At 33.4% G+C, this 57,671-nt stretch carries 44 protein-coding genes (1 of these 44 running past the window's edge); 29 read left to right on the forward strand and 15 right to left on the reverse strand.

From position 1 onward, the window contains the following. Window positions 1-1,737 (forward strand): S-layer homology domain-containing protein (locus AC1RFD_RS19785; RefSeq protein ID WP_492475207.1); only part of this gene is annotated, 1,737 nt, incomplete at its 5' end. A gap of 49 nt (window positions 1,738-1,786) precedes the next feature. On the opposite strand, the gene AC1RFD_RS19790 is transcribed toward AC1RFD_RS19785, so the two are convergent. Continuing rightward, window positions 1,787-2,494 carry a response regulator transcription factor gene (locus tag AC1RFD_RS19790; RefSeq protein ID WP_048390790.1) on the reverse strand — a complete coding sequence of 236 codons (708 nt, stop codon included), beginning with the start codon at window positions 2,492-2,494 and terminating at the stop codon, window positions 1,787-1,789. Between the two features lie 516 nt (window positions 2,495-3,010). Between AC1RFD_RS19790 and AC1RFD_RS19795 the strand changes: the two genes are divergently transcribed. Continuing rightward, window positions 3,011-3,826: a metallophosphoesterase gene (locus AC1RFD_RS19795; RefSeq protein ID WP_054548899.1), complete on the forward strand. Its 816-nt coding sequence runs from the start codon at window positions 3,011-3,013 to the stop codon at window positions 3,824-3,826. A 14-nt stretch (window positions 3,827-3,840) separates the two neighbouring features. On the opposite strand, the gene tatC is transcribed toward AC1RFD_RS19795, so the two are convergent. Genes tatC through AC1RFD_RS19815 form a run of 4 tightly spaced genes read right to left on the reverse strand, consistent with a single transcriptional unit; the run spans window position 3,841 to window position 7,405 of the window. Next, complete coding sequence (gene tatC, locus AC1RFD_RS19800; protein ID WP_048390786.1) at window positions 3,841-4,686, reverse strand: twin-arginine translocase subunit TatC; 846 nt, start codon at window positions 4,684-4,686, stop codon at window positions 3,841-3,843. Between the two features lie 11 nt (window positions 4,687-4,697). Next, a complete protein-coding gene (gene tatA / locus AC1RFD_RS19805) occupies window positions 4,698-4,901 on the reverse strand; it encodes a twin-arginine translocase TatA/TatE family subunit (RefSeq protein WP_048390784.1) in 204 nt (67 codons plus the stop codon). A gap of 28 nt (window positions 4,902-4,929) precedes the next feature. Next, complete coding sequence (locus AC1RFD_RS19810; protein ID WP_004233912.1) at window positions 4,930-6,642, reverse strand: GMC family oxidoreductase; 1,713 nt, start codon at window positions 6,640-6,642, stop codon at window positions 4,930-4,932. Between the two features lie 13 nt (window positions 6,643-6,655). Beyond that, on the reverse strand, window positions 6,656-7,405 hold the full coding sequence (locus tag AC1RFD_RS19815) for a gluconate 2-dehydrogenase subunit 3 family protein (protein WP_054548901.1): 750 nt from the start codon (window positions 7,403-7,405) through the stop codon (window positions 6,656-6,658). 329 nt (window positions 7,406-7,734) lie between these two features. Here AC1RFD_RS19815 and AC1RFD_RS19820 point away from each other — a divergent pair, with 329 nt between their 5' ends. Beyond that, window positions 7,735-9,732 (forward strand): methyl-accepting chemotaxis protein, encoded by a 1,998-nt coding sequence (locus tag AC1RFD_RS19820; protein WP_485598201.1) that lies wholly within the window; start codon window positions 7,735-7,737, stop codon window positions 9,730-9,732. Between the two features lie 585 nt (window positions 9,733-10,317). Here AC1RFD_RS19820 and AC1RFD_RS19825 read toward each other — a convergent pair. Further along, window positions 10,318-11,493 (reverse strand): alanyl-tRNA editing protein, encoded by a 1,176-nt coding sequence (locus AC1RFD_RS19825; RefSeq protein ID WP_492475208.1) that lies wholly within the window; start codon window positions 11,491-11,493, stop codon window positions 10,318-10,320. Between the two features lie 156 nt (window positions 11,494-11,649). On the opposite strand from AC1RFD_RS19825, the gene AC1RFD_RS19830 reads away from it, so the two are divergent. The 7 genes from AC1RFD_RS19830 (at window position 11,650) to AC1RFD_RS19860 (ending at window position 18,208) form a co-directional block, all read left to right on the forward strand. Next, window positions 11,650-11,937: a DUF6509 family protein gene (locus AC1RFD_RS19830; protein WP_036075918.1), complete on the forward strand. Its 288-nt coding sequence runs from the start codon at window positions 11,650-11,652 to the stop codon at window positions 11,935-11,937. Window positions 11,938-12,088: 151 nt separating this feature from the next. Further along, complete coding sequence (locus AC1RFD_RS19835) at window positions 12,089-13,234, forward strand: VanZ family protein (RefSeq protein ID WP_048390777.1); 1,146 nt, start codon at window positions 12,089-12,091, stop codon at window positions 13,232-13,234. 13 nt (window positions 13,235-13,247) lie between these two features. Then, a complete protein-coding gene (locus AC1RFD_RS19840) occupies window positions 13,248-14,582 on the forward strand; it encodes an FAD-dependent oxidoreductase (RefSeq protein WP_054548904.1) in 1,335 nt (444 codons plus the stop codon). Between the two features lie 14 nt (window positions 14,583-14,596). Beyond that, a complete protein-coding gene (locus AC1RFD_RS19845) occupies window positions 14,597-15,073 on the forward strand; it encodes a glutathione peroxidase (protein ID WP_048390772.1) in 477 nt (158 codons plus the stop codon). Window positions 15,074-15,224: 151 nt separating this feature from the next. Further along, the gene (locus AC1RFD_RS19850) at window positions 15,225-15,992 is read left to right on the forward strand and encodes an ABC transporter ATP-binding protein (RefSeq protein ID WP_054548905.1); all 768 of its coding nucleotides are present in this window, start codon (window positions 15,225-15,227) and stop codon (window positions 15,990-15,992) included. Then, the gene (locus tag AC1RFD_RS19855) at window positions 15,979-17,847 is read left to right on the forward strand and encodes an FtsX-like permease family protein (RefSeq protein ID WP_492475209.1); all 1,869 of its coding nucleotides are present in this window, start codon (window positions 15,979-15,981) and stop codon (window positions 17,845-17,847) included. The genes AC1RFD_RS19850 and AC1RFD_RS19855 overlap by 14 nt, the downstream gene beginning before the upstream one ends. Before the next feature lies 1 nt (window position 17,848). Beyond that, the gene (locus AC1RFD_RS19860; RefSeq protein WP_004233888.1) at window positions 17,849-18,208 is read left to right on the forward strand and encodes a YxeA family protein; all 360 of its coding nucleotides are present in this window, start codon (window positions 17,849-17,851) and stop codon (window positions 18,206-18,208) included. A 105-nt stretch (window positions 18,209-18,313) separates the two neighbouring features. Here the strand turns inward: AC1RFD_RS19860 and AC1RFD_RS19865 are convergent, their stop codons facing one another. Both AC1RFD_RS19865 and AC1RFD_RS19870 read right to left on the reverse strand, forming a co-directional pair. Next, window positions 18,314-19,699 (reverse strand): sensor histidine kinase, encoded by a 1,386-nt coding sequence (locus AC1RFD_RS19865; protein ID WP_492475210.1) that lies wholly within the window; start codon window positions 19,697-19,699, stop codon window positions 18,314-18,316. Beyond that, window positions 19,696-20,418, reverse strand: coding sequence for a response regulator transcription factor (locus AC1RFD_RS19870; protein WP_048390763.1), 723 nt, complete (start codon window positions 20,416-20,418; stop codon window positions 19,696-19,698). The genes AC1RFD_RS19865 and AC1RFD_RS19870 overlap by 4 nt, the downstream gene beginning before the upstream one ends. Window positions 20,419-20,633: 215 nt before the next feature. On the opposite strand from AC1RFD_RS19870, the gene AC1RFD_RS19875 reads away from it, so the two are divergent. The 4 genes from AC1RFD_RS19875 to AC1RFD_RS19890 all read left to right on the forward strand — a co-directional run bounded on the left by AC1RFD_RS19875 (window position 20,634) and on the right by AC1RFD_RS19890 (window position 25,117). Next, window positions 20,634-21,248, forward strand: coding sequence for a PH domain-containing protein (locus tag AC1RFD_RS19875; RefSeq protein WP_048390761.1), 615 nt, complete (start codon window positions 20,634-20,636; stop codon window positions 21,246-21,248). Window positions 21,249-21,332: 84 nt separating this feature from the next. Beyond that, window positions 21,333-22,691 carry an acetamidase/formamidase family protein gene (locus AC1RFD_RS19880; RefSeq protein ID WP_054548908.1) on the forward strand — a complete coding sequence of 453 codons (1,359 nt, stop codon included), beginning with the start codon at window positions 21,333-21,335 and terminating at the stop codon, window positions 22,689-22,691. Window positions 22,692-22,889: 198 nt separating this feature from the next. Then, window positions 22,890-23,444, forward strand: a complete 555-nt coding sequence (locus tag AC1RFD_RS19885; RefSeq protein WP_492475211.1) for an HPP family protein — start codon at window positions 22,890-22,892, stop codon at window positions 23,442-23,444. A 197-nt stretch (window positions 23,445-23,641) separates the two neighbouring features. After that, window positions 23,642-25,117, forward strand: a complete 1,476-nt coding sequence (locus AC1RFD_RS19890) for a hypothetical protein (RefSeq protein WP_492475212.1) — start codon at window positions 23,642-23,644, stop codon at window positions 25,115-25,117. 39 nt (window positions 25,118-25,156) lie between these two features. Here the strand turns inward: AC1RFD_RS19890 and AC1RFD_RS19895 are convergent, their stop codons facing one another. After that, entirely contained in the window at window positions 25,157-26,341 is a 1,185-nt protein-coding gene (locus AC1RFD_RS19895; protein WP_054548910.1) for a CaiB/BaiF CoA transferase family protein, read from the reverse strand. 507 nt (window positions 26,342-26,848) lie between these two features. Between AC1RFD_RS19895 and AC1RFD_RS19900 the strand changes: the two genes are divergently transcribed. Continuing rightward, window positions 26,849-28,417 carry a sensor domain-containing diguanylate cyclase gene (locus AC1RFD_RS19900; protein WP_492475213.1) on the forward strand — a complete coding sequence of 523 codons (1,569 nt, stop codon included), beginning with the start codon at window positions 26,849-26,851 and terminating at the stop codon, window positions 28,415-28,417. A gap of 354 nt (window positions 28,418-28,771) precedes the next feature. Here AC1RFD_RS19900 and AC1RFD_RS19905 read toward each other — a convergent pair whose 3' ends face one another. Continuing rightward, on the reverse strand, window positions 28,772-29,128 hold the full coding sequence (locus AC1RFD_RS19905; RefSeq protein ID WP_048390751.1) for a winged helix-turn-helix transcriptional regulator: 357 nt from the start codon (window positions 29,126-29,128) through the stop codon (window positions 28,772-28,774). 125 nt (window positions 29,129-29,253) lie between these two features. Between AC1RFD_RS19905 and AC1RFD_RS19910 the strand changes: the two genes are divergently transcribed. From AC1RFD_RS19910 to AC1RFD_RS19950, 9 genes are all read left to right on the forward strand, one after another. Then, window positions 29,254-29,880, forward strand: a complete 627-nt coding sequence (locus tag AC1RFD_RS19910) for a nitroreductase family protein (RefSeq protein WP_492475214.1) — start codon at window positions 29,254-29,256, stop codon at window positions 29,878-29,880. Between the two features lie 307 nt (window positions 29,881-30,187). Continuing rightward, window positions 30,188-34,543 (forward strand): S-layer homology domain-containing protein, encoded by a 4,356-nt coding sequence (locus AC1RFD_RS19915; RefSeq protein WP_492475215.1) that lies wholly within the window; start codon window positions 30,188-30,190, stop codon window positions 34,541-34,543. A gap of 1,131 nt (window positions 34,544-35,674) precedes the next feature. After that, window positions 35,675-35,857, forward strand: coding sequence for a salivaricin M family lantibiotic (slmA, locus tag AC1RFD_RS19920; RefSeq protein ID WP_004233864.1), 183 nt, complete (start codon window positions 35,675-35,677; stop codon window positions 35,855-35,857). Window positions 35,858-35,963: 106 nt separating this feature from the next. Next, complete coding sequence (gene lanM, locus AC1RFD_RS19925) at window positions 35,964-39,083, forward strand: type 2 lanthipeptide synthetase LanM (RefSeq protein WP_492475216.1); 3,120 nt, start codon at window positions 35,964-35,966, stop codon at window positions 39,081-39,083. Next, entirely contained in the window at window positions 39,084-41,246 is a 2,163-nt protein-coding gene (locus AC1RFD_RS19930) for a peptidase domain-containing ABC transporter (protein WP_054548914.1), read from the forward strand. It begins immediately after the preceding gene. Window positions 41,247-41,389: 143 nt separating this feature from the next. Continuing rightward, window positions 41,390-41,554, forward strand: coding sequence for a hypothetical protein (locus AC1RFD_RS19935; protein WP_155483366.1), 165 nt, complete (start codon window positions 41,390-41,392; stop codon window positions 41,552-41,554). After that, on the forward strand, window positions 41,545-42,507 hold the full coding sequence (locus AC1RFD_RS19940; RefSeq protein ID WP_054548915.1) for a polyprenyl synthetase family protein: 963 nt from the start codon (window positions 41,545-41,547) through the stop codon (window positions 42,505-42,507). The genes AC1RFD_RS19935 and AC1RFD_RS19940 overlap by 10 nt, the downstream gene beginning before the upstream one ends. A gap of 10 nt (window positions 42,508-42,517) precedes the next feature. Further along, window positions 42,518-44,647, forward strand: a complete 2,130-nt coding sequence (locus tag AC1RFD_RS19945) for a sensor histidine kinase (protein ID WP_054548916.1) — start codon at window positions 42,518-42,520, stop codon at window positions 44,645-44,647. Then, on the forward strand, window positions 44,634-45,242 hold the full coding sequence (locus AC1RFD_RS19950) for a response regulator (RefSeq protein ID WP_237497374.1): 609 nt from the start codon (window positions 44,634-44,636) through the stop codon (window positions 45,240-45,242). The genes AC1RFD_RS19945 and AC1RFD_RS19950 overlap by 14 nt, the downstream gene beginning before the upstream one ends. Before the next feature lie 145 nt (window positions 45,243-45,387). On the opposite strand, the gene AC1RFD_RS19955 is transcribed toward AC1RFD_RS19950, so the two are convergent. The 3 genes from AC1RFD_RS19955 to AC1RFD_RS19965 form a co-directional block, all read right to left on the reverse strand. Then, window positions 45,388-47,544, reverse strand: coding sequence for a peptidase domain-containing ABC transporter (locus AC1RFD_RS19955; RefSeq protein ID WP_492475217.1), 2,157 nt, complete (start codon window positions 47,542-47,544; stop codon window positions 45,388-45,390). A gap of 69 nt (window positions 47,545-47,613) precedes the next feature. Continuing rightward, window positions 47,614-50,766 (reverse strand): type 2 lanthipeptide synthetase LanM family protein, encoded by a 3,153-nt coding sequence (locus tag AC1RFD_RS19960; RefSeq protein WP_492475218.1) that lies wholly within the window; start codon window positions 50,764-50,766, stop codon window positions 47,614-47,616. Between the two features lie 73 nt (window positions 50,767-50,839). After that, window positions 50,840-51,070, reverse strand: a complete 231-nt coding sequence (locus tag AC1RFD_RS19965; protein WP_004233859.1) for a plantaricin C family lantibiotic — start codon at window positions 51,068-51,070, stop codon at window positions 50,840-50,842. 167 nt (window positions 51,071-51,237) lie between these two features. Between AC1RFD_RS19965 and AC1RFD_RS19970 the strand changes: the two genes are divergently transcribed. The 3 genes from AC1RFD_RS19970 to AC1RFD_RS19980 are packed head-to-tail and all read left to right on the forward strand — an operon-like array spanning window position 51,238 to window position 53,626. Then, entirely contained in the window at window positions 51,238-52,152 is a 915-nt protein-coding gene (locus AC1RFD_RS19970; RefSeq protein ID WP_054548918.1) for an ABC transporter ATP-binding protein, read from the forward strand. Next, window positions 52,145-52,879: a hypothetical protein gene (locus tag AC1RFD_RS19975; RefSeq protein WP_081010940.1), complete on the forward strand. Its 735-nt coding sequence runs from the start codon at window positions 52,145-52,147 to the stop codon at window positions 52,877-52,879. Before AC1RFD_RS19970 ends, AC1RFD_RS19975 begins: the two co-directional genes overlap by 8 nt. 12 nt (window positions 52,880-52,891) lie before the next feature. Further along, complete coding sequence (locus tag AC1RFD_RS19980; protein WP_054548919.1) at window positions 52,892-53,626, forward strand: ABC transporter permease; 735 nt, start codon at window positions 52,892-52,894, stop codon at window positions 53,624-53,626. 19 nt (window positions 53,627-53,645) lie between these two features. On the opposite strand, the gene AC1RFD_RS19985 is transcribed toward AC1RFD_RS19980, so the two are convergent. Both AC1RFD_RS19985 and AC1RFD_RS19990 read right to left on the reverse strand, forming a co-directional pair. Then, on the reverse strand, window positions 53,646-54,662 hold the full coding sequence (locus AC1RFD_RS19985; protein WP_416141280.1) for a sensor histidine kinase: 1,017 nt from the start codon (window positions 54,660-54,662) through the stop codon (window positions 53,646-53,648). Beyond that, a complete protein-coding gene (locus AC1RFD_RS19990; protein WP_004233853.1) occupies window positions 54,659-55,321 on the reverse strand; it encodes a response regulator transcription factor in 663 nt (220 codons plus the stop codon). Before AC1RFD_RS19990 ends, AC1RFD_RS19985 begins: the two co-directional genes overlap by 4 nt. Window positions 55,322-55,520: 199 nt before the next feature. Between AC1RFD_RS19990 and AC1RFD_RS19995 the strand changes: the two genes are divergently transcribed. Both AC1RFD_RS19995 and AC1RFD_RS20000 read left to right on the forward strand, forming a co-directional pair. Continuing rightward, the gene (locus AC1RFD_RS19995) at window positions 55,521-56,288 is read left to right on the forward strand and encodes an ABC transporter ATP-binding protein (RefSeq protein WP_009373595.1); all 768 of its coding nucleotides are present in this window, start codon (window positions 55,521-55,523) and stop codon (window positions 56,286-56,288) included. Next, window positions 56,275-57,671 carry the 5' portion of an FtsX-like permease family protein gene (locus tag AC1RFD_RS20000; protein ID WP_054548921.1) on the forward strand. 604 nt of this gene lie beyond the right edge of the window, so 1,397 of the gene's 2,001 nt are visible here — the first part of the coding sequence; the start codon lies at window positions 56,275-56,277; its stop codon lies beyond the right edge, outside the window. Before AC1RFD_RS19995 ends, AC1RFD_RS20000 begins: the two co-directional genes overlap by 14 nt.

A 57,671-nucleotide genomic window follows, 5' to 3' on the forward strand; every position in this document is an offset into this window, starting at 1 on the left:
ACGGAGCCACCTCCACCAACGAAAGCAGGACATACATTTGTCGGCTGGTACACAAGCAGTATGGGAAATACAGCATTTAATTTTGATACTACGATTACAGGAGACACAATGATTTATGCGAAATGGAATCCTGTGACTGTGACACATACGGTAAGCTTTGATGTGGCTGGCGGTAGTGCTGTCTCCAATCAGATGGTGGTACATGAAGGAAAAGCAGGTCAGCCTACACCAGCGCCAACGAAAGCTGGCTATACATTTGGGGGCTGGTATACAAGTAATGCCTACACAACACCATATAATTTTAATACTCTTATTACAGCAAACACAGTGATCTATGCAAAATGGATTAGTAATAATACAGGTGGCGGTAATACTGATCCTTCACCAAATCCTGATTCAGGTTCATCAACACCTTCAACCAATGTAGAGGAAATTGTAGTAGATGTAGAATCTGGCAATGGTGATGTAGTTTCAAAAACAACGATAAAACGAGCAAAAAATGTAGATAACACGATGAATGATGATGTCACATTAACAGCAGCAAGCGCAACAGAGACAATTAGGAAATTAAAGGAACAAGGGAATGATAAAGCAAGGATTGTCATCCCAGACGAGAAGGATCAAGTAAATCAAGTCCAAGTGTCCATTCCTAAACATGTGCTGTCACTTTTGCAAAATGGAGCAGTCCATCTCGAAATTGTTACCGATAACGTTAGAATTGAAGTGCCAAAAACTTCATTGGAAATGTTTAGTGAAAATCTATACTTCCGACTCGTTCCGATAAAAGGGCATGATAAACAGCTAGAGATTGTAGAACAAGCCAAAAGGGAAACCGTTGTGCAGCAATTGGTAGAAGGTGCGGTTGTAGAGTTACTTGGTCGTCCAATGAGCATTGAAACCAATATGCAAAGCCGTCCTGTTAAATTAACATTGCCGTTGCCTACAGATTTAACAGATGAACAACTTGCCAATTTGGCGATCTTTATCGAGCATAGTGATGGCACAAAAGAAGTTGTACGTGGGAAGATTGTAGAATATCAAAAGGGAATAACAGGTTTACAGTTTGAGGTGAATAAATTCTCCACCTTCTCCATTCTCTACTTACCAGAGAAGGAAGAAGTGAAGGAGCCAACTACAGAGGGTGTTACACATCTACCTTACATTCAAGGCTATCCAGATGGTACCTTCCGTCCGAATGCTTCTGTTACAAGGGCACAGATGGCAAGTATGTTTGCTCGTCAATTAACAGGTAACGCCATACCGCAAGCAAAGGTAACCTATACAGATACATTCCAACATGATGCTAAAGATGCAATCGAATTTGCGAAGGAAAAGGGTCTGTTTAAAGGGGTTACAGCAACGAACTTTAATCCAAACGGCTTTATTACGCGTGCACAGATGGCTACAGTGGCAGCCCGCTGGATAGAACAGCAATGTATAGAACGTCCTGATGCAGATTTCTGTTCACCAACCTCACAAAGTGCAGTATTCAAAGATGTGAGTGTCCATCATTGGGCAAGGCAAGCAATTGATACTGTCAATGCAGCGGAAATTATGACAGGAATAACAGCAGATACATTCAATCCAGATGGATTTTTAACACGTGCACAAGCAGTGAAGGTATTAAATCGACTGTTTGAACGTCAAGTTCTTATTGAAGATCAAACACCATTATTTAAAGATGTTCCAAAACACCATTGGGCATTTTATGAGATTCAAGAAGCCGCAAAAAAATAACCAAAAAGAGGGCACGCGATTCGTAATGTAATCGCAGTGCCCTTCTTTTTCATGGCTCGAAATGGAATTTATATCCCGAACCCCTCACTGTTATAATCTTTGCTCTATGGCCAGCAACGGATTCTAGCTTTTTTCGTAAATTACTAATATGAACCTTCAATGCCTGTGTATGCCCGATACTTTCCTCTGCCCAAATAAGCTTATACAGCTCTGATGGGGGAAAAATTTGTCCAGGTCGTTGTGCTAGAAAGAAAAAAATTTGAAATTCCTTTGTAGATAGGGCTAATGCTGTGTTACCGATATATACTCTTCCAGAATGAACATGAAAGTGAAAATCCTCTATTATATGAGCTTCTTCCTCTATGTGGTGTACAGCAGCTTTAACATGAAATTGCTTTCTACGCATGGATATTCTCTTGATTGTCTTCATTAAACGCTCTTTCTCAATAGGCTTTAAAATATAGTCAACAGCCTGTACATTAAAAGCTTCTATTGCAAAACGTTCATATGCAGTGACAAATACAATGTCCATTAAAAAAGGAAGGTCTGCAATCTTACTAGCAAATTCAATACCATTCATTTCGGCCATATCTATATCTAAAAAAAGAATATCAGGTTTGAGTGTAGGGATGTTTGCAATAGCCTCTAGTGGATTTACGAATTTTCCGATAATAGTAACATCGCTATTATCATGTAACGTGGCTTCTAATAAATTGATTGCTAAAATTTCATCATCTACTATGATGGCTTTCAACATTTTTTCACCTCTTATCATCTAAATTTAGAATATTATGTAGCGCAACTGTACTAAATAAATTTTTCGTCATCAGTTTTATACTTGCCTGTAGCAATGGAAGCTGGATTCTGAAATTATTCGATTCTGTAAATTATGTAATTTATTAGTATGTAAAACACATTTATCGTCCAATCTAACTGGATCATTACTTACAATAAAGCAATTTTTTTCTCCTTTAACTGATTTAAGTTTATTAGTATTCTCGCACTTTAGTAAATGAGATGCATTTCCCATATCGTGATGTATTATGAGGGGATAATAAAATATGCCTTTCTACCCATAGTATAGCATGCCAATAGTTAACAAATAATAGATTAAAGCGTGTATCATAATCTAATGATAAAAATTTTAAGCTAAGTGTATTTGTGCATTTTGTGTATTTAAAGTGCATATACTTACAATCACTCTGTTTTTTGCTTATAATGAGAAAGTCAGAATTATTTCTGAAAAAAGTAGCCACAAAGTGAGCGATTGCGATTGAAAAAATTATTATATGGTATCTTCTTTGTTGTTTTTATAGTCATTTTTTTGTACGTAAACAATCACTGGCTAGTCGTAAGTAAACATGTGTTTGAATCAGATAGTGTGCCTGACAGCTTTGATGGGCTACGCATTGTACAAGTTTCGGATTTACATGACGCTGTCTTTGGTGACAAGCAACAAAAATTGATTGCTAAGGTAAAGGATACAAAGCCTGATTATATTTTTATCACAGGTGACGTGATCGATAGTAATCGCTATAATTTAAAACAAAGCCTACAAGCAGTGGAAGGACTAGTTAAAATAGCGGATGTTTATTATGTACTAGGAAACCATGAGGTAGCGACGAATAAGGTGAATGAAATTTATGAGGCGCTGTCATCGTTAGGGGTACATATTATGGCCAACGAATCGACCGTGTTAGAGCGCGACGGGGAGCGCTTGGCGATTGTTGGTATTGAGGATCCGTTAATGGGTAGAACAACAGAAGATATGCTGGACATTGCAACGGCCTATTTGCCAGACGATATGTTTAAGTTGTTACTAGCACATAGACCAGAATTATTTAATACGTATGTAAATTATCACATAAATTTAGTATTTTCGGGACATGCGCATGGTGGGCAAGTTCGTATTCCTGGGCTTGGAGGACTTGTGGCACCAGGACAGGGGCTGTTCCCAAAATATACAGCTGGTGTCTACGAAGCAGGCGCGACGAAAATGGTAGTTAGTAGAGGGTTGGGTAATAGCACAGTACCATATCGTATTTTTAATCTACCAGAAATTATTGTGATGGATCTAAAGAAAAAATAAGCACTGCGTAAAATTTACGCAGTGCTTTCAATTTGTTTGCGTTCTATACGTTTAACGAGGTAAATACTTATTTCATATAAAATAATCATCGGTATTAATACGAGTAACTGACTTATAAAGTCTGGTGGCGTGATAACAGCGGAGCCTACGCCCATTGCGATATAAGACCAGCCTCGTATTTTTTTCATGGATTCAGCAGTCAGTACACCAATGGCTGATAAGAATAGGGCAACAATCGGTAACTCAAATAATAGACCAAGCGGTACTGTAGTCATGATTAAAAAGTGCATATATTCATTTGCTGATACCATGACATCGAAATTGGTAGCCCCAATGCTTACTAAGAATGTATAGCTAAGTGGGTTAACGACGAAATAGCCAAAAGCTACTCCTACTAAAAATAGAACTAACATGATTGGTGCATAGAGGCCTAAAAATCGACTTTCCTCTTCTTTTAAGCCTGGTTTAATAAAGCTCCAAAGAAAGTGGACGAGGAAAGGCATTGCAAGACCAAAAGCTAAAGTTGTTGAAATCGTCATGTAAAATTTAACTACTTCTAGTGGTCCTAAAATAACGAGTGAGTGACCTCGCGTTATGAATGGAAACCAAATATTAATAGTAGAAAAGACAACAATAAAAAATAAAATAAAAACTGTTAACCCTTTGATAATTTGCTTACGTAAATCACTAAGATGCTCCAATAATGAGGTAACAGGTATCAGGGGTTCATCTGACACATGATCCTCTTCAATTGCTACCGTAGGTATTTCAACTAAAGCCTCCACTGGCTTTGGAGGCTCGGCTTGTGGTTTATCTAGAGGGCTTAAATATTTTCTTTTTCCGTCTTCATATGGATCCATAGGAAACCCTCCTACGAAGCATCAGATTTTTTTTCGACCTTTTTCACGGTATCATCTTCATCATCCATAAGTCCCTTAGTAGACTTTTTAAATTCTGCAAACGTTTTGCCAACCGCTCCACCGATTTCTGGTAATTTTTTTGGGCCAAATACAATTAATACAATCACTAAAATAATAATTAATCCAGGTACTCCAATTGCTCCTAGACCTCCCATAAGTCTTGCCTCCTTTAGAATGATTTATTTATACTAATGAACCACCTGATTGACTGTATTTGATGACTCCCTCAGCACAACGGTAGGCAAGTGCCCCTAATGTGCCTGTTGGATTATAACCACTATTGTGTGCAAAGTTGCCTGCACTTACTGCGAAAAGGTTATCAACATCCCAGTGCTGTAAGTAATTATTCACAACCCCTTGCTCTGGTGTTAAGCTCATCACCGTACCACCTGTATTATGCGTTGTTTGGTAAGGTACGATATTGTAATCGGTAATTTCCGCGTTAGGGACAATAGTTTTTGCACCCATTTCCTTCATAATGTCAGCTGCACGTGCAGAGATATATTTATGAAGAGCTCGATCCTGATCAGTAAAATTGTATGTTAACTGAGTTAATGGCAGCCCGTAAGCATCCTTATAGGTAGGGTCCAGTGATATATAGTTTTCCTTATGTGGCATAGATGCTCCTTGCGCACCAATCCCAAATGAACGTGTATAGTAATAAATAGATTGCTTTTTAAATTCTGGTCCCCAAGTAGGCGTATCAGGCGGAGTTGGATTTGAGCCGATTGGTCGCGTCCCTGTCTGTGTAAGTGCAATATTACCTCCGTGAATAAAATCTAAATCACTATGGTCAAAATTATCCCCATTGTAATCGTCTATACACATGCCTAACGAACCTGCACCCATAAATGTATTGTATTGTTCCTCGAAGAACCCAGCAGCACCAGGCAAAATTTGATAGCAATAGTTTCTGCCAAGTGTTCCTTTGCCAGTAGTAGGGTCATATCTTTCACCAATGTCAGAGACCATTAATAGCTTGGCATTATTAAAGACATAACTAGTTAATACAACAGCATTAGCTGGTTGAATGAATTCTTCTCCCGAAACAGTATCGATATATCTTACACCTGTAGCCTTGTTACCCTGCTTTAAAATTTCAACAACATTGGAATTAAAGCGTAAATCAAAATTTCCTGTCTTCAGGGCTGTAGGGACAACAGTAATTTCTGCGGACGACTTTGCACCATATTCGCATCCAAAGCGTTCACAAAAACCACAATATTGGCAAGCGTTGATCGTTTCGCCATCTGGATTTTTATAAACCTCTGATACATTAGCTGATGGAACCATATAAGGTGTTAGCTTCAGGTTTGTTGCAGCTTTTTCGAATTGTGCAAGCATAGGCGTTTTTTTCATAGGCGGTGTTGGATAGGGATTCGAACGCTTTCCACTAAATTTATTTTTATCATCACCCGAAATACCAGCTGTTTTCTCGAACTTATCGAAATAGGGCTCAAGCTGATCATATGTTAATCCCCAATCCTGAATCAGATAATCTGGTCCAAGCTTATTTGGTCCATAACGTTTATCTGTTAATGTCTTGATTTGAAAATCATAGGGTAAAAATCGATAAGTCATTCCATTCCAATGTGTTCCTGATCCACCCAGACCCTCTCCAAGTAAGAAGGAGCCAAGCTGACGCATTGGTAATGCCTTCATATTGCGATCATTCCGAAAGCTTACGGTCTCTTTAGAAAGATTTTGCATTAAATCATATCGGATGGCGTAACGGTATTCGTCATGAACATTTAAATAATCCTCGGTTCCACGCTTTTGACCTCGCTCTAAACCGACTACCTTTAAGCCAGCTTTAGCACATTCAGCAGCGACAATACCGCCAGTCCAACCTACACCAACTGTTACAACGTCTACACTCGGTAATGTTTTAGCCATTTTGTATCCCCCCCTAGTGGTTGCCTAATGGATTAGGCTCAATTTTTTGGAACTTGGCATCTTCTATTTGTGTAATATAAGCCATCTGGTGACCAGGGAAGCCCTTCATACGCCAGCCATCCATATTGCGATTTCCTCCATACATAGGGTCAGAATAAGCTCCCTCTAATGTAGCTGCTCGTAATAATGTAAAAAAGAACGCGGAAGTAACCCCAACCATTTCTATGTCACCTTTTTGGAAGGCAGTTAATATTTCATCCATTTGTTTGCCATCTAAATCGTTAAAGCTTTTCTTATAACGCTTTTGTGCTTCATCCTCCATTTTTTGAATACCCTGTCTAAAAATTTCCGCTCGCGTTAAACGGCTTTGATAGCCTTGAGTTGGGGCACCAACATCAAATGGACCTTGCATATATTCTTTAGAGTTACTTCCATAATTTCCTGCAAGTTGATGATCGATAAAATAGGGAACGTCTAAACCAATAGCTCCTGGTCCCAAATCGTCCTCTGGGAAGATACGTTCCGTGGCCTTTGATAAGATACTAAAATCTTTTTCATTTCTGAAGAACATCTTAGCTTTTGGTGAGCCTGTGGCCTCATTCGTTGTTTCATGACCACCATGCTCTAGGGTAGAAGTACCTTTACCATGGATGTTGTAACCAACTAATCCTCCAATTAAACCACCACCGACTAATGTACCAGCAGCAATACCTGTAGTTTTTAAAAAGTCTCGACGAGAAACATTATTTTTGTCTGAACTCATGGAAATCCTCCCCTCAAAATGTGTTAAACGGATCCTATCTTTAATAATCAGCAAAAAATGTGAATTATAATCAATTTTTGTTGGAAAATGTTTTAATTACCTCTATTAGCATGGTGTACTCTCCTTTTTAATGACAAGAGGGATCTATGAATTGAAAATTTTGTAGAAAATTGTTAGCACTATAAAGGTAGTGCGAATGGTATTATTATACATTTATTAATCATATTGGAAAACTTTTGTTGACTTCTACTTTTAGTGACTTTACTCTGAAGTTATGCAAAAATATGCGGATTGTATAGCTAAAAATGGAAGAAGTGAGAAAAAGAGAAATGTGGTTAAAAGGTATTGGTGGTAAATTAATTGTTGCAATTATAGCTCTTATATTTGTAACATGTGGCACGCTTGGGCTATCTACTTGGATAAATAGTACAAAAGCTGTGAATGAGCAAGTGGAATCTAATTTGGTATCTAGAGCAGAGGATGTGTCCCAATACATAGAAGAACACTTCCAATTAACACTAGTGGAGGTGGAAGCCATTGCAGAGCAAGAGGCAGTTCGGAGCATGGACTTTGAAAAGCAGAAGCAGTATCTATCGAAACGTCTTGCCAGTAATGAAAATTACTTAGGTTTTGGCATTATCAATGCTAATGGAGTTGCCCATTATCTGGATGATACAACAGCTGATCTAGGGGATCGTGATTACGTAAAAGAAGGTTTTACTGGTAAGTCTGTCATGTCTGACATTACGATTAGTCGTGTAACAGGTGAACCAGTCATTTTAATCGTTTCTCCAATTGACACAGTGACAGGTGAAAAAGCTTTATTATTAGCACGTATTGACGGCTATTACCTATCTAAAATTGTAGAAGACATTAAGGTTGGAGACAGTGGCTATGCATTTATGTTAGACGCTAACGGAACAATTATTGGACATAATAATCATTCGTATGTGAAGGAGCAATACAATCCAATTAAGGAAGCAGACGAAACAGGTATCAAGACAAGCAGAGCAATGGCTGCTAAAGAAATGATTGCTAATGATAACGGTTATTTTTCTTTTGAAACGGAAGATACAGGAACTAGTCTAATGGGCTATCATACCCTCGATAATGGTTGGAAAATGGGGGTTATCGCATTAGAAGATGAGATGTTTTCAGGGCTTTCTAAGCTTAAGACGAACTTCATTGTCACTACGATCATTGTTTCAATACTTGGGCTATGCATCTCATTTGCCATTTCTCGCTCTGTTAGTAGACCACTTCGACATGTACTTCGCATTAGTGAGGGCTTATCGGAAGGAGACTTTACACAGGAAATTCCAGAAAAATATTTGAAACGTATTGATGAAATGGGAACGATGGCACGTGCATTAGATCGTATGACTGATAATATGCGGGAAATGATAGCCAAAGTGAGTCAAGAAGCAACGGCAGTGAATGAAGCTGCGTGTGATTTAATGGGAGATGTAAATGGAGTAACAAAGCGTTCAAAGCAAATTGCTGGTGCAATAAGTGAAGTAGATCGAGGGGCACAAAGCCAAACTGTGATGGCAGAGGAAAGTGCCTCAGCAATGGAACAAATGGCGATAGGGATACAAAATGTAGCTGAAGTTGCCTCCACAATTGCTTGTAATACAGATTTTATTTCCCAGAAAATTAGTGAAAGCAATCATGCAGTTCAACAATCCGTTTTACGTATGAATGAGATTCAGCAAGGCACAACAGATGAACTATCAATTATTCACAAGCTAGAAAAAGAGTCAGAAGAAATTAGCTTAATTTCAAAAATGATTACCGATATCTCCGATCAAACAAATTTATTGGCATTGAATGCCTCTATAGAAGCAGCACGGGCAGGAGATGCTGGTAAAGGCTTTGCCGTTGTAGCAGAAGAAGTTCGCAAGCTATCGGAGCAAACAGCAGAATCAGCTACTAAAATTAATGTGCTTATTGAAAGAGTTCAATCTTATACATTAGAAGTAGTAAAAGCAGCTGAATTTGGTGAAGATAATGTTGAGCGTGGTTTAGCTTCTATTGAGGCAGTGGGAGAACGCTTCGAGGAAATGGTTCAAGCAGTAGGAGAAATAGCAGGTCAAATTGAAGAAATGAATGCTTCAGCTGAACAAATGTCTGCCAATACGGAGGAAGTTTCCGCGTCTATGGAAGAAATGGCAGCTACTGCACATGCGGCAAGTGATTATGTGCATGAGGTAACAGATGCAACAGCGGAACAGTTGAAGACGGTAGCAGTAATGAACAATCAAACTGAAAAACTATCAGAAATGGCAAAACGTTTATATGAAGCCATTCAAAAATTTAAATATTAAAATTAGAGAGGAGCTGTCTATTAATGACAGCTCCTCTCAGAGTGTTGAAAAACAAAACCATCCATACAATTTTTGTGAAAGGTCAAAATGGATTACCGCTCCATGCAGAGGATCGTCTGTCTCGCTATCCCACGAAAGTCAGGTATCCATCCACTCCACCTCATAAAAATGTTACCTTTTTAGCAAAGGCTTAATTGAAGGTGTTCACTATTCATTTTATGGAGAGGTGTGGTCAATCATCATTTCTCCCATTGAAAATAAGAGTCTATCCTTTCTCGAATTATACATTTGCTATTTTGTTCACAACGACTATATGAAAGATAAGGAAAAGCCACTTTTACAGAATGGTTGATTGGAGTGGAGCCAGTGTCACTCCTAGGGGATTTAGCGTCACAGATGAGGCCCTGGAGCGACCGTAAGTGAATGAAGCGGCTCACCGGACGCCCCCTGGAAAGGACGCTGGCGTAACGGAAATCAACCACTTACCTTGTCAAAAAGTCTTTTTCTGCTAGTGACATTGTCTTTTTTCAATAACATAGGAGGAGCTGTCTATTAATAACAAACAGCTCCTCTATTATAATGTAATTAAGCGTCTTGCATCGCTGCTAGTAATTCTTCTTTCGAAACGGTGCAATCGCCACCGCCTTGTACCATTTGGTCACTTCCGCCACCCTTACCATTAATAAGCGGCAGTGCCTTTTGGGCAACATCCTTCATGCTTTTTGAAACATTATTACCTCTTGCTGCAACGAATTGTAGTTTGCCATCATTTTCAGACACAAGTAGAGCTATTACATCTTTCTGTTCCGTAACAATCATACGGGCTATTTTTTGTAGCTCTTGCATTGTTCGCTGATTAAAAGCAGCCGTTACGACACCTTCGCTATTAACAAGTGCCTTTGCTTCATACGTGAGTAATTCCTCTTTCGCAGCAGCGAGTGCTTTTTCTGTAGTTTTTTGAGTAGATAAAACTTTTGTAAGTGCTGTGGCAGCATCAATCTCAGGGACACTTAATTGACGAGCAACGTCCGCTAATACTTTTTTCCGCATGCCAAGCTCAGTCAAAACGCGTTGACCACACACAAAAGAAACGCGCACATTGCCCTTCATTTTTTCAGTCCCTAATATTTTGATGGAACTAACTTGCCCTGTGGATGTAGGGTGAGTGCCACCACAACCGTTGTAATCAAAATTAGGGATAATCACAAGTCGAATGTCTCCCGTCACTGCAACTTCTTTACGAAGATTATAGTTGCCCAGCTCTTGCTCTGTAACCCAGATAGTTTGAATGGGGAGGTTCTCTAGAATAATGTCATTGGCTCTTGCTTCTGCCGCTGCAAGCTGTTGCTCAGAAATCGTTTCTATAGCAAGATCAATTGTTACTTGCTCACTGCCTAGATGAAAGCTTACAGTCTGCGCATTAAAAAGCTCTACAAAAGCAGCTGTTAAAATATGTTGCCCAGCATGCTGCTGCATATGATCGAATCGTCTTGGCCAATTTAGCTTGCCATGTACCACACCATCTAAAGTCGATAGATCACCTTCAATATAGTGACGAATTTCATCATCCACTTTTTCAACATCTATGACCTCCAACGCATTCAATGTACCTGTATCGTGAGGTTGACCACCACCAGTTGGATAGAAAGCGGTGTTCGATAGTACAACATAATGACGGTCGGATTCGTCAGTTCCTTTACTAATAATAGTTGCATCAAACTCTTGTAACATAACGTCTTGATAATATAATAGCTCTTTCATGAAAAAGCCTCCTCGTATGTAGGGAAATTTAGTTCTAAATTAATTCCATTTCATTGTGGCATAATTACTGACAGGTGTATACGAGTTTTCTAGTTGACCCATGCTGAAATTGATTTAATATAGAAAAGAACAGCTAAAGAAAAAGGAGCAAATATAATGGAAATTACACAATTCTCAATGGAAGAGATTTTAGACCCAACAAATATTATTGAAGGTAAGCGTTATGAATTTATTCTGGATGTAGAAATTGATGAAGAGGATGAGCTTTACCACGAAGCTGGCATTGAAATTCGTGTCCTAATTGGTGAAAAAGACGAAGAACCATTTATATTAAATTACTTCATCATGGAAAAGGCTGAAGGTGAATATTTAGACTTTGCATTAGAGGATGATGAACTAGAAGAAATTTTGACATTCTGTAAAGAAGAAATAGCGAAAGCATAGTAAGTAACAGGTAGAGAGTATAGATTCTTTACCTGTTTTTTTATTGAATTAAGGATTATGTAAGCTTGATGAAATATACATGTAGTATTGAAGGACTAAACTTAGTTTTAGTGTTCAGAAAATAGGGCAATTTAAAGAGAGAGGTGTTTCTATGTCAACGTACACGCAATCCATTTTTATAGCATTTTTCATAACTATTATTTTATCCTTTGTACTATTTATACCATGGCTGATTTATACGTATCGTAAGTATGGATACTTATCGATGTCCAAAACCATTATCATGTTCTCATTTATTTTTTACTTTTTATCAGCGCTTTGTTTAGTATTACTACCATTTCCGTCTACAAGAGATACTTGCTCACTTCAATCCGCGGACACCGTTCATACTAATTTGCGACTTTTTCAATTTGTTGATGATGTTTTAAAGGATAGTGGCGTTGTTGTCACAAATCCATCTACATGGCTTGCTATCACAAAACAGCAGGCATTTTTTCAAGCCTTCTTTAATTTCTTACTACTAATGCCATTCGGCGTTTACTTGCGATATTTTCTTAAAGAAAGAAGGTACTGGAAACGTGCATTTTTAATTAGCTTTTTGCTAACATTGTTTTATGAGGTCACACAAAGAACAGGCATTTATGGCATCTTTAATTGCGCATACCGAATCTTTGATGTCGATGACTTATTACTAAACAGTGTAGGTGCGCTCCTAGGTTTCTTCTTAGCACCAATTGTTTGGGCATTATTCCCCTCTCATGAAGAGGTTGAGGCTAAAGCTGCTGAAATGGAAAAAAATGATATTGTTAAGCCGATTTCTATTTTACTAGCATTGGCCATTGATTTATTTATCGTCCAATCAGTTTGGATGATTATTGGTGTTCTGACAGGGTATAGCGGTACTTTTGAATTCTTAGTGAAAATGGCTCTGTACGTGGTACTCTTTGGGGTGTTACCAAGTATGATGAATGGTGCAACACTCGGTATGAAGGTGATGCGTTTTACAATGGTCAACAAGAATGGCAAAAGTATTGTAAAGCAATCATGGCGTCGTTGTATTGCTATTATCGCTACCTTGTGTTTATCAGAAGCCATTACAACATTAGGTGACATCCAATTAGATATGGATTCACCATTTTATGTTCTACAAATTGTCATTTCTCTACTTGCCGCAATAGCAGGTTTTGCACTTACAATGATAATAGCTATTCATGTGGTACGGGTCATCGTAAGTGGTGGAAAACGACGTTTGTATATCGATCAATATGCAGATTTAATGGCAACAAGGAAAAAATAAGGGGGCTTGTAGAATGAAATACGTCATCATTGGTGGAGATGCTGCAGGTATGTCTGCAGCAATGGAAATCTATCGGAATGTTCCAGGAGCAGAAATAACTACTTTAGAACGTGGTTTTATTTATTCATATGGGCAATGTGGATTGCCTTATGTTGTAGATGGTCGTATTTCATCAACCAAACGTTTAATTGCAAGAGATGTCGAAACTTTTCGAGATAAGTATGGCATTGATGCAAGAGTTGGCTATGAGGTAGAGAATGTAAACATAGAGAAGAAGGTTATTACAGGTACACAAGCAAGTGGTGATAAATTTGAGATTACCTACGATAAACTTCTTATTGCAACGGGGGCTAGTCCAGTCATGCCTGTGAAAAGGGGGAATGAGCTAGATGGTGTCCATACGGTAAAAACAATTCCTCAACTGGAAGATTTGATGGCAGATTTAACATCAGAGATTGAGCAGGTAACAATCATAGGTGGTGGCTATATTGGTTTAGAAATGGCTGAAACCATACATGCCTGTGGGAAAAAGGTAAGGCTTATTCAGCGCGGAAGTCATGTGGCCCGTATTTTAGATGAAGAACTTGCTCAGCATGTTCATGAGGAAGCGAAAAAGAACGATGTAGAGCTGTTATTAAATACGAGCGTTGAAGCTTTTGAAGGAAATAAACGAGTGGAACGTGTTATTACAGATAACGGCGTTCTAGAGACGGATTTAGTCATTGTCGCTTCAGGCATAAAACCAAATACACAGTTTTTAAAGAATACTGGGATTGCACTTGCAAAAAATGGAGCAATCATTGTAAATCGCCATTTAGAGACTTCCCTTGAAAATATTTATGCAGCTGGCGATTGTGCAACTCACTTTAATATTGTGAAAGAACGTTTAGATTATATACCTTTAGGAACGACTGCTAATAAGCAAGGTCGTTTAGCAGGTCTCAACATGTCAGGCAAATTTGCTCCGTTTAGAGGAATTGTGGGCACTTCTATTTTAAAATTTTTCAATTTAACTATTGCTACAACAGGTATTAATGAGCGCGATGCTAAAGAGCTTGGTTTTGACTATGAGGCATTTAAATTATCTGCACGCCATATAGCCGGCTATTATCCAGGTGCACAACGTATGTTTATAAAAGTGGTCGTTCGCAAGCGTGATCAATTATTATTGGGTGCACAAATCGTGGGACCAGCGGGAGTTGATAAGCGTATCGATGTGTTTGCGACAGCATTATATAGTAAAATGACCTTACCTGATTTGCTAGATTTAGATTTGGCCTATGCACCACCATTCAACGGTGTTTGGGACCCTTTGCAGCAGGTGGCAAGAATGAATGGACGTTTATAATAGGAGGTAGAGAGATGAGCATTTATGATATTAATGTAACTTTAGAAGATGGTACTATCTATAGCCTTGAACGTTATAAAGGAAAGCCGATGCTAATTGTTAATACAGCTTCCAAATGTGGCTTTACACCACAATTTGAAGAATTAGAAGGTCTCTATGAAAAATATCAGGAGCAAGGTCTGGTTGTACTTGGTTTTCCATCAAATCAATTTAAACAAGAGCTAGCGTCAGCTGAAGAAGCGGCTTCCCAATGTCGACTAACATATGGAGTGACGTTCCCGATGCATGAGATCGTGAAGGTGAATGGTAAAGAAGCACATCCTATTTTCGATTATCTTACTTCCCATTCCAAAGGATTTTTAGGCAATAGTGTTAAATGGAACTTTACAAAATTCCTTGTAAACCGTAATGGAGAGGTTGTTGGACGATACGCCTCAGCAGATAAGCCAAGTAGCTTTGAGGAAGATATTCAAAAAGTATTAGCACAATAGATTAGAAAAGATTCATGCACAGTTTGTGTATGAATCTTTTTTTGTCTACAAATTTCAAAAAGCAGATGATTTAAGGTTGCTGTAAGCTTGCGACAAATTTGCTGTAAGTTTGAGGTCGTATACTAAAGTCAGAAAGAAGAGGTGAGCGTATATGACGCCATTATTAAAGGTACAAAACGTTGGGAAAAATTACGGCAAAGGCGCAAATACTTTTACAGCGCTATCGAATATATCATTTGAAGTAGAAAAGGGAGAGTTTGTTGGGGTAATGGGTCCTTCTGGGGCTGGAAAATCTACGCTTCTTAATGTATTAGCAACGATTGATACGCCAACAACTGGTGAAATTATTATTGAAGATACTAATTTGGCACGTATGAAGGATGCTGAATTAGCGGATTTTCGTCGAGATAATTTAGGGTTTATTTTCCAGGATTATAACTTGCTCGATTCTTTAACAGTGCGAGAAAATATTGTTTTACCACTAGCGATTGCAAAAATGCCGACAAAGGCTATTAATGCAAGAGTTGATCGAATTGCTGCATTGTTTGGAATTAGTGATTTATTAAACAAATATCCTTATCAAATTTCAGGTGGGCAAAAGCAGCGTACAGCCTCGTCGCGAGCATTAGTGACAGAACCAAAACTAATTTTTGCCGATGAGCCTACAGGTGCGCTAGATTCAAAATCTGCAACCGATTTATTAGAAAGCCTAAGTGATTTAAACCAATCTCAAGCCGCAACGATTATGATGGTTACACATGATGCCTTTGCCGCTAGCTTCTGCCAGCGCATTCTATTTATTCAGGATGGACAGCTATCTAAGGAAATTCAACGTGGGACTCTAACGAGGAAGCAATTTTTCCAAGAGATCTTGCAGGTGCTATCTAGCATCGGGGGTGGAGTAAATGACGTTATTTAGTTTAGCGCGTAAAAATATTCAACGCAATTTATCGAATTACTTTTTATATATTGCCTCAATGGTATTTAGTATCGTTATTTACTTTACGTTTGTGACGCTCAAATATAATGATGATCTTTCAGCCTTAAAGCAATCGTCACAACAAATTAAAGGATTAATGAGTGCCTCGTCAGTCGTACTTCTGTTCTTCATTGTCATCTTTATGGCCTATTCCAACTCGTTTTTTATGAAGAAGCGGAAAAAGGAAGTAGCCCTTTACTCGTTACTAGGTGTACGTAAGCAAAAAATTGGCTTAATGCTCTTTTTTGAAAATTTAGTCATAGGGCTTGTCTCTCTTGTGTTTGGTATCCTTCTAGGTTTCTTTATGTCCCAAGGGCTATTAATGATACTAGTACGCTTAATGGGCTATGAAGTGGTTGGTAGTCTGACATTTTCAATGGAGGCACTAATTAATACAACGGGCATTTTTACACTACTGTTTTTATTCACATCCTTACAAGGTTACCGTGTGATTTATCAATTTAAACTAATTGATTTATTCCATGCAGACAAACAGGGAGAGCAAATTCCACGTGCATCATTAGTAGCTGCTTTACTTGGCACTGTACTTATTGCATTTGGTTATTATACAGCTGCCTCTGATATGTTTACGAGTGAAATATGGAGATTCTTTACGGTATTAGGTACGCCATTAATGGTTATAGGGGTAACAATTGCAGGGACATACCTTCTATTCCATAGTGTGAGTGTCTTTGTATTAACAGCATTAAAGAAAGCAACATCATGGTCCTGGAAGGGTTTAAATTTAATCGGTGTTTCTCAATTATTGTATCGTATTCGAGCTAATGCCAAATCGTTGTCAATCATTGCAATTTTAAGTGCCACTACGATTACAGCAGGTGGCGGTGTCTTCGGTATGTATTATAATGCAGAAGCCTCTGTACGTCAGATGCTGCCAAACACATTTATGTGGAAAGGCGAGACAGTAGAATTTTCACAACAGGATGTCTTATATAATGAAGCACTGGCTGTGAAAAATTTACGTGTGGATAATGAATTCTCATTTTTCGAATATACATTACTTAAGGAATCGGACTATAATCGCTTAGCGAAATTACAAGGCAAGGATAAAGAGCTACACATTGCAGAGGGTTCTACGGTTTTACTGGATGCAGCCTATGATGAACGATTTTCACATGACTTTACAGGAGAGGACTTTAAGCTACAAAACGGAGACTCCTTCCATGTAGAAAAGATGTACACGGAAAGCGTATTAAACTTTATAGCAGCTGGAACAGTTCTCGTTGTGAATGATCAAGAATTTAAAGCTACTGATGCCGATGAGATTATGATGCAGGTTGTTGGATTGGACAATGATTTGAAACAAGTGGACGTGTCGAAAGACATTTACCAGCAGTTGTCTTCTGAACAACAAGAATCATTTTCTAGTGTACCGCAAAGCTATGAGGATAGCTTAGCAACAGTTGGTGCCCTATTGTTTGTGGGAAGCTTCCTAGGATTGGTCTTCCTAGCGGCAACAGGCAGTATTATCTACTTCAAAATTTTAACGGAAGCCGAAGAAGATCAGGAAAAATATGCTATTTTAAATAAAATTGGTGTAAATAGTAAGCAAATCTTAAAGACAGTAGCAGGACAGGTCGCTGTTATCTTTAGTGCGCCACTTATTGTGGGTATTGCACATAGTGTGTTTGCATTACTAGCATTTTCACAGCTATTTAACATGAATATTACAAAACCAGTCATCTTGTGGATGATTGCTTATTCAGCTATTTACTTTATTTATTATATCTTTACCGTTCGTTCGTTTTATAAAATAGTGAGACAGGGGAATTAATATGAAAAAAGTATTTTTCGGAATAGGTGCATTGTTTATCTTATTCGTAGCAGGGTTAATTGTATTGATGACTGTAGATTTTAACCGATTAAATAAAGATACCTACTATGTTCATATCACGGCTGATGGTGAGGTAGAGGAGTATAAAGCAGATAGTGGTGAAATCTTTAAAATGTATTGGTACGAGCTACCTACTTACGATAAAAATGGGGAAGAGAAAACATTAAAGTTTTCCGCTCATAAAAATTTACGCCAGGATGCTTATTTAAAGCTTTACGTGAAAAAGGAAACAGAAGTTACTTCATTTGATGAAGTGAAATTCCATGAATTACCTGCTAAAGTACAGGATCAAATGAAATAGCACAAAGAGGGAGTCTCAAATTTTGAGACTCCTTCTTTTCCACACGAAAGTTCAGTGCAAAGTATTTAGCGTTTAAATTCAACTGGTTAAATTTAGTTTATTTATTTAGTATTCCTTTTGTAGATCAATAATAACGCATGTACCTTTTCCTTTTTCCGAGGTGATGGTTACTGTTCCTCCATGGGCCTCAATGATATCTCTAGCAATAGCTGTACCTAAACCAGTCCCAGCAGTATTGTCCGTATTTGTGCCTCGGTAATAGCGTTCAAAAATATGTTCTAGATCCTCTGGGTCTATCCCCTTGCCATTATCAGAAATTGTAAGAGTATGCTCATCAACAGACACATGGATAGATACATCGGGAGCATTATGAAGCAATGCATTGTGTAAAAAGTTCATGATAGCTCTGCGCATAAAATGTTCATCGATTAGATGAAGACTGTTCGCAGTTGTCGCCTCAAACGTTAGATTAGCCTGTTCATATTGTGGTGTATTCAATGTTTCAATCACTATCTCTCGAATAAAAGGCACCATGTTCACTTCATTTAGTGTAAGTGGAAGCTGTTGATGTCTTAAACGCATCGTTAAATTTAAGTCATCCAGTAGATTTTGCATATGCAATGATTGTTTTTCTATAATTTGTGCATACTCCATTTGCTCAGTATTTGTTATTTGTGCATCATTCAATAGTTCTGCATAACCTCGAATAGAGGCAAGTGGTGTTTTCATATCGTGTGAGACATTACTAATCCATTCTTCACGCATAATCTCTAGTCTCTTTCGCTCCTGTTCATGGGCTGCCAATTCTCGTGATACTTCATTTAAGTTTTCAAAAACCGGCTTGTAGACACCACCAGGAGACTTAATAGACGTATGATCATGATTCTTTAAATGATGAATGCGATCTATCATCGCATAAAGAGGTTTCGTTAATGTACGACCAAAAAGCCACCCTACTAATGTAGCTACTAACAAGTCCGCAATCACGATGAACAAGCCAAATTTCCCTATAAACTGTAAGAGTGATGTGCCAGAAACATGCGTAACAAACCTTGTAACACCGCTACCTTTAATACCGATTAAATAACTAATGGAATCCTTACTGCCAATATACACCGTAGTATCAGAATCGAATTCTTTATATTTATATACTTGAATTAAGTCGATAGGTGCATAGTGCAATGGTGCTTTATCTGGTGCAAAATGAGCATCAATCACTTGACCATTTTCATCAAGCAATTGTATCCACGCATTTCTTTGATGCAATTGTTCGATTCCTTCTGCACGTATGGAAGTTGCTCCATTTTTTATCTCGATATATTTTTGAAATTCCCGCACAAAGTGTTCTTCTTCTGTGGCAGAAACGCCTTCAGAGTCAGTTGCTAGCCGATAAGTAAGGAGTCCCATGAAGATAGCTGTATTGACGAAAATAACAATGATGACGATAGAAAGTACGGAAAGGAGAAAGCGAGCAGTTAATTTCCACTTCATTCTTGTGCCTCTTTTGGCATGACAAACTTATAGCCAAGTCCTTTTACAGTTGTGATATATAGAGGATTAGAGGCATCCTCCTCAATTTTTTCACGCAATCGGCGAATATGCACCATAACAGTGTTATCAGAACCGAAGAAATCCTCTCCCCATACACGTTCAAATAATGTTTCTTTACTTAAGATTCGATTGGGATTGTGCATAAAGCACGCCATTAATCCAATTTCCTTAGCTGTTAACTCCAATAATACGCCATTTTTATGGACTTCAGTTTCATCGGCATTCAACTGAAATGGTCCAATTTGGAGTGCTTTTTCAACAATATTCGTTATGGTATCTTGTGTTTGATAGCCAGCTCTACGTAATTGCGCCTTCACACGATAGGCTACTTCTTTCGGGCTAAAAGGTTTTGTAATATAATCGTCTCCGCCAATGGCTAGTCCTAAAATTTTATCAATTTCCTCATTTTTAGCAGACATAAAGAGCACAGGGACATGGGATACTTCACGGATACGTCTACATAAATCGTAGCCCTCACCATCGGGAAGCATGACATCTAGAAGTATAATATCGGGTGTTGTTTGTTGAAAGCTTGTCCAAGCATCGTGAATGGTACCAGCTGTATAAATTTGTTTGTAGCCCTCTTTTTGTAAGCTTACTTTTAGTAGATTCGCTAAATCTGCCTCATCATCCACTACTAAAATGGTTGGTTCTTGCACTTGTTCACACGACCTTTCGATTTGGAAGAATCTTTACTGACAATTATTATAAATGAAATGTATAGAAAAGAGGAAATGTTGGGTTGTATAGCTTAACCAGTAAATGCTTTTATTCTACAAGAGAAGAAGAACATTTTTTATATAAATCAATACATGGTGAAACCTTTACAGATTCTAAAGCGTAAAAAGAGTATTACAAATTAGGAGGAATGACGATGTTTAAAAAAATAGCAGCAGATGCACTTGGACTTTCAGATATTGGTGTGGTTGTGCCAAGAGAGGACTATGATAAGACAGATGCAGATGATTTTATCTTACATGAAATTGATGAAAAAATTTACTTTTTAATTAAAACGAAGGCAGATGAGTATTGCTTTACAAATCGTGCGATTATTCATGTAGATGGCGAAAGTGCTATGAGCAAGAAACGATTACTGCGACGCTATGACTATTCAATGTATACTGTGACAGAAGTTTTTCTCGAAACAGCAGGAACAATCGACCTTGATGTCGAAATTAAGTTTACAATCGGCAATTCCCCACTATCCATCGACATTCATAAACGCTTTATTGATGACATTAAAGATTTATATAAAGCACTACATGCCATTAGCTATGAACAAAAGAACAATGCTTATAAGCTAGAAGTAGCGGAAAAAAGTTTAAACATAGCATCATCATCACTTGGTCGAATTGGCAATGACAATATATCTCCTGCGTCGTCATTCAAAGAAATTACAAGCTTTGCGAATACTTGGATGATCGATCATAAAGATAAGTATAAAAAAGAAGACTTCTCACATATTTTTGATTTATATATGAACAATTGATAAAAATAGCTCTCTGCAAGTGTAGAGAGCATTTTTAACATATAACGATATACATAAAAATTATTCTAGGAGCGTGATTAGAAAATGACAAACGACATGCATGTGCTAGAAAAAGAAGAGGTAGAAAGTGATGATTTTATACAGCAACCTCAAGCCGCTGAAACATTGTTCGTAAATGAGTTTATTGATGGTATTTTAGATCCATCACAGAAGATGTTAGGGCCGCTTAAGGATGGTGGAACGATTATTGCCAATACAACACCTGGATGTTGGGGACCCATGCTTACTCCTACTATTCGTGGAGGACATGAAGTAACGAAGCCCGTGTTTGTAGAAGGAGCAGAGGTGGGTGACGCCATTGTTATAAAAATTAAATCTATTCAGGTCACATCTCTTGCAACTTCGTCTGGCCATGATGAAGCAATTGTAGATCGATTCATTGGTGATCCGTTTGTTTCTGTAAAATGTCCAGGCTGTGGCAAGCTTCATCCAAGCACAGTTGTAAAAGGAATAGGCCCACATGCAATTCGATGTTCTACATGTGATACAGAAACGGCACCCTTTAAAATGACAAACGGCTATACGATGGCACTAGATCATAAAGGGCAAATGGGTGTAACTGTTGGACGAGAGGGTGCTAGACGAATTGCACTTGATGCTAAAAACTACATGAGAACACCTGAAAATTCTGTACAAAATCCTGTTGTTGCATTGGCTCCAAGCGACTTAGTAGGTGTATTGGCGAGAATGCGACCATTTTTAGGTCAGCTTGGGACAACCCCTTCTAAAGCGATGCCTGATTCACATAATGCAGGTGACTTTGGTTCATTTTTAATTGGAGCACCACATGAATATGCTTTTACTCAAGAAGAATTGGATTTACATCGTACCGATGGACATATGGATATCAGCCGAGTACGAGAAGGTGCGACTATTATTTGTCCAGTCAAGGTACCAGGCGGTGGTGTATATATTGGAGACATGCATGCTATGCAAGGGGACGGCGAGATTGCAGGACATACAACCGATGTAGCGGGTATTGTGCAGCTTCAAGTTAAGGTATTGAAGAAAGTAGCTTTGGAAGGCCCAATTTTACTACCAAATGTAGAAGACTTACCTTATACAGCAAAACCCTTTACCAAGGAAGAAAAACGTCGCGCACGTGAGCTAGCGGAGGAGTTTGGTGTTAAACAGGTAGAGGATGCATTCCCAGTGTCGGTGATTGGTTCTGGTAAAACGTTAAATGAGGCGACTGATAACGCGATTAGTCGAGCTGCGAAGCTATTTGAGATGAGCGAACCAGAGGTTTTAAATAGAGCAACTATCACAGGCTCCATTGAAATCGGACGCCATCCAGGGGTTGTCACAGCCACTTTCCAAGTACCTAAAACTGTATTGAAAAAGGTAAGAATATATAAAACTATTAAAAAACAATATGACTAATAATGATTTCTTGAAAAAGCAAACTTTTAAAAGTTTGCTTTTTTGTATGAGCTACAAGTCAGATAAGTAAATGTTTGTCTGAAATTTGAAGTTTGGATTGAAATCTATTGTTGTGTTGATATAATAGTTAAAGTTTAAAAATGAATAACAGGACCTTATATAAAACAGATGAGTATAGAAGAGAAAAGTTGGTGTCTAATGACAGAAATTATAGGTGTGGAAAACAAAATAGAGAAAAAGACTAGTATAAAACCTTTTATATTAAAAATGAGAGGAGGAGGTCATGCTCCATCTCGAACAAATTTTGCTGATGCCTTTACTGGAGCAATAGGAGGATTAATATGCATTTTTGTGTTGCTATGGTTAACTAACATTACCAATTCACCTTGGTTAATGGCATCATTAGGCGGTAGCTGCGTTCTTGTATTTGTCGTCTGGAATGCACCTTTGTCCCAGCCCCGAAATATAATTGGAGGTCATTTTATTTCGGCATTTATCGGTTTGGCCATGTATTCATTACTAGGCTCCAATATATTGTCTATTAGTCTTGGTGTCGGATTAACTATATTTTTTATGGCCTTTTTAGGTGTCATACATCCTCCAGCAGGCGCCAATCCTATAATTATTATTTTAGGAGGTTATGGTTGGAGTTATTTACTAACCCCTGTATTAATTGGAGCAGTCATAATTGTATTTTTCGGTTTGTTGATCAATAATTTACGAGAAAAAAGAAAATATCCGTTGTTTTGGTAAAGATGATATCCATCTATAAAGTGTGTTCACTTATATAGGTGGTTTTTTATATTGTTAACGTTTTTGCTATGCATACCCATATTTTTTAGCATATGTTAGTTAAGATTTGTTATATTGAAGAAAGAGTGTAAAAATCATGTATTTGAATGATAGGGGAAGATCTTTGTTGGTAGAAATTGATGGGAGGATCCATTTTTATGCTGTTGGACTGTGATGAGCAATTATTCATGGCTTATAAACAAAAAAGTAAAAAGGGTGCTGAAAATATACTAGCAACTTGGCTGGAAGCAGAGTCAAATCTGCAAGAAGATCCAAAAATACTTGGTACTTCGCTTTCACCCAATCTATTTTTAGTAAACGAAGAAACGGCTAAGAATATTGCCTTTTCCACAGCACGTAAATATTGGGGTCATGTATCAACAGAAATGCAAATATATTTTGACAAATATGGTTTAGATTCAAAATTTGTGAATGAGCGTCTCAGTACTTTTTTCTATACTCAAAAAGGTAAAGATACTTTTTTTGAGCAGCTTTTTGCACAACATACAATAGACTTAGAACGATTAATTTGGTTAGTCTTTGGGAAACGAATGCAAATAGCTATGCCAGTTAATGAGCTACAATCAATTATTTTATATAAATTTCATGATGAATATTTAGTGCATATGATGTATAAAGAGCATGCATCTTTTTGGCATTGGCTTTTCACAAAAAAAGTTTATTCACTGCTTATCCACAAACCTTTAGAGCAATTCACATTTCTTTATGAAATAATGGGACATTTCGAGCATTCTGTGAGAGAAAATTGTGAACATGTGGATAACTTTGTGAATAACTATAAAGCGATACTGGATAAGTGTATAACTCATGTGGATAAGCATAATGCTAGCTGTTTGGCAAAGAAACAGTTACGTCTATATCAAATTGTTACTCATTATTGCTTATCAGAAGGTGATTTTAATAGTGTCAAATCGTTTATTACCTCATTTGAAGCGGAATGGCGCTACTCGATGTATGCACTATCAGAGAAGGAAAAAGTGTTAATTGCCTATATTTTATTTCATATAGCAAATAGAGAACAGCAGAGTGAAAAGGTTATACATTATGGTGAATATTTATTAGAGGATGAACGAATAAATAATTATGCCATTGAAATATTACTAGAGTATAAAGAGCTATTACCAAATCGTAAACCAACACCACCTGCCATTATTAAAAATTATCAGTTAAATTATTTAGAAAATTTATATGCCATTCTACTAGAGCACTATGTAAAAATGGCACGTTATGAGGATGGCTTACTTTTATTAAAAGAGCATGTTTTAGCATCGAATAAAAAAATTAATTCTTCATTAGTACAAAAAAACTTTAGTAGTGAACAGCTTATTGCAATTGAAGCATATGTTCAACAGGATATAGCACTTCATGTGAATAACTCTCTACAACATATTGGTTTGTCTGTGGAAGAGTGGCGACGCAATTATCGTCAACCAAATGCACCATACTATGTTGTAGCACAAAGTGCCTCCCTGCATATGTTAAATATTTTAAGAGTTTTGTTTGTAACAGAGCAGTACGAGCTTTTTGAAAAGTTAATGGAGATTTACAAAAAATATCTACTAATAGATGATCATTTTGAAAACCTACGTATGTTTATTAGTGCGTATGTATAAAAAAGGTGTCTAATACATCACAGTATTAGACACCTTTTTTTACTCTAAAACACCTTTTTCCTTCAAAGCCTTGATTTGTTCAGCATTAAAGCCCAGAGATAGTAAAACTTCCTCATTATGCTCGCCTAATTTAGCACCAACATGCTTGTATTCAGGCTGCGTACCATCAAATTTAAACGGAGAGGCAATTTGTTTTTGCATAGTGCCATCGCTTTTGGGTATAGTCACAATCATTTCTCGTGCCTTTAGCTGTGGATGCTCACATGCTTCAGGAAATGTTAGAACTGGCTCTACACAACCTTCGAAATCCTCGTTAAACACTTCAAGCCATTCCTCATATGTCTTGGACAAGAAGGCATCGTGAACAGCCTCTTTAAAACGAATTTGCGTATAGTAGGAGTCATTGAAGGTATTATCGATCAATTCGGGAATATCGAGTGCTTCACAGAGCAATTTGCGAAATTGAGGCTCTAAACTACCGACAGAGAAAAAGCGCCCATCCTTTGTTTTGTAAAAATCATAGTAACTGCCTCCATTTAAAATTTCTTGCTCTGGCTGTGGAATACGGCCACCTCCAATAAATGCTGCCCCATACATAGCATTAAGTGAAAAGACAGCATCTGTCATACTAATATCGATGAACTGTCCCTCTCCTGTTTTTTCGCGATGTAGAGCAGCAGCAAGCACACCTATTGCTGCATGCATTGTCCCTCCAGCTATGTCAGCTAGTTGAACGCCCATGGAAACAGGCTTTTTATCCTTATGGCGGGAATAGTCGAGTAAGCCAGCTAAGGATAGATAGTTATTATCATGTCCTGGTCGATTACTATAAGGCCCTGTTTGTCCGTAGCCAGTAATCGCACAATAAATAACCTTAGGATTTATTTCTTTAAGCGCTTCATAGCCGATGCCAAGTCGCTGCATTACACCAGGTCGAAATCCTTCGATAATAACGTCATACTCCTGTACAAGTGATTTAACAATGTCGATAGCTTCTGGTGATTTTAAATTTAGCGTTATAGATTTTTTTGATCGATTTAAATGTTGATGGATATATGCCTCATGATCATCGTCATAGGGAGGCATAATTCGCGTTAAATCAACCCGCTTTGAAGATTCAACATGGATGACATCTGCTCCTAAATCAGCAAATATCATTGTCGCCATTGGTCCTGGTAGTAATGCAGAAAAATCGAGAATTTTTAACCCCTTTAAAATGCCCAAATCTTCCAACCCCTTTTTGTGTAGGCTACACAACCATCTGGATGATGATGGCGAGTAGCGCTTTTCTCATAATCCCCATTGTGTGAAAAGCGTATTCTATATACTGTATTATTACAGTTTATTATATTTTAATGAGTATTATAACAGATTAAATCTTAACTTGCCTATGCTAATTTTTATTATAAAATAAACGCTTCAACTTTTATATGTCAGAATAACAATAAAAGTAAAAAAATTTAGAATTTAGATTTTCTATCAAATTTCAGATAATTAGCGTCAGCTGTTGCAATTTTTAATCTAAATAACTAAAATGTTGGAATTTTGTTTGCCAGATTCTATATGATACAACCTCGTTTATTGATACAATCCTAGAGGTGTGTTGGATTCTTCTTACACAATTAATACATGTTACTTTTACCTATAGGAGTCTTTGCTTATAATAGGCACTAATTGTTTAAGAATCTCTCAAAATATACATATTAAAAAATCATAAATAGGAGGGGAAAAATGAAATCGCACCGATTAAAATTAAAGCATCTTATAATGGGCGTAGCAATGGCAGCATTCTTTTTAACAAGCATAGGTAGTGTTTGGGGCGGCTATAGGATGAACATTGATTCCATTAAGGAAAATACGCTAGAAACGAATAGAGTTTATGCTCAAAAATTGGCCTCAACTGCTGATTCCTATCTCCACGAAGCTTTCCAAATATTAGGATATAGCGCGGATCAGGTTAGGACGAAAATGGATGATGAACAAGTATTGAATCAGGAAACAGAGCGTTTGAGATTGCAAAATCAAATGTTCAATTCGGTGGTTATAACAAATTCAAAGGGACTTGTTTTATCTGTCTCTCCGCCATCTATAGAAATTAAAGGAGAGATTTTAACATCAATTGGCGCTAAAGAGGCATTAGCCAAAAAGACACCAATTATTTCTAAGCCATATGAGGCGATGACAGGGCGGCTCATCATTTTTATATCGCATCCTATTTTCTCGGAGTCCAATGAATATCTAGGAATGATTGCTGGCACTATTTATTTAAAGGAACCTAATGCCTTTAAAACCTTGTTGGGAGAACATTATAGTAAGGATGGTTCTTACGTATATGTAGTTGATTCAGAAGGACGAGTTATCTATCATCAAGATCCAAGTCGTATTAATGACATTGTAACGAAAAATAAAGTCGTTCAAGCTGTTACATCTGGAAAGGATGGTGCCCAACTGGTTGAGAATACAAAAGGAGTGAAAATGCTAGCTGGCTATAGTGCAGTGGCATCGACAGGGTGGGGAGTTGTTGCGCAGAAACCTTTAGAAGTAGCATTAGCCCCTTCATTTGATCGTGTACAGGAGGTCATTATAAAATCTGTGCCTCTTATGTTTGTTTCCATTATCATTGTACTTTGGGCTGCAGCACGTATTGCGAATCCCTTACAACAATTAGCATCATTAACAGAAGAAAGTTTAGATAAGAAAAATGTAGAAGGTTTAAAATCTGTTAGTGGATGGTACTTTGAAGCCTATTCTTTGAAGAATGCATTGGTTCGAAGTTTATCGTTTCTACATGGACAGGTCTCCTTTTTCAAAGATCAATCTACTGTTGATCCACTGACGGGGATTACGAACCGACGTACAATGGATTCAATGCTTGCTGAATGGTTAGCGAGTAAGGTACCACATGCCATTATTTTGTTAGATTTAGACCACTTTAAAAGTGTGAATGATACATATGGACATGCAGTAGGTGATAAAGTTTTACAATTTTTGGCTAGACAAATGGAATCAGTAGCTCGTGAAGGCGATGTATGTTGCCGTTACGGTGGCGAGGAATTTGTCATACTTCTGCCGAACACGACGATAGAGGAAGCCACACTAGTCGCAGAACAATTACGAAAAACTTTGGCCGATACGGTCAGTCCATGTGGTAGACCAATAACATTATCTGCAGGAATAGCTGCCTATCCAGCAATGGCACATACAACTGAAGCGCTAATTGAAGCGGCTGATGACGCACTTTACCTTGCGAAACAAGAAGGGCGAAATCAGGTAAAAGTTGGAGTCTCAAAAAAGGAATAAAAAAATATAACAAAAGAGCTTACAACCCTAATTTTTGGGGTAATGATTAATGCAAACATCATTTGGGCAAGCTGTATATAAGTCATCAGCCACATGACTTTTAAATTATGTTCAAATGATATGTAACTCGGGCCACATCTCTTGATCGACTTGACAAGACGTAAGGTTATCCCCCTTTCCCTTATGACACCCCAAGTACGACTAGATGTATGCCTATATATCGTCAAAAGCCAAGCGAGCACCGATGCTCCTTGGCTTTTTTACATTTTGTGGGATATTCTAACAAAGTGACAAGCTGTGGTTTTGATACGAATTATAGAAAGGTGATTAGTATAAGGAGCCATTAAGGAAAACTTAGCTTTCCTTTTGATGACAACAAATTTGTTGCTCCTTGGCAATTCCCTTTAAACGTGCATAATCATTTCCCCATGTACACATTGTATTTAAAACGGGTATAAATGACTCTCCTAAATCTGTTAAACTATATTCTACTTTTGGTGGTACTTCTTTAAATATTTCTCTCCGAACAAGTCCGTCTCTTTCTAACTGCTTCAATTGATCGGTTAGAACTTTTTGCGTAATTCCGGGTATTAATTCATAAAACTCTTTCGTCCTTACTGATTGTTGACTCAAGAAAAATAGTATTAATCCTTTCCATTTGCCACCTGCAATATCCATAAAAATATTGATTCCTGTATTATAGTTAACCATGTGCTTCCTCTCCTAAATAGGCACAAAAATGTGGCTATACCACTTTTTTGTGCGTTATTTTCTTATTTATTATTGCTTACTATAATTAGAGGCGCAATACAATAAAAACTTAGGAGTTGTTCATAATGAGTGTAAAAGATATTTTAGAAAAAAGACGTTCAGTTAGACATTATGATTCAAATTATAAAATTAGTTCAGAAACATTGACTGCCTTAGTTGACAGTGCAAGTAAGTCGCCTAACGGAAATAATATTCAAGCAACGCGATACTTAATAATCGAGGATGCGAACTTAAGAAATTTATTACTACCTATAGCTTTTAATCAACAGCAAATAGTAGAAGCTTCAACGTTAATCGTCATGTTGGGCGACTATCAGGCATTTAACAAAGGTAATATTATTAAAATTCATGAGGAGGGGTACCAAGCAGGTTATTTTGATGAATCATTAAGAGACTATCTTGCGAATGCTGCAATAAATTATTATGAAAGTAAGACAAAAGAAGATCTAAAGTTAGAGTTAACTAGAGATGTAAGTCTTGCCTCAATGTCCTTAGTTTTGTTAGCGAATGAAGCTGGTTTTGACACAATTACGATGTCAGGCTACGATTCTAAGAAATTGAAAGAGATCTTAAATATTTCTGATAGGTATCTTGATGTTATGCTGATTGCTATTGGTAAAGGTATAAAAGCAGGTTATAAGACTGTTAGGCATAATGTAAACAAGGTAATTTATAAAAATGAAATAATTTAGTGTTTTTAAACTAACCGAACTTTTAAAAGTCCAAAATTAATATCTAATAAAGAGAAGCCAATTATGAATCTATCTTTAATGGCTTCTTTTTTATGTATTGCAAACTATGAATTTTTAAATATTCAGTGATGGAAAGCTAATGGACTCGCATAGTAAAGAAATCGTATTTTAGTCTCTAACTCTAGAAGAAATTTACCCTACTATTTTAGATTTATCTATGAAGGTTCACTAGTCTTTGGTCGATATAAAGGATATGAGCAAATGATATTTGTACGTATCAAAATACATAAACGAAAGGAAGAGTGGAATGGATAAATCTAAAATCCAAAAAGTAAATAAAGCCTTGATTGCAACAGTATTTGCTTCAAGTGGGATTGCTGTTGTAGTACCTCCACCAAATGCAGCAGCGGCTACTTCTCCCTTTACGGATATTAACCAATACTCGGACAATTATAATGAAATATTAAAACTATATTCTCAGGGCGTAATGAGCGGTTTTGCGGATAATACTTTCCGTCCTGATGTCAGTGTAACTCGTGGAGAGGCAGCGAAAATGCTGGCAACGGCGTTAAAATTGGATACAAAAAATATCCAAGATCCTTACTATAAGGATGTTCCAAAGGGCAATCAATATTATAAATACGTAGCGGCATTGCAAAATGCAGGTATTATGTCGGGCTATTCAAATGGCATGTTTATGCCGAATGAAGTGTTGACTAGAGGGGAACTAGCCAAAATGGTTGTAGTTGGATTCCATCTAGAGGTATCCCCTACGTACAATAATATTTTTAAAGATGTGAATAGCAAAACAAACAATGCCATCTATATTCAAACTTTAATCGATTTGAATATTACAAAGGGCACAACTCCTGTTACATTTTCTCCATTTGATTCTGTTACTCGCGGACAGTTTGCTTCGTTTGTAGTGGGTTCACAAGAGAAGAAAAATAATGAAACATCTTACAAAATCACAAATGTGGATGATGACGCAGTTTATATAAATGGCCAGTCATATACAATTCCAGAGAGTCTTGCTCATATTTTTAACGAATATAATGCTCCGGTGTTAAAAGGTGCATTCATTGAGGGGGATTTATCGAGTAAGGGAATTCGCTCCATTTCAAAATTGACCCTTAATGCAAGCGGGACAAGCACACGTTCTCTAGATTTTGACGGAAATTACGGTTCTTTTGGTGCAACGATTGTAGTAAATGGTAATTATATAGAATTCTCGAATATGACGCTGACAGGGACAATGTTTGTCAACGAAACCGTTCGCCCACCATTGCATTTAGGGGCTACTTACAATCAACCATTAGCTCTTGGTCGTGTGGCAAGTAACAATATTTCATTTATTAATTGGTCAAACCCAGATAACAATAAAGGCGATGATTCGTCAAATAACAATTCGAACGATCTTCAAAATTGGACAAAACCAAATACTGAAAATGATAAGCCATTTGTTAACTGGTCTAAAGAAAAAGAGGAAATGAAAAACGTTGAGAAGTACCTAGAATTTTATAACAGCAGTGTTTCTCGACTAGTAGTATCTCAAACAGGTACAAAAATTGAAACAAATACAAAACTACCACGTGTAGACATCATTGGAAATGTGCGTGAGTTTGAAATTCAAGGTGATATTGGTACGTTAAATTTAAATACAGAAACAAAACTTACAATTTATGGTTCAGGAAATATCGATTGGATCAATTACAATAGCTACACAGATCTAGAGCTGTATATTGATGGACGAATTGGCACATTATTTGTTGATAATTCATATGGCAAAATTGATATTGGAGATTATACGTATATTGATAAGGTCATCTTACCTAAGGATGGATCACCAAATAATATCTTCGACGATTTCCTCGATGATAAAGATAATATAGGCAATATTACTGATCCAGATGGCAAACCAATTGATAAAGAGGAAAATGAGAATCAAAATCCTGATGATAAAACAAAACCAATCATTAGTATTACAAATGTAAAAGTACTAAATGGTAGCGAAATTCAAGCAGATTTCACTTCTGATGAAGTCGGTACGTACTATTATATTGTGCGTGAAAAGGGCGCAGAGGCACCAAATAAAAGTGAAATGGTTAACCGTCTCTCAAATAAGAACGTAGCACATGGAACTGCGGCAGCCATCAAAGGAACAAACTCAATTAAGGTTTCTAATTTAGGTGAGAAAAAGGAATATGTTATCTACATTATGGTTGTGGATGGCTCGAAAAATGCATCGGACATAGTTTCTCAAGAGTTCCAAATGAAAGATGCTTCACCACCAGTAGTGAAATCCCTCCAAGTTACGCCATTACATGGAGGAACACGTGCTGAATTTACTTTTACAGCCAGTGAACCAGGAGACTATTACTATTATATACGTAAGAAAACAACAGCAACTGATCCAACAACGGCTGACATCGTTGCAAAACCAATAGGTTCGGGTAAGGCTGTTGGAGGTAATCTAGGTATTAAGGAAGTTTTATCAGGCTTAGAGGCAGAAGAAACGTACCAGCTCTATGTGGTGATGAAGGATGCATCTGGTAACTATTCGATAGACCCTATCCCAAAAGAGGCCATCAAAGAGTTTACGACAAGTGCACTGGATAATATTCACCCTTATGTTGAACAGACAAAGTTAGAACCAGCAGGAAAATCAAATCAATTTTATTTATATTTAAACGAAGCATTAGATCCCGAAAGTGCACGGAATATAAATAACTATGATTTATCTGGGACCGTTATTGTAAATACAACAGGACAAAATAAAATTAAACCTTCGGCAGTAGATTATAAAGAAGGGGACAAAAGAGTGTTATTAACGATTCCTTCTGAAACAGGCTTTGTTTACGGTGATACATTACGCGTGACTGTTTTACCAAAAGTAAAAGACTTAGCGGATAATGACTTTGAAAATGCCAGTACTGTAGATCCAGGCAAACCTGTACGAAATTACGCAGAATATATCCATGAAAAATTTGATATGCCCGTCATAACGATTGAAAATGTAATAAGTAAGCCAGATCAAAATGATAACTTTAGACGCTCTGAAGTTGAGTTTAAGCCAAGTAAGGCCGGTACTTATTATTATATGGTGTTGCCTGATACTGTTGAAGATAATGGTGAAGTAAAAACGTTTAAACAATATTTAACTGATAAGGGTATTACTGAACGTGATTTTATTAATGAGTTTGCAAGTGAATCATCGTTAAAATCAGGTTATTTCCAATTGGGTGGAAAGGATATTTATATTGAACGTGGATCGGGTCCAGCTGATTTAGAGGAAGCTACAAAAAAATTCCCAATAACGTTAGCTAAAGATAAACTAAATCCATTTTTAAGCTATTCCGTGTATATGGTCTTAAAGGATCGTGGTGGGGAAATTTCGAAAATTACCTCTAGGGAAATGATTGGAGATACTAGAGCACCTTTAATTAAAAATTTAGTAGTAAAACCTAAAGAAAATGATGATACGACAGCCATGATTTCCTTTGATACTGATGAAACAACGGAGCTTCATTATTGGTTTGTACCGAAGAAAAATACAGATGGTACAACAAATGATTCAGCAAATCTAAAAATTGATACACCTGCTGAACGTAAATTTTTAGAGGATAAATTAAGAATTAGCCCAAGTGTTAAGAAAAGTGGAAAGGGATCATTTCCATTATCTGAAGCTACAGGTGTCACTTTAGAGCGGCATACGGAATACGTAGTATATTTTGGTGCAGAAGATACTTATGGAAATATGACAGTGTACAGATCCAATACCACTTCTGATGGATACGATGAATCAAGCGTAGGGTGGATGAAAGAAGATTTCTATTCCGATGGTACACCACCGAAAATAGCAGTTGGCACGCAACCATGGATTAAGAAAATATCGAAAAATGAGTTTGAGGCAATTGCGCAAAATTCATTAACTTCAGATTCTATGACATTTAGTGAAGACAGAACATTTGTAGTAACTTTCTCAGAAGCACTGAATATTACAGATGCTCAATTACTTTCAGCTTTAAATACTAAGCTAGATGGTACAACAGCAACAATTAGTAAGATCGAATGGGAAGACACAGTAAATATTAAAACATGGCAACCACGTAAACTATTAATTCAATTCAATCAAAGAGTTCTAAGTAGCTTTACTCTGGACATGAACAAAGGAACAGTCGTAGTCAAAGACTTTGCTGGATTGACATTCGATAAATCAATAGGAGAATTCAAATATCAAAATATGCCTGGATTTGGTATTGCTGGCGCAGGCTTGATTGGAAACCTAACTAAGAATACAAGCCTTCCTGCGACATCAAATAAAATTCAGGTTGTATATACAGTTAATTCTAGAGTGCATAATCCGAAATACTACTATGTCATGTCAAATACAAATTATGACCTTACATCATCAACAACTATTTTAACAAAGCAGCATATTATTGCAGGTATAGACCCAGAAAATAATCTAGCATTCGATGTTAAGGGTAATAACGTTATGTTAGGAAACTCGTTATTAGATATTAGTTTATGGCCAGACAGTCTAATTGGTACAGCTAATCAGCCAGAGAAGGTATTTATAGAAAATAAATATATCTACATGGTTTTAATGGATGATTACGGAAATATTTCAGATATTTCGAAAGCTACAATTATTAAATAAGTTACTAAACAGCGAGCTTTATTAATTTATTCATAATATCATCTGCTATCCCAAAAGAATTTTAGTCAAATCTACTGTGAATAATTGAAGGCAGAAATGTTGTTCAAAACAACGTTTCTGCTTTTAAATTGGCATAAATAAAGTAAAGGGATCTATTGTACCATCATATTATTTGGAATATAAAGGGATTATCACTAATTTTTATATATGAATTGAACTATTTATTTATATCTTTAAAGTCATTGGAGAACAGACAGCCCCTATAATTGGCAGTACTGACAAAGAGGTATACATACATGGTGATCATTATTCTAGAGGTGGAGAAATTATTTATAGGGATTTCCAATTAAATGTGCCAGCCTTGTTTCAAAAAGTGTCCCTTGATTCAAAAGTATGGGGAGTTTCATTTTCAATTGAAAGATTGTCAGACTGTGCAGGGGATTTTATTTTTTATAGAAGATTCGGCGCTTGAATTCCCTAAAGAAAGTACATTATGGAATGAGTTGCCTGCAGTGAAAAATAATAAGGTTACTTCTTTAGGTAGTACTACCTCCTACTTTAATGACCCTGTTTCATTAAAGAAGAGCTTAATTTAGTAGTAGAAGCCTTTGTAATATGCAAAAAATAAGTAACATGAATGATTCATAAGCCAAACTACAATCTATCGCAGTTTGGCTTTTATTTGAGAATATTTTTAATTATAATGATAGTTTTTGTGAAGTTGGAAAGTTTACCCCTTATCGGGAAGCTTCTTCTAATACTTATTTTGGAAGTGAAAATCATATATTTTGAAAACATGTGGAGTGTATCAACCTAAAAGGTTTTCTATGAAAAAACGCAAGTATTTAAGTCATAATTACCCATTATTTCTGTTGGTGGGATTAAGTTGCTTCCCATCATCTCCTAATAGAAGTCTTAACCTTTCTCCATAGGGCACATCCCTCTGTACAATTCAAAAGAAGCTCCAAAGCTAAATATTAACAAAAGAAATAAGGTGAATTACTATATAACGCAAAAATTATTGCGGCAAATACGGATTTTTTTTAGGATAGATTCCTGTAATATTTTAATTGGCCAAGGAAATGATGCATGCATATGTAGCAAAATTTAAAGAACTAGGGGAGATTTAAAATGAAAAAGAATAAAAATGAAAAATCAATTAATAGTCTTCAATATGAAATCCAAGCACAAGATTTAGATGGAAAATCAGGTGCTGGTATTCTTACTGCTATTCAATTAACATTAGCGAAAAAATGTGGAGGCTATTTTACAGCTTCATACGAATGTACTAGTAATAATATTCCTTGTAATTAATATTTACTTTTGAAGGAAATGCTCAGAAGGATTTTAATCCTTCTGAGTTTTTCTTATAACCAACAAAAAACTCTTCTAACTTAAATTTTAAAAAGGAGTTGTAGGCATGCAACAACTGAATTTAAATATTACCGAAGACGAAAAAGAAATACTTTCATTTTGGAAAGATTTTTTTCCTGAATTCAAAGAAGATGATGATTTAGAGAAACTTTTTTTGCGAGTATACAATAATAATATTGAAAATTATTTGAAGGATAGAGAAATAGAAGATACATATCAAAAAGAATTTATAAATAAAATTATGGCTTTTAATATAAAGAATGATAATGAGATAATCTTTAACAATATAATGGATAAATATTTTCATGATTTTAAGTGGATTGGTTTTTTCAGACCGTTATTATTAAAATATGATGACACAATAAAAAATATTATTAACTCTAAGCTGTTTAAAGATAGTGAGAGGGCATTTGATTTAATTTATTGTCAAATGTTGCAGAGTTTGGTTAATAGATCATTTAGAGTTATCGTATTAGAGATTAATCTAGCAAGACAAGAGAATATTTTATTAGGTAAAGATTCTGAAGAGAGATACACTTATTTTGTTAAAGAATTATTATTAGATAATAATTTTCTTACTAAAATATACAATAAATATCCGGAATTAATACGTATTTTAGATAATTATTTAGAAAATACAACTAAATATTTAAATGAAATCTTAAAAAATTTTAATGATGAAAAGAACTCTCTTTTTATGCAAATGGAAATAAATAAAGATATTAAATTAGAGAGCATCGAATTTAGTCATGGAGATACTCACAATGGAAATAAGTCGGTTGCTAAACTAGTATTTGAAAATAATTTCAATTTAATGTATAAACCTAGATCTTTAGAAATTGAAAAAGGCTATAAAGATTTAATAGACTGGCTGGATAATAGAATAGATGGCTTTAAAAAGCCATATGCAGCTAATGTATATAGCAATAATAATTATGGCTTCATGGAATTTATAAATAATAAAGAATGTGATAACCCTGAAGAAATTTCAAATTTTTATTTTAAAATGGGGGAGCTCTTAGCTATACTATATAGTTTGAATTCTAGGGATTTTCACATTGAAAATATCATAGCATTTGGGGAAAATCCAGTTTTGGTAGATTTGGAAACCCTTCTACATAAAACTGTAGAAGTTGATGAAGAGGAAATAAGTAGTTATGAAAATATATTGAGTATTATCGGTAATTCTGTTGCAAGTATATCAGTGTTGCCTACTACAATGATTAATAAAAAAGAAAATTTAATTATGGAAGTAGGAGCAATGAATTCTGGTAAGGTACAAAAGTCGCCTTATAGAACACAAGCTTTAGAAGAAAGAAATACAGATCGTATTCACATAAAAAATGTTTATAAAGAAATAGATAAATTGAATAGTAGTCCTAAATCTGGAGGTAGGTATTTATCTGCAGAGAATTATATTTCTGAGATAAAAGAAGGTTTTATTAAGATATACAGATGGATAGAAGAAAATAAAGATAAATACTATAAGAAAATAGAAAGTTTATTTGCAGATAAATATTCTAGATATATTTACAGAGGGACGAACAATTATACTCAACTACTAGAAACAAGTTATCATCCAGATTTATTAAGTAATAAAATAGATAGATATATTTATTTCCATAGAATTTTTACAACCATAGATTTTCATAATAATGAAAAAGATATTGGAGTTACAAAAACAGAAATATTAGAAATGTTGAATGATGATATACCAATGTATCAAATTAGAAATGATGAAATATATATTTCTGATATGAAAGGTAATATTGTTCTAAGAGAAGAAGGTAGGAGTATTTTAGAGAGTATTGAAGAAAGAATTAATTCTTTTAATGAAATTGATTTAAAAAGACAAATATCTATTATTAATCAATGCTTTATTGGCTGTGGATTAAAAACAGACATACCAGATGGAACAAACACAGTTTTTGATGAAAGTATTCAACCTAGAACAAGGACTGAGAACTTAAAAATTGCAATTGATCTGACAAATTCAATGCTTGAAAGGGGAATTCGAAATAGCTCTAAAGAATCTATGAGTTGGATTGGTTTGAAAGGATATGGAAATGAGTTATATGAGAATCTACCTTTAGAAATTGACTTATATAACGGTAATTCAGGAATTATTATAACATTAATAGAGCTGTATAAAATTTCAAATGAAGAAAAATATAAAATTGCCATCGTTGAAAGTGTTAATTATGTTTTAGAGTTTTTAGAAACTTGTAATGTAGAGGAAGTAGATTTGGGTGCTTTCTCAGGATTGTATGGATCATTCTATAGTCTATTTATAGCTTGGAAATCAAATATTTTACCTAATAACGATAGATTAATAAAGACATTAATGAAGAAATTAGAGGAATCTGAAAAATATATTAAACAACTAAACAATTTAGATATCATAGGAGGATTAGCTGGTATTCTCGGTGTGCTGATTACACTAAAAGATAATTTAACAAATGAAAATCCGTATATTGATCAGTGTTTAAATAGAATAATTCAGACCACTTATACTAGAATTGAGAAAAGTGCAATTTATGTTAATGAGAACATGGTGAAATGGAATGAAAACCATGACAGTGGATATGCTCATGGAAGTTCTGGAATAATTACGCAATTGGTGCGATATTATAAAAAATATCCTGATATAAGAAAACTAGATTTAATAAAGAAAAGCTTAAACTACGAAAGAGCATACTTAATTAATGAATCTCGAAATAAATGGATAATTCGAGACAACAGTCACTACTTCTCTTGGTGTAATGGTATAGGAGGGATTTTGTTAACCAAATTATACTTATTAAATAATAATTATAGTGATGAGAAGATAAAAGCTGAGATTGATATTTTAATAGAACAACTAAAATTGTGTGGCTTTAAATACGACAAAAGTCTCTGTCATGGAGATTTAGGCAGCCTCATTATATTAAAGTATGCTGGTGAAATTTGTGGTAATACAGGTCTAGTAAACTCTTCACAAAACTTAATTTCTGAAGTTGTATATAAATATAATGATTTGAAAAAGGATATATCTATGGAGATTGAGGATTGGGGATTAATGACAGGAACATCAGGTGTTATTCTGTCTATGCTTAATATAGTTGGTACGATTGATATCACTAAAATATTCTTATTAGAAGATCCTAACATAGGTGAAGTGAGATAAATGGGATTTAAATCAAAACGCAAAGTGCCTTTCATCGAACAATATCAAAAAACAGAATGTGGTATATGTTGTGTATGTATGATTCAGAATTATTATAATTTGGAAATTACCATACAAGAACTTAGAAAAGATCTTGAAGTAGGAAGAGATGGTAGTACTTTTACTCAATTAAATGAATTATTAGAGAAATATAATTTTACAACTAAAGCCTATAAAATACCTGCTGAAAAAATATTTATACTTGATGCACCTTCAATAATTTTGTGGGATAATAATCATTTTGTCATTTATGAAGGAGAAAAAAATAATAAAGTAGTGATTGTTGATCCTAAAATAGGTAGATTAAAATATAGTATTGAAGAATTTTCTGAACATTTTTCTAACTATGTACTTGTTCCAAAACCTAGTGAAGAATTTAAAACAAGTAAAAAAAATACTAGCCCTTTTAAAGAGTTAAAAAAAATAATTTTCTATAATAAATGGCATTACATTAGAAGTATTATAATTTCATTAATACTTTATACATTTACAATTGCATTACCGATTGGGATTCAAAAGATTATTGATCAAGTTATAGTAAATAAGCAAACTATAAGTATATTGCAAATATCTATATTATTAATTTTAATTTCTATTTTATATTTTGGGGTTAACTATACTAAATTAAAGTTCACTCTCCAACTGAGAGCCCAATTGGATAAGACATTAAATTATAATGTGGTAGGTCATTTATTAAAGCTTCCCTATAAGTATTTTTCAGTTAGAAGCAGTGGGAACACTATCTATTCGTTAAATAGTATACCTCAAATAAGAGAAATCTTCGCAAATCAATTTATAAATGGTTTGTTAGAATCTGGTATATCAATATTTATACTTACTTATATTTTTTATCTTAAATTTGAACTGGGTATTATTTCAAGTCTATTATTTGCATTAAATATTTTAATCGTGTTTCTAACGAAGCAAAATATTCAAGACAATAGTAAATCATTAGTGTCTACTCAAAACGAAGTACAAAATATTCAATTAGAAACCGTTTATGCAATACTAGGTGTAAAAATGAGTGCTATTGAAAATGATATATTTAAAAATTGGAAAACAGTTTATTCGAAATTTATGGATAAGTATATTCAAAATGGAAATTACTCTAATAAAATAAACAGTATATTAGAGTTACTAAAATTCATATCTCCTTTGACTATACTTTTTATTTCCATTTACTTTGCATCTGTAGGTGATATTTCACTTGGGATGATTATCTCGATTTATTCATTAAGTACTATATTTTTTGGACTTTCTTCAACTGTTTTAGACACCTTTACAAGCTTTATAAATAGTGGCGTATATTTTTCCAGGATAGCAGATATTCTTTCTAGCGACTTTGAAATAAATGGTGGCGAAAAAAAGAAGCTTGATGGGAGCATAGAACTTAAAAATGTATCTTTTTCTTATACAAAAAATTCTAGTAAGATATTAGAAGGAATTAATATTAATATAAACCCAGGCTCGAAAATAGCGATTGTCGGCAAATCAGGTTCTGGAAAGAGTACATTGTCAAAACTATTAGTCGGCTTATATTCCCCGACAGAAGGTGAAATATTTTATAACAATTTACCCTTAGATAAGATGGATAAAAAATTTGTACGACGACAAATAGGAATTGTACCACAGGATATAACACTATTTAACAGTAGTATACTTGAAAATATTGTGATGAATAGATTAGATATAACTTTAGAAGAAGTAGAAGATGCATGTAAAATAGCAAATATTCATGACGAGATTGAAGCTATGCCTATGAAATATCACACAATCATATCAGAGATGGGATTAAATTTGTCGGGTGGTCAGAGACAACGTATAGCACTTGCAAGAGCATTGGTAAATAAACCAAGGATCATACTATTAGATGAAGCAACAAGCTTTCTTGATAATATAAATGAAAAACTTGTATCTGATGCATTTAAAAAAATTGGTGCTACGCAAATTGTTATTGCACACCGTCTATCCACTATCATTAACTCTGATATTATATTTGTATTAGAAGACGGAAAAGTAATTGAACAAGGTACTCATGAAGAGTTATTAAAACACAAAGGGCAATACTATGCATTATATTCAAATAATGAGATTAAAAATAACGGGGAAGTAATAATACAGTGAATTAATAAAAACCTTCTAATTAAACATATTAGAAGGTTTTTATTTTAAAATAAGGGTAATTATTACATTTATTAATGGATTAAAATTACATTAAATGATATTATATACATATATAATATTTGAATTAAAGGGGAATGAAAATTATGCAAACAGCATTATGGAACGTAATACAATTGTTTAACGAGAGAGAGGATATAGAAGTAAAGGAATTAGAGGTTGCTAAGAACATGCTAGATGATAAAACGTTTGCACTACTGTTAGAACATTTTGAAGGTAGGTTGGAAATTAGATCGGAACAATGGTTATAAATAGTCGTGAATTAGAAATACAAACAGAAATTCAACTTTTTATAGAAGAGTATTTTAAAACAAGTAATCTACATATAGAAATGAAAAAAATTGTTCTAAAATTATTGTCTTTAGAAGGTAAAATATTTAATACTTCACATTCCCATTTTACTTGGAGCGAGTTTTATTTCTATGTATCATCATTACTCGATAAAAAGATTCCTTATTTAAAAAGAGTTGGACAAGCTGCTGCATTTGAATTGCTTATTTTATCTACAGACCTTATAGATGATCTTATAGATGATGATTTCAATAAAGAGACACTTAGCTATTTTACAAAGGCTCAGGCGGTACTACTATCAAATGCATTGCTAATTGAATCATTAAATTTATTGGTGAAAAATACTAAAAGAAATCCGAATAAAATACTTTCAATTATTAATGCAAATTTAATAAATGCAAGTAATGGGCAATGGGATGATATATATTTTAATGTTGATAAGCCTGGAACTTCTGAAAAATTATATTTTCAATTAATTCAGCAGAAATCAAACTCTCTTATAAAATTGATATTTGAATTAAATAATTATAATGTTGAAAAAAACTCTGTATTAAAGGAGATATCAATGTATATAGGGTATGCAGGTCAAATTAGAAATGATGTTCAAGATGTTTTTTCAAATATTAAAAGTGATCTTAAAAATAAAAAAGCTACACTTCCATTAATAAAGGCCCTTGAATATAGTCAGCAGAACGATAATAATTATCTAATTAAACAGTTATATGTTATGGATGAAAACAATGATAATTCACATTCATTTAATGAACTTAAAACATATATTAGTAAAACAGGAGCAATAGATTATTGTTTAATTTTGTCTAAGTTATATATAAATAAAGCAAAAGATTTATTACTTAAACATTATCCTAATAGTAGCATAGAGATAGATAAGATTATCAAACTTATTGATTAGGAGATATGTAATGTTTAGAGTAGCTATACTAATTTTAGTATTTATTTGGGGTTTTAGCATTTATTTATTTTATGATTCTACTTATTTTTATCAAAAAATAAATGAAATAACATATAATTTTGAATTATTCTATGTATCTCCTGATTTATCTAAATTTTTAAATCTTTTAGAGGTAATTATTTATTATTATTCAACTTATTTTATTAGTGCTGTTTATTTCCTGACTGGAATATATGCTTATACTCAAAGACCAACATCAATTATTATTCGTAATTTTTTCTATTTAATGAGTGTAATAGGAACATCTATTACATTCTCAAAGCCTTCAAGCTTAAACTTATCTATGGCCAGTGAAATTGAATTACTATCGATTAGTTTAATACCATATTTTTTAATACTTTTTTTTGAATATTTTCCTTACTATAGTGAACGAATTTTTATAAAGAAAACTAAATATTTCCTTTTGGGTTATGGGATAGTAATAAATATATTGTATTATATTTCTCTATTTATCTTAGGAAAAGTAGGCCTATTATTAATGCTTTTTATAAAAACAGCATTAGTTATACAATTAGTCTTTTCAATATACATCTGTTTATATTTGCTAATTAAATTATGGAAATCCAACAATAAGTGGATTCATAACCAATTAATTATTTTATTAGGAAGCCTTATTGTAGCATTTAGTCCCATCCTTTTATTAAGTATTATACCAGGTAGTCTCTTCAACTTATCTACTATTCCTTTCAGTTACAGCATTATTAGTATTATACTTTTACCTTTAACTTTAGCCTATCTGTTGATAAAGCAGGAAGTACTTGATTTTAATAAAAGTTTGAATACTTACAAGTATAATTTATTGGGTTTATTATTGATTTTTACCATTATAAATATTTTATTATGTATAACTTCTTTGAACTTTAAGCAAATTACTTATCAAAATCTATTATTAATATTAGCTTTTTTATTGTATGGCATCTTTGGTAAAATTATTGATCCTATTAAATCTCGTAATCTGCAAAATAAATTTTCTCAAATTCAAGAAGAAAAGCAACGTATTTTACAAGAAATTAATAGCAAAAAATTTCTTCAAACATGTGCTGAACATATTGTGAAACTGATACATAAAATGGTAGATGTTAATGGAGCGTGTATAGTCTGGGGGAAGAATGAACCGCTAATACTATATGATTCAGGCTTATTTGATGATAAGGAAATAGCAAATGGAGCAATCAAACCTATACTAGAGGATATTACTAACAATGTTGAGTTTGTGAAGAAAACTCCTTACAATATATTTCCAATACTTAGGGGAGGAGAAATATTTGCAACAATAATAGTAGGGCAAAAAAGAAATTTAACGGCTATGGATAAAGAAGAAATAGCCTTATTAAAAAAAATTCAAAGTGAGGTATTAGATCTTTTTATAAATGTACAGCGATTGCAAAAAGTAGAGAATGAATTTAAATCAACCCAACATTCAAATTCATTAATAGATTATTTTAATTCTTACTTATTAAATGAATTAGAAACTGAGAGAAAAAATTTATCTGTTTTTTTACACGATGATATTTTACAAAATTTAATATTATTATTAAAAAAAGTACAAGAACTCCCAAATACTGTTGATGTCCAGGAATTTGAAAGGTACTTATTGTACTATATTAATGAAATTCGAGAAATGTGTAATAATTTACATCCAGTATTAGTTGAGGATTTAGGTTTAGAGATTAGTTTAAAATCCCTCGTAAAAAAAACAAGTACAAACCATGATATTTTAGTAAATTTAAATTACAATACATCACAAAAAATTATTCCTAATTCCTTGTCAATTCATGTTTTTAGAATAATTAAAGAGCTTATAAATAACGCAATCAAGCACGCATCTGCCACTGAAATTAATGTATATGTAGAAGTGGATAATAATAATTTAATCATAAAGATAATAGATAATGGAAAAGGATTCAATCCACCTGACAGCACTAATTTATATACTCAGAATAATATGGGATTGATGACAGTAAAGAAGAAAGTAAATCAATTACAAGGAATATTTGATATATATTCGACATTAGATATTGGAACAACAATAACAATCACCGTACCTATTAAATGGAGTGATAACCTTGAAAAATATTAAGATTGTTCTTGTAGATGACCATATATTATTATTAGAAAGCTTGAAAAACGTTTTAAACAAAGACCCTGAAATACAGGTGGTACATACTATTTCTAATCCTAATTCTATTATAAAGGATATAAAATTACTAAAACCAGATATAATTCTGATGGATATTAGATTGAATTCTTATAATGGTCTAGAATTAACAAAGAGCATCACCAATTGTATTCCTCAAATTTCTATAATTATTTTATCTGGATATAATTATGAAGAGTATATTGAAGCAGCCTACAATGCTGGAGCAAGTGCTTATATCACAAAAGAAAAATCAAATGAGGAATTAATATCCACAATTAAGCAAGTTTATATAGGTTATAAAATATTTCCAAAATATGAAGTTGATCTTTTGTGTGAATCACTTACACCAAAGGAATGCGAAGTATTAAAACACATAGCAGCTGACAAAACGAATAGTGAAATTAGTGAAGATATGAGAATAGGAAAAAGAACAGTTGAGTATCATGTATCTTCTATAATTAGAAAAATGGATGCGGGTTCTAGAGTTGGTGCTGTAGTTAAAGCTATAAAGAAGGGATTACTTGATGTACATTAATAAAGAGAAATTATTATAAAACTTAATATCCTTAGTCAGGGAGCATTATATAGGAAATTTAATCCTATGGATTGCTCCTTTTTAGACTAAAGAATTAAAGCTGCTTTATAAACTATTGTTCCTGGCATAATGTATGTTAAATTTATTAAAATGTTTCGGATACTACTAAATCAGTACTGCAGTATAAATTATAATATTTCCCTTTTAAATCCATAAGTTCATAATGTGTTCCCTGTTCAATGATTTCACCTCTATCAAGTACATAAATAACATCACTATTTTTTATGGTAGATAGTCTATGAGCAATAATTATACATGTACAGCCTAGACTAGTTAAGTAATTGGCAATCTTCATTTCATTGATAGAGTCTAAAGAACTAGTGGCTTCATCTAAAAGTATTATTTGGTGTTTATTTATTATTGATCTCGCCAATGCGATTCTTTGCCTTTGTCCCCCGGATAGGTTTGAACCTGTATCAGAAATTATTGTGTTATAACCCATAGGCATATTTTCTATTTCTTCTGCAATTTGAGTAAATTGAGCTGCTTTTTTAACCCTATCAATCTCAATAGTCGAATTTCCCATAGTAATATTATTATAAATAGAATCATTTAGTAATTGAATTTCTTGAGGGACTATCCCCATCTGTTTTCGAATATGTTTTTTACTTATATACTTTATGTTGATATCGTCATAAAATATATTACCCTCATTTGCTTTGTATAGCCCTATAAGTATTTTGCCAAGTGTAGATTTTCCAGATCCAGATTCACCAACAATAGCTATCTTTTGCCCACTTTTAATATTCAAACTAATATCTTTTAATACCATTTTAGATTGATTTGTGTATGAAAAATAAATGTTTTCTAATTTAATGTTACCTTTTAAATTAGGGTAGGGATTTAAGCCATTTAATTCGATATCATTTTCAATTTCAACATCTGTGATGTCTTTAATTCTTTCTAAATTATTGGAAGCAATCCAAAATGTACTCCAAACTTGAAAAAAGGTAGAGCTTGTTGAAAAGAAAATAACAGTTAAAGAATAATATGCAAGTAACTCTCCTATAGTTAATGCACCTTTTAAATATTGATCCATACCGAAAACTAATACAATTAGAGGGGAAATAGTTAATGTTAGTTGATTAAAAGTATTATAAACGTTAGATATCTTACTCTGTTTATTAAATCGATAGAGCACATCGTCTAGTTTATCTATATATTTTTTATTAATTTGATCTTCTAGTGCAGAAACCTTAATACCAAAAATAGATGAAATAGTTTCTACTTGAATTTTTGATAATTTACTTCGTTCTACAATTTCATATAAATTTAGCTCTTTCATAAGTGGTCTTATAACAATAGTAATTAGTAAATAAATACTGAACAATATGAAAACAATAATAGTCAATGGCACAGACTTATACATTAAATAAGAAAACATAATTATTAAAGCGCCAAAATCTAAAATCCCTTTAATCAAGTTTTCTGATAAAAGATCTCTTACTATATCAAGACTACTAATGCGGTAAAGTATATCTCCTTTAGCTCTAGATTCAAAGAATTTATAAGGAACTTTTAATATATGATTGAATATATTTTTAAAGATTGAACTTTCTAGTATGATTTTAATGATAATTAAGTAATGACCTTTAATATATAGTAGTAAAGAATTTAATATGATAAAGCTAATAAAAATTAGTAGTAGGTTCAAATCGAACGCTTTACTATAGATAACATTATCCATTAATTTTTGTATAAGAATAGGTAAGGCCAATGTAGTCATATAAGTAAGCAAGGATATTAAAAACAGCATTGAGAATATACCCTTGTTGCTTAATATGTAAGGTATTAACATTTTTATGGCATACTCTTTTTTATTATAGGGAATAAAGGAATCATTAGGTGATGGAACTAAAATAACACCTGAAAAGCATTTTTCAAATTCTTCTTGTTCTAAAGTTATTCTACCAATAGCTGGATCCACAATGAAGAATTTCCCCTTTTTAATTTTTTCTAATATAATGAAATGATTATTGTTCCAGTGTAATATAATAGGACTATTAAATTCTTTTAAACTTTCAACGGAAGTTCTATAAGCTTTTGAATAAAAGTTCAGCTTTAGAAATAAATTATGTATCTGATTTAATGTTAATCCGTCTCTACCGGTTTCTACTATCTCTCTCAATTTATGCATCGGCTGATAACTTTTATGATATCTTAAAATCATAGCTACACAGCACAATCCGCATTCAGTTGGATGTAATTGTTCAATAAATTGAACTGATCTTTTTGTTCTCATCCTTTACCAAACCCTTTGCAATATTTGATATTAAGGCACTATTAATTTTTAATAGCACCTTTTTTGAAATTACTCGATCCACAATATATCTGGCATCTCCACTCTACATCCGTATTTTAATAAGCTGTATCCATATCCTGCTAAACCAATCATTAGACCATATACACTTGCAGTTCTATAAGATGTTTTGTCCCATTTTCTAGAGATATAGTGATTGAATATCTCATTAAAGGTCTCATTACATTGCTCGTAAAGGGTTTCATCATCTAAAACAGTGGCTAGATGAAACAAAACTCCTATACTTCCTAAATCTCCGTGACATAAAGTGATGTTATTACCAAAACCTTTTTTGAGTGTAGTCTCCAATGCAATATTTATTTCTTTTGAGATTTGTTCGTCAAAGTACCCATGATTAATTAATACACTTCTACTTAATAAAATACCTGCAGCTCCGTGACACCAACCAATGCTATCAGCTTCTCCATTGATTTGTGTTCTCCAATTTTTTGTTGTTGGAGAGTATAACTCCCTTTCAAAATTCAAGGCTTTTTTAATCAATTGATAGACATTTTTATCGTGTGTAATTTTATAAAAACGGCCTAGACTAGCTATAATACCACTTGTTCCATGAGCGAAGCCTGTATAACCACCATCTCCATTAGTATCAACATAGCCCCAAAAAACACAGTTATCTTTAAATTCAATAGTGCTTTCTAATATTTTTTCAAATATAATGTAGCATGCATCTAATAATTTTTTTTTCACTTTGGCATTGTCTGAAGTATTATAGATAGAAATAAAGACAGATAAAGCACCTGACATTCCACCCAATAATTCTATCTGTGTATCATCACCTAAGTGTTCAAGAACAATATCTATATAATGCAAAGCTATATTTTTGTATTCCTCTATCTCTAAAATATTTCCTACATGGTATATTGTATATAAAATACCAGATAGCCCTGTAAATGCTCCGATATTCAATGATATTTCTTTATTTTTTTCGATATTTTTTAAAGTTTTTAGAGATGGAGAAAGAGTTTCTATGGCTGCCTTTTTAAATCTTTCTAACTTAGTAATAGAAGCTAAGGAAGCAAAGAATAAAGATATTCCATTATTTCCTTTATATAAATCTATATCTATAGAGGAAACATGTGATGTTACTTCATTTTTTCCATATACCATTAATCCCAACCAAGTTCTATCAGTTGACTCAGTGTCATAAATACTTTCATTTAATAACCGGTCTCCTATTTTGATTGCAGTATTCAAGAAATCCGTTTTTGAGGGCTTTGCGTCATTACTGAAATTCTTAGAAGTTTTAAATTTTAAATTTGTTTCTTGTTTCGCATCATTAATGCTTGTGTGCATATACGAGAGATCAATTAGAGTAATTTGCTTTTTTAAATCAAGCTCATTCATTAGTTGAATTTTATTAATAACGGTTTCTAAGGTTGAATATTTAAATTCAAAACTAGGAATAATACTGTTTTTTGAGTCAAGTAATACTTTTTTATCTGTATAGACAGAAAAGTAGGGTATATCGCCATTCATTAAATCTCTATGTTCATGATATGACAAATGTTTAAATCCTTTTTTTAACTCAGACAAGGCGATTCTACTAAAGTATACTTCTCTATGAATAGGATTTCTTAATAAATCAGGATGGAAACTAGATTTTAAGATTTGAGAATAAATAAAGGTTGGTTTACAAACGACCCTGCATTTTTCATTAGCAAATAGTTCACAGAGTTTGTTAATAAAACTGATTTTGTTTTCTGTTATCCACCTATACATGTTTGTAAAACCGGATTGAATATCATCTATAAATAATTCAGACTGAATCAATTCACCATTTAGAAATGGGTTGTTATCATTAATATCCAGTATTCCGTAATCTTTTATTACTCTAATATTGTCTGAGTTTTTATTAATTAGTATGTTTGATTTTATTGGCGCTTGTTGTTTGGTATATCCTGCCATTCCACCGAAATCGACAACCTTAATGGTATTTTCGTTTTTATTAATAGTCATTCTGCTTGGAAGGAGATATATTGAATAGACAGACCTATTAATAAAGTCTTGTGTTTTATTGATAACAGTTTTCTCACTTAACTTTTCTTCAAAATCTGGCTGTAATAAAGTTTCTAAATCTATCAAGTAAGGATATTCTCCTGAGGCTATTAAGTTTTCACTATGGAAGTCTTTGGAATTTAAAGCGTAAAGTAAACATAATAATTGTCCTGATCTAATATAAAAGCTTTTGACTTGTTCAATATTGTTACAGGGCTTGTATTCAATAAATTCCATCCAACCATGATTGCTTGTTGTATATATTTTTGCTGATTTAATTTTTTTTAAGTGTTTACTTTGATTATTCTCCATCCAAGATAGAAGGTCAGAATATTTTTGGTCGAATGCTAAAGACCTAGGTTTATATACTACTTTTTTATTATCTTCAAATGTTAGGATGGATACAGTTTTACCATCATTATGTGTATCTCCCATATTTAGGGATATATTAATTAACTTTTTAATATTTTCAGTGTTAAAAAGAGTTTTAAAGATATTTTTTATTTCTTGAGTTGTAGCACTTAAAATATCAAAAAGGAATTTTAAATAATTGTTAATTGTTAACAACAATAAATTTGTCAGTGACTCGTATTCCATATATAAGGACTTTAAATATTCCTCATTTTGTAGTTTTTCATTGATGTAATATTGAAACCTATCTTCAGGTGTTTCGCCTATAAGATTTCCTTGTTTTTTTTCAAAATCTATTTCAAATACTAACATTTTATAACTAATATTGAAGGAAATATTGTACATATGAATGAAAATATCAGAGTAAAATGTTCTTTTGCTATAAACTAAATCAAATTTTTCAAAGTGATCCAACCATTTTCCAAACTCCCTTAAAAATAGAGGTTTAAAGAAATTTAAAAATGGGAAATCCTCTTTTTTTAAAGTAGAAAGAATGCGAAAGAGTTTATTATTCGGTTTAAAGTTAAAAAGTGAATCAATCTTTTGCTTATTAAGAGCAAATCTCATTGATTCTTTTTCCCATTCTTCTTTGAAATCAACAAATTTTCTATTTGTCGTTTGGTGAATTAAGTCTTCAACTTCAATTTGCGTTTTAACCTCAGGGAAAAATTTACTCCAATATTCTAGTACATCTTGAAAATCAATTTCTTGATTTAATACCTTCTCATTTATAATCATAATTTGCTCCTATCTAAAAAGGGTGGTACCTAATAAAAGTACACACCCTTTTTATAAATCTTCTTAATAAAAGTTAGCAGGGAGTTGTTCCGTTACATTCTGCAGACCAAGTACAAGCCATTCCATAGTTATTCCCTAATCCAACAGCGTTGGCAATTGCTCTAGAGATAGCATCATTTGTGCCACCAGCTATTAATGACATATCTTGTTCATTAATTTCTTCAAAAAGATTTCCAGCAGGATTAATTTCATTTATTGCTAGTTTATTTTTTATAATTGGGTTTTTTGTAAATTTTGTATTCAAGTAAATCGCTCCTTTTTTTGTTATGAGATATCTCACTTACTATCATATCTTGTGTTTTTTACAAAAAAATCCGTATTTACCGAAATTACCTATAAAAATATTGATTGTATAGAAATGGAAATGCTATTATATGTAATTGAAACAATACGTGAGAAGGAGGAGAAGAAATGAGTAATATTTTAACATTGTCGAATATCACAAAGAGTTATCGAAATAATAAAGTAATTAATAATGTTTCTTTCTCAGTTCCAAAAGGTGAAGTAATAGGTTTAGTTGGACCAAATGGTGCAGGGAAAACAACCCTTATGCGAATAATTATGGGATTAATAACGAAGTTTGAGGGGGAGGTTCGGTTTGATATTGAAAAGCAGCCTTTAAAACATATAAAACGTATTGGAGGACTGATTGAATACCCTAGTTTTTATCCCCATATGAGTGGAATGGATAACCTTATTTATTTTGCAGAGGTTTCAGGGGGATATGATAGAGATAATGTTTCATCTGTAATCCATTTATTGGGGATTGAAGGTTTTGTTCATAAGAAGGTAAAAAGGTATTCTTTAGGAATGAAACAGAGGTTAGGAATTGCACAGGCATTAGTTAATAATCCTAAATTATTGATTTTAGATGAACCCACAAATGGATTAGATCCAGAAGGAGTTGCTGAAATAAGAGAAATATTGGGAAAAATTTCAAAAGAAAGAGGGATATCAATTCTTGTATCCAGCCATATTTTATCAGAAATTGAAGCCGTTTGTGATAAAGTTTTGTTTTTGAAGAAGGGAACAGTAGTAGATTATATTGATTTAAAAACAGAAAAACAGACTGATAGAGAGCTACATGAATTTATCATAGAAACTAAAAAAATAGAAATGGTAAAAAACTATTTAAATGATATACAAAACATACCTTTTATAGAAATAGATCAAGATAAAGTAAAATTTCAATATCTTTATAAAGATTCTGATTCTCTTATAGTAGATTTAGTAAAAAATAAAATTAGTATAAATGCTATTTATCCACTTCGCAAAGATTTAGAAAAGAGATTTTTTGAGTTAATGGGAGGAAATAAGATTGAATAGCACTTTAAGAATATCAATATTAGAGGTTAAACAATTATTCAAAAGATACGGCATTTGGTCAAGTTTATTTATTGCAGTTTTATACACTATTACAATTTATCTAAAAAGGCCCATGTATCCATCCCCTTCGGATTTGGATACATATTACAATTACTTTGGTGATATTTCGTACTATATTATTCTCATTATGCCTTCTTTTATTATGTCCAGAGAGTTTTCATTAAAAACTTCTAGAATAATATTCACAGGATCTTTATCACGTATAAATATAGTCCTATCAAAATTACTTTCATTGATTTTAATCGGATGTATTGTTGGAACTATTCACCGATTACTAGCCAATTTATTGTGGGTATGGGAACATAATAAATTTACTCTGAATAATCTTACACACGATATTTTTACTAATCTAACAAATTATTTACTTATTTCCTTTTTTGTTTCAAGTTTATCTTTCATCATTGGGTTTATTACGTTCAGTCAAATTGCAACAATAGTTTCCATTATTTCTATGTTTTCATTTGAGAGTATGATTAGAGGTATTATTCTAATAAAATTAGACTCTACAACAAAATTAGCTCTTTGGATTAAAGAGAATCCACTGGCTTTGGTTTATAAGGGAATGCAATATAATAATTTATCAATATCAAATAATATTTGTTTAGCATTAACAGGCTTAGTATTATTTTTAGTATCTTTAATAATTATTAATAAAAGAGAAATTTAGGAGATTGATAATATGACTGGTATGTTTTCTATAAGCCGAATGGAAATAAAAAAAATATTTGATACATCAACATACGTTTTTTTAATAATATTATTTATTGCTACAATTATTGATAATGTTCTTTATTATCAGATGAACTTAAGTAAAAGCGTAGAGTTAAGCGGAAATATTGGTATTTCCTTATTTATTATACAAATTTACTTTATTTACTTAGGCAGTAATATGATAGGATCCGAGTTTAGTTTTGGAACTTCGAAAATGGTATTTAGTAGTATGTTCAGTAGAAGTCAAATAATTCATATTAAAAGTGTTTCATTTTTATTTTATACTTCTTTATATGGCATTTTTAATATATTAATTGGATTAACTGTTCAACTTATCATAGGTAAACATTTCTCTAGTATGGAGATCCTAAGTACGCTATTCTCAGTTTGGATTGTATATATAGTTTATTTCGCTTCTATCTTATCAGTAGGTATATTTACAATTTCTATTACGTTTAATCGCGTTTACTCATTAATAACTGGATATGTTCTATATATTTTTTTATATAACATTGGTATACAAATTGTAGAAAGAGATGACAGTTGGATGAAGACGATTATGGAGAATACACCATTTTACATTGCTTCTGATGGTTTTTCTACTCTATACTACAATATTGATGATATTATTTACTTAAGCTTCTTTTCAGTAGTAATTTATATAATAGGTCTCTATATTATCAAAAAAAGAGATTTGAAATAAATAAACTCTATATAATATTTTATTTAGTTTCTTGGAATAATCGTAGTTTATCAGGGAAATATATTTTAAATGTAGTGCCAGTATCTTCTTGAGAATCTACACTTATGCGTAACCCTAATTTTTTGCACAAGGTTTCACAAAGGTACAAACCCATACCAGTAGATTTAACATAGTTTCTACCATTGGTTCCCGTGAACCCACGTTTAAAAATTCTCTCAATATCAGATGAAGCTATACCTATACCATTGTCTGATATTAACAATAAAGTACCGTTTTCTACTTTTTTAGCAATAAAGGATAATTTAAGTGGATTATGACGATATTTGATAGCATTATCTATTAATTGTTTTAAAATAAAAATAATCCATTTTGAATCAGATGTGACTTTCAAATCAAGATTATCCTTATATATACTACCATTGGCACGTATAATACTTAGAGATAATGATTTAATGGCTAAATTTACAGCCTTATCAAGGGTAAATGTTTCTATTCTATAATCTTGAGTTAAAGTACTACTTCTTGCATAATATAGAGCTTGTTCAACATAACCTTCTATTTTTAATAGTTCTTCTTGAATAAGGATGTTTTCAGGTGTCTTATGGTTACTTATAATTAACTTTAGTGCAGTGATTGGTGTTTTTATTTCATGCACCCAAAGTTCAATGTAGTCGGTATAATCACGTTGAGAGTTTTTCAAAGAGAACATACAATCATTCATGTATTTTGTTGCTTCATTTAAGATGTTGTAGAAGAATTTCCCTGAAAAAAAAGGGGGTTCCTCTACAATATCTGCGATGTATGTTTTTTCTTTGATTTGTTTTGAAATATTTTTTATTTCATTATAATATTTACTTAATTGATAGTATTTAACTATAATTGGTGTGAAAAAGAAGAATAGAAGAATTAAATCTATTACTATTACTAAACTTCCATTTTCATTATACAAGTAGAGGACACTAGAGATAATTAGCAAAGATAGTAAATGAAAAAGTATTGCTAACTGTTTTTCCTTAAAAAATTCAATTAAACTCATAACTGATAACCCTGTCCTCTCTTCGTTAATAAATATTTTTTTAAACCGATCGATTCCAATTTGCGCCTTAACCTCGATATATTAACATTTAAGGTATTTTCATCAACAAAATCTCCGTTTTGCCAAAGCTCATTCATTATTTCATCTCTAGAAACTACGTTTCCTTTATTCATCATCAATAATCTAAGAATGCATAATTCATTCTTTGTAAGTTCTATTTCTATATTATTATAAATAGCTTTGCTCTTTAATATTTCCAGTGTTAAATCTTTATAAGAAAGGATAGCACTTTTGGAAATTTCGTAAGTTCTCTTTAAAACGGATTGAATATGAGCTAAAAGGATTTGTAAATCATATGGTTTTGTAATAAAGTCATCTGCTCCTATTTGAAGACTTAATAGTTCGTCAAAGGAAGTGTCACGGCTAGTTACTATAATAATGGGCACAGAAGACACTTTCCGAATTTCACGACACACTTGAAAACCGTCTTGAAAAGGAAGGTTAAGATCTAAAATAATTAAATGCGGCATGCTTTGTAGAGCATCTTCTACAATTTTTGTGAAATCGTCGCCACTTATGCATTCATACCCATATCTCTCTAGAAAATCAAAAAGTTCCTTTCTGATAATTGGATCATCCTCGATAATGAATATTTTCATTTTTAATCTCCCCTTAATCGAACCAATGAATGGTTTTATTTCCATAATTTATACCTTTTCATTATATTATAGTGCATAGTAAGTAAACTTACAAAACGGTAATATTATGATACAATAATCGATTTTTTGTTAATTCATTAAATGGTAATATTATGGTAGTAAAAGGATAAGTCATCCATAAAAGGAGTGAAATTGGGAAGTGAATACAATATTAAAAGTTGAAAATATTGAAAAGGTGTATGGTAATAAGGGTAATGTAACCCATGCATTAAAAAACATTTCATTTGAAGTGCAAAAAGGCGATTTTATAGCAATTATGGGACCAAGTGGAAGTGGTAAATCGACTTTACTTAATTGTATTTCAACCATTGATACTGCTACGGCTGGTCATGTATTTATAGATGGCGAAGATGTCACAAAATTAAAGGGTCATAAATTATCAAAATTTAGAAGTGAGAAGTTAGGTTTTATATTTCAAGAATATAATTTACTAGATACACTAACTGCTTTTGAAAATGTTTCTTTGGCATTATCTATAATTAATTATCCAGTGAATGAAATTGAACATGAAGTCGATAGAGTTGCAGCCGCTTTGGATATAAAGGAAGTATTGTACAAATACCCATATCAAATGTCAGGAGGACAACAGCAGAGAATTGCGGCAGCGAGAGCCATTGTTACAAGGCCTACATTATTATTAGCCGATGAGCCAACAGGGGCTCTTGATAGTAAATCTGCTAAAATGTTGCTGAAAAATTTAGAAATATTAAATCAGCAACAAGATGCCACAACTTTGATGGTTACTCATGATCCTTATAATGCTAGTTATTGCAGAAGGATTATTTTTCTAAAGGATGGAGAAATTTTTAATGAACTAATACGAGGAAAAGATGATCGTAAAACTTTCTTTAATCGAATAATGGAGGTTGTTGCACTACTAGGAGGAAATATCAATGATGAGTTTTAAATTGATATATAAAAATGTAGGCAGAAGTATTAAAGATTATGCTATTTATTTTCTAACTCTTGTTTTAGGTGTCAGCCTATTTTATGCATTTAATTCAGTATCATCACAACCAGCTTTAAATGATTTAAATTATTCTATGGAGATTTTTGGGGATGCATTAGTTACGTATATTGGACTTTTAACAAGGTTTATTGCAATTGTTTTTGCTTTTCTCATCATATATGCCAATCAATTCATAATGAAGCGAAGAAAAAAAGAAATGGGTATTTATATGACATTAGGGATGAGTAAATGGCGGATATCCTTTATTTTTGTAGGTGAGACCTTTTTGGTAGGGTTATTTGCTTTAATTATAGGCCTTGGGCTAGGATTTTTAATGTCACAAGTTATTTCGATATTAGCTTTAAAAATGTTTGTAGGTGATGCAGTAGGATATAAATTGTTGTTATCAAAAGAAGCTATAAAAGAAACTATTATAAGTTTTTCAATTATTTATATTATAGTAGCACTTTTTAATACTCGTAATATTATGAACATTAAACTTATCGATTTATTAACTGCGAATCGTAAAAATCAAGAGTTAAAGGTCTATAACAAATGGGCGACAAGTAGCCTTTTTTTATTAGCAATTACTTTAATAACTACTGGAATACTATTGTTAATGAAATTAGGACTTGATAAGAATTATTTAACTGTGATAGTCTCGCTTCTTGGTGTTGGTATTATTTTGTTTTATTATACCATTTCCAGTGTGATGGTGTTCTTGGCTAAAAGAAACAAAAAGCTGTATTTTAAAGAACTAAATTCATTTTTGTTTCGACAATTCGGAAGTAAAATGCAAATCAATTTTCTAGTAATAAGTATCTTAAGTGCATTACTGATAGCTTCACTAGTTGTTCTAGGTACAGGATTTAGTGTTACAAGTTCTATGAATAAACAAGTTACCACGGCAACCCCATTTGACTTAACAATTGTAAAACCATATGAGGATAACAAAAATCTTTTAGAAACAGCAAAACAAGATGGCATTCCACTTAAAGAAAATCTTAAAAGTTATGTAGAGATAATGTTGTTTAATGCAGATTTAACTTATGGAGAATTGTTTAAAGAGCAACAAGTAAAACTATCTGATTTAGAACAAGAGATACTTATGTCACAAGTTACTTTAATAACTGAAACAGATTACAATAAAATATTGGAACTATCTGGAGAAGAGGGAATTCAGTTAGGAGAAAATAAATTCATTATTAATGCAAACTATGAACCCTTTAATAAACATATTCAATATTTCTTAAATAAAGAAGGAAAAATAAGAATTGGTGATAAGGAGCTCACTCCTGCAAACAAAAAAATATTTGGCAATATTACTTACTTAACAAATTC

The sequence above is a fragment of the Lysinibacillus sp. GW823-FHT02G10 genome (genome assembly GCF_058797135.1).

Excerpts from the sequence above, each read along its gene's own strand:
- AC1RFD_RS19865 (WP_492475210.1), bottom strand. The coding sequence starts at position 19,699 with ATGAAGTGGAAATTAACTGCTCGCTTTCTCCTTTCCGTACTTTCTATC.
- AC1RFD_RS19955 (WP_492475217.1), bottom strand. The coding sequence starts at position 47,544 with ATGAGAACAAAAAGATCAGTTCAATTTATTGAACAATTACATCCAACT.
- AC1RFD_RS19990 (WP_004233853.1), bottom strand. The coding sequence starts at position 55,321 with ATGAAAATATTCATTATCGAGGATGATCCAATTATCAGAAAGGAACTT.
- AC1RFD_RS19835 (WP_048390777.1), top strand. The coding sequence starts at position 12,089 with ATGTCAACGTACACGCAATCCATTTTTATAGCATTTTTCATAACTATT.
- AC1RFD_RS19935 (WP_155483366.1), top strand. The coding sequence starts at position 41,390 with ATGCAAACAGCATTATGGAACGTAATACAATTGTTTAACGAGAGAGAG.
- AC1RFD_RS19900 (WP_492475213.1), top strand. The coding sequence starts at position 26,849 with ATGAAATCGCACCGATTAAAATTAAAGCATCTTATAATGGGCGTAGCA.
- AC1RFD_RS19910 (WP_492475214.1), top strand. The coding sequence starts at position 29,254 with ATGAGTGTAAAAGATATTTTAGAAAAAAGACGTTCAGTTAGACATTAT.
- AC1RFD_RS19875 (WP_048390761.1), top strand. The coding sequence starts at position 20,634 with ATGTTTAAAAAAATAGCAGCAGATGCACTTGGACTTTCAGATATTGGT.
- AC1RFD_RS19930 (WP_054548914.1), top strand. The coding sequence starts at position 39,084 with ATGGGATTTAAATCAAAACGCAAAGTGCCTTTCATCGAACAATATCAA.
- AC1RFD_RS19810 (WP_004233912.1), bottom strand. The coding sequence starts at position 6,642 with ATGGCTAAAACATTACCGAGTGTAGACGTTGTAACAGTTGGTGTAGGT.
- AC1RFD_RS19855 (WP_492475209.1), top strand. The coding sequence starts at position 15,979 with ATGACGTTATTTAGTTTAGCGCGTAAAAATATTCAACGCAATTTATCG.
- AC1RFD_RS19890 (WP_492475212.1), top strand. The coding sequence starts at position 23,642 with ATGCTGTTGGACTGTGATGAGCAATTATTCATGGCTTATAAACAAAAA.
- AC1RFD_RS19880 (WP_054548908.1), top strand. The coding sequence starts at position 21,333 with ATGACAAACGACATGCATGTGCTAGAAAAAGAAGAGGTAGAAAGTGAT.
- AC1RFD_RS19790 (WP_048390790.1), bottom strand. The coding sequence starts at position 2,494 with ATGTTGAAAGCCATCATAGTAGATGATGAAATTTTAGCAATCAATTTA.
- AC1RFD_RS19915 (WP_492475215.1), top strand. The coding sequence starts at position 30,188 with ATGGATAAATCTAAAATCCAAAAAGTAAATAAAGCCTTGATTGCAACA.
- slmA (WP_004233864.1), top strand. The coding sequence starts at position 35,675 with ATGAAAAAGAATAAAAATGAAAAATCAATTAATAGTCTTCAATATGAA.
- AC1RFD_RS19945 (WP_054548916.1), top strand. The coding sequence starts at position 42,518 with ATGTTTAGAGTAGCTATACTAATTTTAGTATTTATTTGGGGTTTTAGC.
- AC1RFD_RS19830 (WP_036075918.1), top strand. The coding sequence starts at position 11,650 with ATGGAAATTACACAATTCTCAATGGAAGAGATTTTAGACCCAACAAAT.
- AC1RFD_RS19815 (WP_054548901.1), bottom strand. The coding sequence starts at position 7,405 with ATGAGTTCAGACAAAAATAATGTTTCTCGTCGAGACTTTTTAAAAACT.
- AC1RFD_RS19985 (WP_416141280.1), bottom strand. The coding sequence starts at position 54,662 with ATGAGTTTAATTGAATTTTTTAAGGAAAAACAGTTAGCAATACTTTTT.
- AC1RFD_RS19970 (WP_054548918.1), top strand. The coding sequence starts at position 51,238 with ATGAGTAATATTTTAACATTGTCGAATATCACAAAGAGTTATCGAAAT.
- AC1RFD_RS19860 (WP_004233888.1), top strand. The coding sequence starts at position 17,849 with ATGAAAAAAGTATTTTTCGGAATAGGTGCATTGTTTATCTTATTCGTA.
- tatC (WP_048390786.1), bottom strand. The coding sequence starts at position 4,686 with ATGGATCCATATGAAGACGGAAAAAGAAAATATTTAAGCCCTCTAGAT.
- AC1RFD_RS19850 (WP_054548905.1), top strand. The coding sequence starts at position 15,225 with ATGACGCCATTATTAAAGGTACAAAACGTTGGGAAAAATTACGGCAAA.
- AC1RFD_RS19960 (WP_492475218.1), bottom strand. The coding sequence starts at position 50,766 with ATGATTATAAATGAGAAGGTATTAAATCAAGAAATTGATTTTCAAGAT.
- tatA (WP_048390784.1), bottom strand. The coding sequence starts at position 4,901 with ATGGGAGGTCTAGGAGCAATTGGAGTACCTGGATTAATTATTATTTTA.
- AC1RFD_RS19820 (WP_485598201.1), top strand. The coding sequence starts at position 7,735 with ATGTGGTTAAAAGGTATTGGTGGTAAATTAATTGTTGCAATTATAGCT.
- lanM (WP_492475216.1), top strand. The coding sequence starts at position 35,964 with ATGCAACAACTGAATTTAAATATTACCGAAGACGAAAAAGAAATACTT.
- AC1RFD_RS19825 (WP_492475208.1), bottom strand. The coding sequence starts at position 11,493 with ATGAAAGAGCTATTATATTATCAAGACGTTATGTTACAAGAGTTTGAT.
- AC1RFD_RS19940 (WP_054548915.1), top strand. The coding sequence starts at position 41,545 with ATGGTTATAAATAGTCGTGAATTAGAAATACAAACAGAAATTCAACTT.
- AC1RFD_RS19840 (WP_054548904.1), top strand. The coding sequence starts at position 13,248 with ATGAAATACGTCATCATTGGTGGAGATGCTGCAGGTATGTCTGCAGCA.
- AC1RFD_RS19905 (WP_048390751.1), bottom strand. The coding sequence starts at position 29,128 with ATGGTTAACTATAATACAGGAATCAATATTTTTATGGATATTGCAGGT.
- AC1RFD_RS19980 (WP_054548919.1), top strand. The coding sequence starts at position 52,892 with ATGACTGGTATGTTTTCTATAAGCCGAATGGAAATAAAAAAAATATTT.
- AC1RFD_RS19885 (WP_492475211.1), top strand. The coding sequence starts at position 22,890 with ATGACAGAAATTATAGGTGTGGAAAACAAAATAGAGAAAAAGACTAGT.
- AC1RFD_RS19845 (WP_048390772.1), top strand. The coding sequence starts at position 14,597 with ATGAGCATTTATGATATTAATGTAACTTTAGAAGATGGTACTATCTAT.